A 55,729-nucleotide genomic window follows, 5' to 3' on the forward strand; every position below is an offset into this window, starting at 1 on the left:
CGATCCTGGAGCATCGAGGCCGGCGGCAGCACGACGCGGTCGACGTCGCGCCGCGGCTGTTCCAGGGCCTCCCGCAGCGTGAAGGGTGGCGGCTTGTTCGCCTTGGCGACGAAATGGCCATGGACATGGCAGGCCCGAATCCGCACCTGCAGCATGACAGGCGTATGCGACGCCTCCGACAGGGCGAAGCCGTCTTCCACCGACTTGACGATGGATTCGAGATTGGGGCGCGGATCCAGCAGCCAGATCTGCGATTTCATCGCGAAGGCGTGGCTGCGCTCCTGCGGGATCGAGGAGCCCTCGCCATAGTCTTCGCCGAGAATGATCAGCGCACCGCCATTGACGCCGCTGGAGGCGAGATTGGTCAGCGCGTCGGAGGCGACATTGGTGCCCGCCGTCGATTTCCACGTCACCGCGCCGCGCAGCGGGTACATCACCGATGCCGAGAGCGTCGCTGCGGCGGCCGCTTCCGAGGCGGATGACTCGAAATGAACGCCGAGCTCGTCGAGGACATCCTTGGCGTCCGCGAGCACGTCCATCAGATGCGAGATCGGCGAACCCTGATAGCCGGCGACATAGGCCACGCCGGACTGCAGCAAGGCCTTGGTCAGGGCGAGGATACCTTCGCCGCGGAAGATTTCCCCTTCCGTCAGGCGCAGATCCTGCACTTCCTTCGCGAAGGACCGTTCGGCCATGGCGCTCCCCTTATCGCGCTATCGAATATTTATATGCACATTCATCTAATAAGCACCGTCGACTGTCAATTGGTACCTTTATGCGCATCGGCATGCCGGTACCTCGGCGTTATCGGCCTCAAAAGGGTCAGGAAACGTGACAGGCAGATCGCCTCCCAAGGAGATAAACGCGCCATGCTGCATCGTGTCATCGAATTTATTTGCATTCTCATATTTATCGGCGACAATCGCCCGGTGGCCTGCATGCTGTCGGCTGCAAGACAGAAAAAGGGGATGCTGACATGAACGCTTCGGCGCTGATCTCGGGCGTCGCCACGGCCATCGCGTCGGGCGCCATATCGGTGGTGGATCTCACCGCGCCGCTCGGGCCGGACACGCCGGTGCTCTACCTGCCGCCCCAGTTCGGCAAGAACACGCCGCGCTTCAAGATGCACGAGATCTCGGCCTATGACGGCAACGGACCCTGGTGGGCCTGGGGCTGGATGGAGCTCGGCGAGCATACCGGCACGCATTTCGACGCGCCCAGTCACTGGATCTCCGGCAAGGATCGGCCGGACAACACGACGGACAAGCTGCCGCCGCGCGATTTCGTGGCACCCGCCGTGGTGATCGATTGCAGCCGCGCCGTCGCGGAAGATCCCGACTTCCTGCTGACGGCCGCTGGCGTGCGGGCCTGGGAAGCCGAGCATGGCGAGATCGAGCCCGGTTCCTGGGTGCTGATGCGCTCGGATTGGCACCACCGCAACACGAATGCCCAGGCGTTCCTCAATGCGGACGAAAACGGCCCGCATTCGCCCGGTCCGAGCGTCGACTGCATCGAGCTTCTCCTGTCGCGGGGTGCGATCGGCTTCGGCAGCGAATGCGTGGGCACCGACGCTGGCGGTGCCGCCGCTTTCGAGCCGCCTTTCCCCGCGCATGCCCTGATGCTTGGCCAGGGCAAATACGGACTGGCCAGCCTCTGTCATCTCGACAAGCTGCCACCGAAGGGATCGCTCCTGCTGGTGGCGCCTTTGAAGATCGTCGGCGGAACGGGTAGCCCGGTGCGCGTTCTGGCGCTGACCCCGGCGGGCTGAGTGCCGGGGTTGCCTGCGCCGGAAACTCCGGTACCTATGCCGTCAAGCTCGAGCATGCGGACCCGATTTCTTGGCCAGTGACGTCAAACGCAAGAGCGCTCCGCGGCCTGCTTCCCGGCGGGCCGCCACCGGCGACGCGACCCGGCACCGTCCTCCGACCATCGGGGAATTCGGGCTGGAGAATTTCGCGCCCTATCTGATCAATCGCACCGCGATGCTGTGGAATGCGCGCATGCTCCAGGCCGTCCGCGGGTTCGGGCTGACCACCACCAAGATGCGCGCGCTCGCAGTCCTGAGCATCTACCCGTCGCTGACGGTGAACGAACTCGCCCAGTATGCCGCGACCGAGCAATCGACCATGAGTCGCACGCTCGACGCGCTGGAGAGGCAAGGCTTCGTCAGCCGCCAGATTCATGAACAGGACGGGCGCGTGCGCAGCATCGCCATCACCGCTGCCGGAGCTGCCTTCTTCCAGCAGTTCTGGCCGACGATGCTGGCCATGCATGCGGACCTGATGGAGGGTGTCGACGAGGCGGAGTTCGCGGCCTTTGCCGCGACCCTGCACAAGCTCCTCGCCAACCTCGCCCGCTGACAATCAGCCGGCCCGCCAGCGGATCTGTTGTCCGATTCCCGAAGCCTGCGCCTTGCGAAGGGCGCAAACGGCCGCCGCCATGTCCTCGACAGCCATGCCGAGAGATTTAAAGACCGTGAGCGCGCCGGGGCCGGACCGGCCGGGCCGGGAACCGACCAGAACCTCGCCGATCTCGGCGCGGACGTGATCCTCGCCGATCACCCCTTCTCGCATCGGCAGCAGCAATTCACCGCACTCGACCATCGCCTGCGCCCGCGAATCCACGAAGAACTCGGCCGACGAGACGATGTCCGAGCCGAGCTCACGCGCCTGGGGCGAACTCGCGCCGACGGCGTTGACGTGGCAACCTGCCTTGAGCCAATCGAGCCGCAGCAGGGGCTCGCGGGCGCCCGTGACCGTGCAGATGATGTCGGCCTCGGCGACAGCGCCTTCGATGCTCGAGGCCTGGCGGCACCCGGTTTCCCCGGCCAGTTGCTCGGCCTGCTCGGGAGAGCGGGCCCAGATGACGATCTCGGCCCGCGGCAGGGCGAAGCGCAAAGCTTCGATATGGGCCCGAGCCTGCGTCCCGCTTCCGAGGATCGCGATCCTCAGGGCGTCCGGGCGCGCCAGGGCCAGCGTCGCGACCACGCTGGTTGCCGCCGTTCGCAAGGCGGTGATCGCCGTCGCGTCGACGAGCGCCAGCGGTTCGCCCGTCGTCCCGTTATGAAGCAGGATGGCGCCCTGATGACTGTCGAGGCCGCGCGCGCGATTGCCCGACGCGACCAGCACGTCCTTTAGGCACCAGACCGGTGCGTCGCCGCCCTGAAACGCCGGCATCAGCCCCATCAGCGGCGCGTCCGTCCCCGGCTTGAGCTGGAAGCGTGGAAACTGCTCGCAGTCTCCACGCGCGAAGGTTTGCAGCGCCTCGCGCACCGCCCCGATGCAATCCTCCATCGTGAGCGCGGCGCGAACGTCCATTCCATCGAGGATCAGCATCGTCAGAGCCCCGCTTGCTTGTCCTGCCAGCGCGCCTGCGCGATCGCGAAGGACGGAGCGGCCACGGCGAGCGTGCGCAAGGGAATGCCCCCCGGATGCGCCAATCCAATCGGCAGATCCTGGAGGCGGGTGCCTCCCGCGGCTGCGGCCATGACCTCGCCGAGCATGGCGGTCAGTGCGATACCGCGCCCGTTGCAGCCGATCCCACCGAGGAAACCCGGCCCAAACTCGTAGAGATGCGGCAGGAAATCGGTCGTCATCGCCGCGGTGCCGCGCCAGACGAAAGCGGCCTCGGGCCTTTCCGGCAGGGCGAGTTCGCGCTGGAGGCGCGCGACGATCATGCGCGCCATCCGCTCTTCGGCCCTGACAGGCAGCATCGCCATGCCGCCGCTGATCAGGCGGTTATCGCGGTCGAGACGGTAGGTCAGGAGGTTCGCGCGCGTATCGGCGACGGGATTCCGGCGGGGCGAAATCCTGCGGACGGTCGCCTCGTCGAGCGGCTGCGTAGCGACCTGATAGACCGTGAGCGGCACGGTCGACCGGCCGAGGCGGCGCGCCACGCCCTGCTCGAAGGCATTGGTGCAGAGCAGCACCTGACCGGCTTGAACCTTGCGTCCCCCGCAGACGAGGCGCCAACCGCTTCCCGAACGCTCGACGCTGTCCACCGGGGAGCCCTCATGGATATGCCCCCCGGCGGCGATCACCGCACCAGCGAGGCCATAGGCATAGTTCAGGGGATGGAGCATGCCGCCGCTCGCGTCGAACAGGGCGCCGGCGCAATGCTGCAGCCCGGAACGACCGCGCGCGCTCGCCTCGTCCAGCATGACGACCGGCCTGCCGAGTTCCTGCCAGGCTTCGGCACGGCGCGAGAGCATCTCCGCCGTCGCAGGCGAATGGGCGACTTGCATCCAGCCGACCTGCTCTGCGTCGCAGGCGATATCGTGGTCGCGGATCGTCGCGAAAACCCGGTCGGCACCGGCGCCGATCATGGTGAGGAGATGCTCTCCACGCTCCCGTCCAAGCCGCGCGATGACGGCGGCCGGATCGGCCTTGGCGAAGTTCGGGACGACGAACCCGGCGTTGAGGCCGCTGGCCCCCGAGCCGATCGCATCCGCCTCCAGCACGACCACCCTGGCGCCTGTCCGGGCAAGATGCAGCGCCGCGGTCAGGCCGGTAAAGCCGGCACCGATGACCGCGATATCCGCGGTGATATCCGCCGCGAGCGTGCTGGTGCTCGGTCGCGGTGCAGCCGTGCTCCACCAGACCGTCCTTCGGTATTGTGGCGTCGCCGGATCGTATCGCCTCGCTGGCGTCATCGCGTCGTGAACTCCGGCAGATCGAAGGCGGTGACAGGGGGAAGTTCCGCCGTCCAGGGAGCGATCTCGACGAGGCAGCTTTGCGCGCTGCAGCCCTGGGACAGGGTGGAGGCCGGCTCGTCGAGCGTCAGCACGTTCGGGTTGCCGTGCCGGTCGAGCCCCGTCGCAGGATCAGGGTCGTACCAGGCGCCGGTGCAGAGGCGCGCGACGCCCGGCATGATCTCGTCGCTCAGGATCGCCCCGGCAAGGCAGCGGCCGCGATCGTTGAACAGCTCGACCACTTGCCCGTCGGCTATGCCGCGGGCGGCCGCGTCGGCCGGGTTCAGATAGACGGGCTCGCGCCCGGCGATCTTGCCGGCGCGGCTATGGGGGCTCGCGTCGAGCTGGCTGTGCAGCCGCCGCGCCGGTTGATCGGTCAGCAGATGCAAGGGGAAACGCTTCGCTTTATCGGCGCCCAACCACTCTGTGGGTTCCCGCCAAACCGCGTGGCCCGGACAATCGGGCAATCCGAAACCGGCAACCCGGTGCGAGTGGATCTCGATGCGGCCGGACGGCGTTCCCAGCGGAGTGCGCTCCGGATCGGCAACGAAGGCCGCGAGCATCGTCGCCGGGCGATCATGCGCCGTCAGATCGACGAGCCCCTTTCGCCAGAAGCTTTCGAAATCGGGTAGCGTGATGCCACGCCCCTGATTGATCTTGCGGCTTTCGTCATAGAGGCGACGCAGCCAACCCATCGTGTCGAGGTTTTCGGTGAAGGTTTCGGCGCAACCCAGCCGGGCGGAGAGCGCCGCGAAGATATCGTAATCGTCGCGGGCTTCGTTCTCGGGAGGCACGGCGCGCTTCATCGCCACGAGAAAGGCTTCCAGTGTCGCGGAGCCGATATCGTCGCGCTCGAGTGTCGTCGTGGCGGGCAGGACAATATCGGCGCGCTTGGCCGTCGCGGTCCAGTATTGCTCGTTGACCACGATTGTCTCCGGCTTTTGCCAGGCCCGCCTCAGGCGGTTGAGATCCTGATGATGGTGGAAGGGATTGCCTCCCGCCCAGTAGATCAGGCGGATGTCAGGATAGGCGAAGGTCCCACCGTCATAGGTGAAGGGCTCACCCGGCCCGAGCAGCATGTCGGCGATCCGCGCGACGGGAATGAAGTCGGAGATGCCGGGGCGTCCTTGCGAGAGCGTCGGCCCCTTCACCCTGGCATGCGCGCTGCCCACCAGATTGGCGGCGCCGTAGCCGAGGCCGAAGCCCCCGCCGGGGCGACCGATCTGCCCGAGCATGGCTGCCAGCGAGATCACCGCCCAGAACGGCTGCTCGCCATGGCTGGCGCGCTGCATCGACCAGGAGACGTTGAGCATGGTCCGCGACGCGGCCATGCGCCGGGCCAGCGCGGCGATCGTCGCGGCCGGCACGCCGCTGATCGCTTGCGCCCATTCGGGAGTCTTGGCGATGCCGTCGGAGGCTCCCGTCAGATAGGACGCAAAGGCGTGGAAGCCGACGCAGAAGCGATCGAGGAAGTCGTGATCGACGAGGCCCTCCGAGAGCAGGACGAAGCCGAGCGAGAGCATCACGGCCGTGTCGGTATTCGGCTTGCACGGAATCCATTCGGCTCCCACCTGCGCTGCGCCGATATTGTCGCGGACGGGGCCGATATTGACGAATTGCACGCCGGCCTCGCGCATCATGGCGAGACCATGCGCCACGCCGTGCAGCCCGACGCCGCCGGCGTTCATCTGCGCATTCTTCACCGGCACCCCGCCGAAGGTGACGAAGAGCTCGGTATGCTCAGCCATCACCTCCCAGGAGGTATGGCTCGCCATGAGCTCGTCCATGCTGGCGACGATGTGTGGCAGCACCACATTAGCGGCGCCGAGGCTGTAGGAATCGACATGCCGGACATAGCCGCCGGCGGCGTTGAGGAAGCGGTGCACCTGGCTCTGCGCATGGTGGAAACGCCCCGCGCTCGACCAGCCATAGGAACCGCCGAAGATCGCGCTGTTGCCGAAACGCTTGCGGACACGCTCGATTTCGCAGGCGACGAGGTCGAGCGCCTCGTCCCAGGGGACCTCGACGAAAGCGTCCTGCCCGCGTCGTTCCGGTGACGCGCCAGGTCCATCGCGCAGCCAGCTTTCACGGATCGCTGGCCGCCGCACCCGCAGGCGCTTCAATGCGGGATCGAGTTGGTGCAGGCCGATCGGGTTCGGGTCGGGATCGCGCCGGAACGGAGCGATGGCGGGATCGGTCCCGGTCCGCGGCTCGACTTCGTAGAGCCCCCAATGCGACAGCGTGTAGTTCGTCATGGCCTTCTCAGCCGGTCGGCCCGGGCCGCGAGCGCTGCCCGGGCCCGTCCGGAACCTAGCCCCCTATGTGTCAGCCATCGATCTGCTTGAACAGCTTCTGCATGTCTTCGGTCGAGAAGCTGCGGTCGATGACGAGATTGGAGCCCTCGACACGCCAGGCCAGGGCCGGACCGCTGACGTCGCCGTTAGCGTCGAACTCGACCGGCCCGGTCGCCCCGAGATATTTGATCGGCGCGCCCTTCGCGATCAGCGCGAGCGCCTTCTTGAACTCGGCAGGACCGGTCGAGACCGTTTCTCCCCCCGCCACATGGCTCTTGCGGATCGCGTCGCGGATGGAGGTTCCCGAGAGGTCGGGGGCGATGTTCATCGCGAGGCCCAGCACCATCACCGCGTCGTAGATATTGTAGATGCCTGGGCCGGCCGCGCTCGCCTTGAACTCGGCCTCGAAGGCTTCCTTGAAGACGTTGACGGAAGGTCCAGCGGCCGAGGCATTGTCCGTGCCGAACGCCTTGGCGAGGTATTTCTCGCCGACCGCCTTGACGAAGTCCGGGCTGCGCAGGGCGTTGTTCAGGATCAGGTTCTGCGTGCCGCCGAGCGATATCCATTCGCGCGCGATCGTTGCGCCATCCTGCGGGAAGGCGACGAGGAACATCGCATCCGGCTTCTCGGCAAGCGCGGAGGCGACCTCGGCCCGGTAGGAGGCCTGGTTCTCGTTGAAGCCGACGGTCTTGACCACCTTGCCTCCGAACGCCTCGGTCGCGCGCGTGAAGTCCTTGACCAGGCTCGTGCCGTAATCGGTGTTGACGTAGATCATCGCGATGCGCTTCCAGCCGCGCTCGGCCGCGATTTTCGCCGGCGGGTAAGCGAGGTTCTTCACGGTCGGAAAGGTTCGGAAGAAGAAGCCGCCGGTCTTCCCCTCCTGCGCCATCGTCGTGAGGATCGGCGCGGACGAGCAGCAGGCGATCTGCGGAATCTTGGACGGCACCGCAACCGAGGTCAGGACGGGAATGGTGACGCCGCTGGAGATCGCCGCGGTCAGCGCCGCGACCCGCTCGACCTCCACGAGGAACTTGGCGGCGTCGACGCCGACATTGGGCTGCCCCTGATCGTCCCGCAGCACAAGCTGCACCTGGCATCCCTTGACGCCGCCGCCGGAATTGATGTGCTGCACGGCGAGTTGGGCGCTGTTGGCGATGTTCTTGCCGACCGCTCCCATCGATCCTGTGAGCGACAGGACGCCGCCGATCTTGACCGGGCAGGACACGCTCTGAGCCAGAACTTGCGACGGCGCCAGCGCCGACCCGGCAGCGCCTACCGCGCAGGCGAGCAGCAGGCTCCTGATTATGTTCGACATGGCTTTCCCCTCTTTTATGCCTTGGTCGAAACGGCTTCCCGACGGCCCTCCGGACGCGTCGGGCTACCCGCGATGATCTTGCATCATTTGATCATAAGAGCACACAAACGCCATGGGGTAAAGCGGCCGCCACGCACCCTCTGGAAGTATGATATCAGCCTGATATTTATGCGGTTTTGTGCGCGAGAGTCGCCGTTCGACTTTGGCTTTCATCTCCAATACGAACGCCGCGAAGCGAACCTTCGCGCGCTCGGGAGCCAAGCGACGGCTTGTCCCGGCATGGCTAGCGTCCTATGCTGCAAATCGAAGCATCGTTTGATCAAAAAGTGATCTGGAATGGCCATCGATTTCCTTGAGCCGGTCTCGTCGCGCTCGACGATCCAGGACGGAGTCTACAGGCAGCTGCGGCATGCACTGATGTCCGGACATTTCGAACCCGGGCAGACGCTGACGATCGCCTTTCTGGCGGAGACGTTCCAGACGAGCCACATGCCGGTGCGCGAAGCACTGCGTCGCCTGACCGCGGAGAATGCGCTCGTCGTGGTCGCCAACGGATCGGCCAAGGTGCCTACCGTCAGCCTCGCCGGCCTGAACGATCTGTGCCTCACGCGCATCGCGCTGGAGACGCTTGCCGCGAAGCTCGCCACCGAGCGCAGCACGGCCGAAGACCGGAAGCGCTTCGCCGCGCTGATGCTGGAGCATGAGGCCGCCACGGCCGAGCGCAACCTCGCCAAGATGCTCGGCCGGAACCAGGAATTCCACTTCGCCGTCTACGACAGCTGCGGCTCGCCCGTGGTGGTGCAGTTCATCCAGACGCTCTGGCTGCGCTTCGGCCCCTATATGCGCATGCTGTCGAACTATATCGAGCCCCTGCTCGTGTCCGACAGCTACAGGCCTAGCTCCCATCATCGCGACCTCGTGGCGGCGATCGAGGCCGGCGATGCGCGCGCGGCCGCCAAGGCGGTGAAGGGCGACATCGAGACGACGCAGGATCTCCTGCGCCGGCTGTGTCGCGACGAGGTCGAGAATTCACCGCCGAAGCGCAAGAAGGGGAGCTGAGCCGCGATCGCGTCGCGGCTGGCCTCCATCAGGCGGCGTGACGGGACGTCATGCTTCGTTCGCCGATCAGGCCGCGTGGGCGCAGCAGCAGCGTCAGCACGAGGATGAGGCCGATGACCACGGACTGGAGCGCGCCGCCATAGGCCTGATATTGCGCGGGAACAAGCTGGGCTGTCGCGGCGCCGATCAGGGTCCATAGCGCCCAGACCAGGATCGCGCCCAGGATCGCGCCCTTGTTGTTGCCGCTCCCGCCGATGATCAGCATCGTCCAGATCTGGAAGGTCAGGATCGGCATGAAGTCGGAGGGGCTGACGAAGCCGACGAAGCCGACATAGAGCGCGCCGCCGAGCCCCATCAGCATCGACCCCAGCACGAAGGCCTGGAGCCGGAACAGGCTGACATCCTTGCCGAGCGTCTGCGCGGCGATCTCGTCCTCGCGGATTGCCTTCAGCACGCGCCCCCAAGGCGAAGCGACGATCCTCTGCAGGCCGCCATAGACCAGCGCGACGATCGCCAGAACGAGCCCGAGATAGCAGAGATTGTTGACGATGGGCGAGCCGGACAGGCCGCGGGCGGGGTTGGGGATCGACGCGATGCCCATCGCGCCGCCGGTCAGCGGCTCGGCGTTCAGGGCGAGGAGCTGGATCGTCGAGGCGATGCCGAAGGTCGCGATCGCGAGATAGTCGTCGCGCAGCTTGAGCGTGGCGAGGCCGATGACCAGCGCGGCGAAGGCCGAGGCGACCATCGCACCTGCCAGCCCGACCAGCCAGGGAAGCCCGAAGTTGCCGATGAGCTCAGGGCGTGGCGGCGCAGTCAGGATCGCGAACGCATAGGCGCCGATCGCATAGAAGCCGACGATACCGGCGTTGAAGAGTCCGGTGGAGCCCCACTGCAAATTGAGACCCAGCACGACCACCGCGAAGATCAGCGCGACGCTCGTGAAAAAGACGAGATAGGACAACAGACCGATCATTCCGCCCTCACGCGCGTGTCGACTTGGCGAAGAGCCCCTGCGGCCGGAGATACAGCACGAGCAGGAGCAGGAGGAAGGGCACCGCAGGCTTGAAGCTCGCGGGAATGACCAGAACGGAGAGGCTCTCGGCCAGCCCGACGATCAGCCCGCCGACGACGGCACCGAAAAGGCTGCCGGACCCGCCGAGCACAGCCGCGGTCAGGACGGCGAGCAGCATGTTGAAGCCGAGCTCCGGCCGGATCTGGACGGTGAGTCCGGTGAAGACGCCGGCGCAGGCCGCCAGCATGCCGGCCAATAGCCAGGTCCAGCGAATGACGCTCGCCGTATCGATGCCGCAGGCCTGCGACAGCGCCGGGCTGTCCGCCATCGCGCGCATCGCGATGCCGACGCGGCTCGACTGCAGGAAGAGGTGCAGCGAGAGCACGAGAATGAAGGTCAGAGCCAGCACGAAGACATGATCCGGCATCAGACGGACGTCGGGCAGGATCTCGACCGCGATCTGAAGCTCCTGGCCGTAGTAATGCGCGTCCGGTCCCCATAGCAGCAGGACCAGATTGCGCAGCATCAGCGCGACGCCGAAGCTGGCGAAGACCAGCGTGAGAGCCGCAGCCCGCCGCGAGCGCAGCCGGCTGAAGACGAGCCTGTCGACCGCGATCGCGACCAGCCCGGTGCCGATGCCCGCGAGAACCGTCGCCGCGATCAGCGGCAGGCCGAAGGACAGGGGGCCGATCGGCTCGGCCGTTCCCATCAGGCTCACCAGTGCCAGCGCGAGATAGGCGCCGACCGTCAGCATCTCGGAATGGGCGAAGTTCGCGAATTTGAGGATTTGCGCGCTCAGCGAATAGCCGATCGCGCCGAGCGCCAGAATGCCGCCTGTCAGAAGGCCGTCCGCAATCGCCTGGCCGATCATGGCGCTCTCCGGGATCCGAGGAAGGCTTCGGCGATGGCGGCGTCGTCGAGCAGATCGCGCGCGGTGCCTGCCATGTGGTTGCGCCCCTCGACCAGGACGTAACCCCTGTCGGAGACGCGCAGAGCCGCTTTCGCATTCTGTTCGACCATCAGCACGGCGACGCCGCTATCCGCCAACGCGCGCAGATCGGCCAGAACCTCCTGGACGATCTTCGGCGCAAGCCCCGCCGTCGGCTCGTCGAGCATGATCAGCCGCGGCTCGGTCATCAGGGCGCGGGCCACCGCCAGCATCTGGCGTTGACCGCCCGACAGGACGTTGGCGGCCGAACGCCGATGGTTGGCGAGCGCGGGGAATCGCTCGAAGGCGCGCGCGAGCCGCTCGCGCAGCAGTGCCTTGGGAAGGATGTGCCCGCCTGCGATCAGATTGTCCTCGATCGAAAGCGTGGCGAAGACATTGCCGGTCTGGGGTACGAAGCCGACACCGGCCGCGATGATCGCGTGGGTCGATCGTCCGGTGATGTCATGATCGTCGAGATGGATGGTGCCCCCTTCGATCATGACGAGCCCGGCGAGCGCCTTCATGAAGGTCGACTTGCCGGCGCCGTTGGGACCTACGAGGGTGACGAGTTCGCCAGCGGCGACATCGACCGAAATGTCGTGGACGATCGGCAGGCCGCGGCGATAGCTGGCGCGCAGGTTGCGGGTGACGAGAAGCGGCCCGCTCATAGCGCCAGCTCCGTCACATCGCCCAGATAGGCGTCGACCACACGCTGTTCGCGGACGACGTCCTGCGGACTGCCCGAGAAGATCAGCTGCCCTTGCGCCATGACGATGATCGATCCGCAGATCCGCATCACCATGTCCATGTTGTGCTCGACGATGAGGAAGCCGATCCCCCTCGCGTTCAGTGCCACGATCTTCTCGATCAGCGTCTCCAGCAGCGCCGGATTGACGCCGGCCGCCGGCTCGTCGAGCAGGATGAGCCGCGGCTCCACCATCATCACCCGCGCAAGTTCGAGCAGCTTCTGCTGACCGCCCGAAAGCACGCCCGCGGGGTCCTGCGCCTTGGCGGCCAGCCCCGTGAAGCCGAGCACCTCCATGGCGCGCTCGCGGCAGCGTCGCTCCTCCTCGCGAACGAGCGACGGCCGAAACCAGTTGTTCCAGAAGCGCTCCCCGGCCTGCGCGACGGGGGCCAACATGACGTTTTCGAGCACCGTCATCTGCGGGAAGGGGCGCGGAATCTGGAAGGTGCGGGCCAACCCCTCGCGGAAGATCCGATCCGGTCGAAAACCCGTAATCGGCCGGCCGGCAAAGGTGATTTCTCCCGAGCTCGGCCTGACCTCGCCTGCGATCAAGCCGAAGAGCGTGCTTTTGCCGGCGCCATTCGGGCCGATGAGCCCGGTGATGCCGCCATTCGCGATGGAGAAGGTGACGTCGTCGACGGCGCGCAAGGCGCCGAAGCTGCGGGAGAGGCCGCGGGTTGCAAGGATGACGTCGCTCATCTCGTCATGCCGCCCCGAATGGTGAAAGGTCGCTTTCTGGCAGTCATCGCCCGGATCACAGCCGATTGAAGAAGCTGCTCAGGCGATCCATGCCCTCTTCCAGTCTCGCGAAGCCCTCCGAGCCGAAGCAGATGCGCAGATGTCCCTCGCCCGCCGCGCCATAGAAGCTGCCGGCTTCGACGACGACATGGGCCTGCTCGAGGATCATATCGGCGAGAAGCTGGGATGGCAGGCCGGTGCCCGAGATGTCGGGAAACGCATAGATGGCGCCTTGCGGCAGGGCACATCGCACGCCCGGCATCTGGTTCAGCCGCTGCACCACGAAATCGCGTTTGCGGCGATCCTCCTCGACCAGCGCGGCGAGAACGTCGCCCGGCCCGGTGATCGCCGCATGGGCGCCGGCCTGGATGAACGTGTTCACATGCGTGACGTCGTTCGCCGTGATCTTGAGCAGTCCGGCCATGGCCCAGGCGGGCGCGGCGAGATAGCCGATGCGCCAGCCGTCCATCGCGAAGGACTTGGTGAAGGCGAAGGCCGAGAAGGTCCGCTCGGCCATGCCGGGAAGCGAAGCGATGCTGCAGTGCTCCGCCCCGTCATAGACGATGTCCTCATACACCTCGTCGGCGAAGACCAGCAGGTCGTGCCGGCGCGCGAGTTCCGCGAGCCCCTCGAGCTCCGCCCGCGTGAACACCCGCCCCGTCGGGTTTACCGGATTGACGAGCACGATCATTCGCGTCCGGCTCGTGATCCGGCTTTCGATGCGCTCCGGCGCGAGCCTGAAATCATCGGCCGGGTCGAGCGCCGCGAAGACGGGCTTGGCTCCGGCGAGCTCGATCTTGCCGATATGCTGCGGGTAATGGGGATCGATCAGGATGACCTCGTCGCCCTGGTCGAGAAGCGCCATGAAGACGGCGAAGGCCGCATGCGTCAGCCCGTTCGTGACGAGAACGGTCTCGGGCTCGGCCGCGATGCCGTTGCGCGCCTGCAGCTTCTCCGCGAGGACATTCCGCAACCGCGCCGTTCCGGGCAAGTCGCTGTAGTGGACATCACCAGCGAGCAAGGCGTCGATCGTGGCCCGCTTGATGTGCTCCGGCGTGTCCGCCGCCGGCCGCCCCAACTCCAGATGAATCAGATCATGGCCGGCACCGCGCAGCGCCGCCGCCTTCTGGTACATGCCGAAGGATTTCTTCGGCGTCCCGGAAATCCGCTGGGCAACGCGCTTCATCGTCCAGCCTCCTCGGATGCGACGGCGCTCGCCTGAGGCCGCCGCGCAACCGCTTCGATCTCGACCTTGATCTCCTCGACCGGAAAACCGCAGAGGATCGTCGTATTGGTCGGCCGCGGATCGACAAACTGTTCACCGAGGACTTTGGATACGGCGAGAACATCGCCGCGCTCGGCGAGGTAGACGCGCACCGACACGATATCGGCGAGGGACGCATCGGCCTGCGCCAACGCTTCCGCGATTGTCTGCAAGGCACGGCGGGCCTGATCCTCAGCCGAGGCCGGAAAGGCCCCGCTCACCGGATCATAGCCAGCCGTCCCCGACACGAAGATCCAGTCCCCGTCGACGAGCGCGCGCGAATAGCCGGCCAGCTCCTCAAACTTCGAACCCGAGTAGATCGCTCGCCGGCCCATTGGCTTCCTATGAGTGCTCGTTTGATCAAATAATCGATTCTGCTTTTAGCATATCCGGAACGACATGCAACGGCTGGAGTGCAGCGTTTTCGAGAGTGAAATGCCGGGAGGCCCGCACAGCTCGCGGTCGCGGCCAAAAGGGCATCAAACGGCGCCCCTTCAAGAAGGGGCACAATTCCAATGCTCGATCCTCTTATTGTCGCAAGTGTATTCAGGATATATTGAGGATATTAACGCCTAATATATAGAATTCACACGCAATACAGACACATACATCTGCGAACTTCAGGCAACTTTATTCGGGAATAAAACTTTGGCGACCCGGCGCATAATTTTCAAAATTGCCGAAGACATTGAGTCATTTGAGATAATTCTCAAAATAAAATTCAAAGCAGAAGAAAACCCGCACTTGCGATCGCCATCACCGCTGTCGCGATCCAACCACCTGCAACGAGCGCGCGCGGCAGAACCAGACGCCCCATCACGCGCCGGTTTGTAGCGATCAGCATGATCACCACCATCAATGGAGCCGCAAGCACCCCATTGAGTACGGCACTCCAGTAAAGCGCCTTGACCTCGTCGATGCCGGCGAAGTTCAGGCCGAGACCGGCGACCGTAGCGACGGCGATTGTCGCATAGAAGGCTTTTGCTTCCCGAGGGCGATGGTCCAGCCCCTCGGGCCAGCGAAACGTCTCACTCGTGGCATAGGCGACAGAGCCGGCGAGAACGGGAATGGCGAGCATCCCCGTCGCGATGATGCCGGTGGTGAAGAGTGCAAAGGTATAGGCTCCCGCGATGGGGCGGAGCGCCTCTGCCGCCTGCGCCGAAGTCTGGATATCGGTGATGCCGTGGGCGTTGAGCGTGGCGGCCGTGGCGAGAATGATGAACAAGGCGATCGTGTTGGAAACGCCCATGCCGACCAGAGTGTCGATCCTGATGCGCGTCAGCTCCCCGCCCGCATCCTTGGGGGAAACGAACAACGGCTTGATGTGACGCCGATGCAGTTCCTCGACCTCCTGGCCCGCCTGCCAAAAAAAGAGGTAGGGGCTGATGGTGGTCCCGAGCACGGCAACCAGTGCCATGGCATGGGCGCTATCGAAAGTCAGTTGCGGAACGAAGGCGCCGTGCAGCGCGGCAGCGAGCGGCACACCGGATATGAAGACGACGGCGACATAGGCGAAGAGCGAGAGCGTCGCCCATTTCAGCACGGCAGCATAGCGCTCATAGCTCATATAGGCTTGCAGCAGCACAGAGAGGACGGCGAACCCGACGGTGTAGAGGTGCTGCGAGCCGCCGATCAGAAGCTTGAGCGCCGACCCCATCGCGCCCAGATCGGCGCCGAGGTTGAAGACATTGGCGACGACGAGCAACAACAGCACGCTGCGCAGCAGCCAGGGCGAGTAGTGCCGCCGCAGATTGCTGGCGATGCCACGGCCGGTCACCGAGCCGATCCGCGCGCTGATCGCCTGAATGGCGACCATCAGGGGAAAGCTGAACAGCATTGTCCAGGCGAGGCCGTAGCCGAACTGTGCGCCGACCTGACTGTAGGTCGCAATTCCGCTGGGATCATCATCGGCAGCGCCGGTCACCAGCCCCGGACCCAGCAGCGCGATGAATCGCCTGCCCGGAGAGGCCGAAGCAGCATCTACGGCGGCTCCTTCGCGAGGAGGCGTGGCCTCCGGCTTCGAAGCAGCGCTCGCGCCCGCCGCCTCGTCCGCGGCCACGCCCTGCATCATGTCAGCGCGATTGCGATCATTCATTTTGCGATCCCGGCGCTGCCGGTCGCGTGCACGATCGGCGCGGAACATTCGTCCATGATCGAAGACGTTGGCTGGACGGCCTGAGGAATCCGCCGGAACTCGCCGGATGCGGCATTGAGGCGCCACGCCTCACGCGGAACCTCCGAGACCGCGGGAATGCCATGGATGCCTCCTGCCGCTACGTCGTGAGCCGGGGATACATGCGTGCCGCGATGGCAACGAGAACAGCGGTCGTTGCCAGCAGAACGGCACAGTCGACAGGCAGTCCATAACGGCTTTCGCCTCCGACGAGCATCGGCGCCCGCAGCGCGTCAACCTGATAGGTCAGCGGATTTGCCAGGGAAACCGCCTTCAACCAGCCGGGCATGATCTCGATCGGATAGATCGCATTGCTGGCGAAGAAGATCGGCATGGTCAGCACCTGGCCGATACCCATGAAACGCTCACGTGTCTTCACGATGCAGGCGATGATGAGCGAGAAAGTCGAGAAGAGGGCCGACCCCAGCGCGATCAGCCCTGCAACCGCCAGAAGATTGAGCGGATTGAAATCGATCGCGATCCCGAGAAGCCAGGCAAGCAGATAGACCACCGCCGCCTGCGCAAGCCCACGTATACCGGCTGCGGTAGCCTTCCCCAGCACAAGCGCGCTGCGCGGTGCCGGGCTCACCATGTAGCGATGCAGGACGCCCAGATCCCGCTCCCAGATCGCCGCTATGCCGTAGAAGATGGCGGCGAACAGCACGCTCTGAGCCAGGATGCCCGGTGCCAGAAAGTCGAGATAGCGGACATTGCCAGTAGCAAGTCCGCGCACTTGCGCCATGACCTCGCCAAACAGCAAAAGCCAGATCACCGGCTGGATGGCCCGGGTCAGGATTTCGCTGGGATCATGCCTGAGTTTGCGGAACTCCGCATCCGCGACCGCATGGATCTGGGTGAAGAAACCCGCGATCCCGGCCAGACCGGCGCTAGTTTCGTCCGATGGCGCTGCGGCGCGATTGACGCGCATCTCCATAGTCGCCTCCTGTTTCGATGTCATGCCCGGCTATGGCAGCGAAGACATCATCGAGCGTCGCTGTCGGACCGATTTCGGCTTTGAGCTGCGCCGGGGTTCCGACCTTTTCGAGCCGCCCGCGGTGCAAGATCCCGACGCGATCGCAGAGCTCCTCGACCTCCTCCATCACATGTGTCGTAATCAGGATCGTCGTCTCGAAACGCTGCCTCAAATCGCGGATATGGTCCCAGATCGCATTGCGCGCGACGGGGTCGAGCCCCACGGTGGGCTCGTCCATGATCACGAGCGCGGGCCTGTGCAGCGTGCTCTGGGCGATTTCGAGGCGCCGCAGCATGCCGCCGGAATAGTGCTGCGCCAGACGGTCCTCCGCATCGGCTAGCCCAATCATCGAAAGAGCTTCGGCGATCCGTGCGGCGCGCTCCTTTCGGGGGATGAGATAGAGCCGTGCCGACAGCAACAGGTTCTCGTAGCCCGTCAGCGCGCCGTCCGCCGACAGGAGTTGCGGGACATAACCGATACGCGATCGCAGCCGCTGCGGCTCTTTGCGGAGATCGCAACCCGCGACCGACGCATCTCCGCCGGTTGGCGGCAACAGCGTGGTCAACATTTTGATAAGTGTCGATTTACCGGCGCCATTCGGCCCGATCAGGCCGAAAATCTCGCCGTGATTCACGGTGAGATCGACATTGTTCACGACCATGTTCCGGTCAAACGCCTTGCAGAGGCGGACCGTGTCAATCACCGGGCCTTGCGTGTCCGACATGACCAGGCCTTTCCCGCATCATCGCAGCTTCGGCCGAGCCAACACATATGACGGTTTTGGCTCTCGCCCCCTTCCGCGAGATCACCCGCCATTCCGTGACGCTCCGAAGCGCCGGGCTCAGCAGCACAACTGAACTTTGCACGGTGCCAGGGTGCTCCGTTTGATTTGCGTCAAAACCGACGAGAGAGGCGCTGATGGCCCCGCGCTGCTTTCGGCGCGCACAAACGGACGCTGACTATGATCTCGCCGCTGCTTCCGCCTTTTTTGATGGCTGGAATCTGTTCTCGCTTGGTCCCTTGAGCACCGTACGGCGCACGGTCTTCGAAACTCCCGGGCGGCGCTCGGTCAGCGGTTCTTCGATAAGTCCATAGCCTGCGGAACAGATGCTCGTTGAAGTCCTCGTGGGCAGGCACTCCCGGCATCATGCCGCCGTATGGGCCGGGCCAAAACCCTTCACATTAATGGCCGCCGGGCGGTCGCTGGGAAGCGGACATTCCGCCGCTTGTGAACCAAATTCGCTTCAGCACGCCATCCTTGTAGGCATAGTGGTGCCACAATGCGGCCACCGCATGAAACGCCGCCAAGCAGATCAACGCGTTGGCGGCGAGTTCGTGCCAGCCGTTGATCGAGCGACGCAGAGCGCGGTCATCAGCTGCAAAGGACGGTATTTGGACCAAGCCGAACAGGTCCCATCCTCTGGCTGCCACATTGACGACGCCGAGAACCAGGGTGACCGCCAGAACGGCATATAGGAGCCAGTGCACGGCCTGCTCGGCTATCCGGAGAACACCCGTATTGATGGAGGGAAGACGGCGGCCTGATGACACGCGCCACCGAACTCGAACGCCATAGACCAATATCAGCCCCACCCCGGCCGCGATGTGGATGGACCACATGCCATGACGCCATTCACGCGGCAGCAGAGCTTCGCTTTGAGCCATGAGCCACAAAAGCAGCACAAGCGCAGCTGTCAGCCAATGCAGAGCGATGGTAGTCGAGTCATACCGCGTCAGGTCGGAATTATGCTGCATGGTGGTTCCGTTTGTTTTTCACGCGCCGCCGATGAGGATGCCGGTAGCCAGAACAAGCAGACCGCCCAGAATGATCTGGAACATGGCTCGGCCGATCGGCGTCTCCATGTAGCGATTTTGGATCCAGACAATCGCCCAGAGTTCGACGAAAACGACACAGAGCGCGATGATCGTAGCGGTCCAGAATTGAGGGATGAGGTAGGGCAATGCATGCCCGAGTCCGCCCAACGCTGTCATGACGCCGGAAGCGACGCCGCGCTTCCACGGCGGTCCGCGTCCCGAGAGCTTGCCGTCGTCGTGGGCTGCTTCTGTGAAGCCCATCGAGATACCAGCACCGACCGAAGCAGACAGGCCGATCAAGAATGTCGTCCACGTGTTCTGTGTCGCGAACGCGGTGGCGAAGATCGGTGCCAACGTCGAGACCGAGCCGTCCATCAGTCCGGCGAGGCCCGGCTGGACCCACGTCAGGACAAACTGACGCTTGGCGTGCTCCGCTTCAGTCTTCCCTTCGTCGCCGCTCGTCAGGCTGTCTTCGAGAGCCAGTGCCGTCCGCTCATGCTTCGCCTCGGCGGCGGCAAGATCTCCCAGCAGCTTGCGTGTTTCTGCATCGGAGCTGCGGGATGCGGCCAGCCGGTAGAAGGCTTCCGCCTGCCGCTCCATATCTGCGGCTTCCGCCCGGGCGCGCTCCAGCGGCAGCGATTTTACCAGCCATAGCGGCCGCCGCGCATAGAAGCCTTCGACGTGCTCGCGACGAATAGGAATGACCGTGGATCCGAACCGTCGCACATAGAGGTCGAGCAAACTGCGACGGTGTTCATTTTCCTCCGCCGCCATCGCATCGAACATCGCAGCCGAAGCTGGATACCGCTCGCCCAGATTTGCCGCGTAGGCTGCGTAGATGCGGCCGTCCTCCTCCTCGGCGAGAATCGCGAGGGAAAGGACCTCCTGCGGGCTGAGGTCATCGAACCGTCGCCGGGCAGGCCGAAAGAGCGAGAAGAACGCGGGCAAGACGTCACCAACAAACAGGAGTTCTCGACATTCTTTAGAAACATTCTAATGTTGAGTCCAGTCTGGTATCTCCCGGTGCTGGGTGAGGTCGTGCGATGCCGAGGCGCGCAAACGGCCGCGGGGGCTCAGGACTCGTTGATCACAGCCAGAAGGTAACGGCAGCCGCGACGCAGGCGGCCGCGAGAAAGTTTGCGGCGCATCGATCGTGGCGAGTTGCGGCGGGCGGCAAGACCCCGAGCTCAGGTTTGCGCCTTTCTGCGATCGCTCAGCAGGAACAAGCACCCATCACGGCATCCGCCCAGGCGGCCGTTCGCGCCTTTGCCGGACGGTCGGATCGTCTCAAGTTGGTCCGCGGTAGCTAGGCTCAGACCGCGACGTCCGCCTTGATGACGGCGTGAGGCAAATAGCCCTCCACTTCAAAGTCCTCGATCCGATAGTCGTCGATGCTGGCCGCCTGCCGCACCAGACGCATTTTGGGGAACGGACGCGGATCACGGCTCAATTGCTCCCGGGCCTGGCCGAGATGATTGAGGTAGAGATGAACGTCTCCACCAAACCAGACAAAGTCGCCCAGCTTTAATCCCGCCTGTTGCGCAATCATCATTTGAAGGGCGCAACAGTTCACCCAGTTGAACCCTACTCCGAGGAGCAGATCTGCTGACCTTTGGAAGCAAAGAGAATTCAGCCGCCCATCGGAAGTGACGTGGTATTGATAGACCAAATGGCAAGGCGGTAGCGCCATTTGGCTTAGCTCGGCCACGTTCCAACCGTGAAATAGCATTCGGCGGCTGGACGGATTGTTCCGTAGAGTGCTGATCAGATCCGCGATCTGGTCGTGTTCGCGACCATCAGCGCCCAACCAGCGCCGCCATTGCTTACCATAGACGGGACCTAGATCGCCCCAACGCGCGGCAAATGCATCATCCTCCGCGATGCGCTTCTCGAATTCGGACTGACTGATGTCCGTGCCGGTTTCGCGACGGTAGGTGGCGAGCGGCCAGTCGGTCCAGATTCGTACGTTCTCGCGGATCAGCGGCTGAATGTTGGTCTGCCCGGTCAGAAACCAGAGCATCTCTTTCACCGCAGTCTTCCAGAAGACTCGCTTGGTTGTAAGAATGGGTACCGTCCCATCCGACAGGTCAAATCGAGCCATGGCGCCGAAGATGGACCGCGTGCCGACGCCGGTGCGATCCAGCCGCTCGTCGCCCCGCTCCAGCACGTCGGAAAGAAGGTCGAGATACTGGTATTCCGGGTGCTGCCTGGTCATTCCTGCCTCCTGAAATTGCGCGACCATTGCCGCAGCAACCCTCATCCTCTCGCGAAGCCCTACTTCACAGTGAAGGCGGACGAACATAGCGGCTCTGCGGCGCCTTGGCCCCCCTCGTCGCTGCGGACATCCCCAGCCTTTGCATGCACTCCCGCCGGCCGACGGCAGGAACGATGCCAGAGGCCCCCGGTTGCCGTCTCCGTACCGCAAGAGGGAGACATTTCCATGCTTTCGCGTAGATCGTTCCTGGCGCTCGCCGTCTCCGGCCCGTTCTGGCTCCTGGGCTATGCGGGCCACGCCCAGGCGCCCGAGATGATCGACCCCGCGCCGCCCCCAGTCTCGATGGACGAGGCCAGGCGAATCGCCGCCGAGAACGGCTTCGTCCGCGTCGAGGAGGCCAAACTCGACAAGGACGCTTGATAGGGTCGAGGGGCGGGACGGCACGGGCGCCGAAATCGAGATCGGCCTGCGCGCCAGTGACGGTGTCGTCATCAAGATGGAGCGCGAGCGTCCGGCCTCCGTCAAGGCGGAACGCAGCTAGCGCATTCTTGAGCGCGACACCGGCGCGCGTGAAGAAAATGCGATCGGATAAGGAGTTGGAGCATTTTCGCGCCGGAACGGGATGCCGAGATGCGCCAGGGCTCACGCCATTGCGACTGGCCGTGAACGTCCGCATCCGCAAACCCGCCTCAATCCAGGCCGCTCATCGCGGCCTGATTCGCGGGGAATATGTCGATGTGGATGAAAACGACCGGAACCGGCTTGCTGGTCGCGCTCGCGCTGAACGGTCTCATCGCGGTGCCCGGGCATGCGCGGGAAGTGGATGCCATCATTTCGGAAAGCGAAGCCCGGAACATCGCCTGGAGCGCCGGCCTCGTCCATGTCGAGGAAATAACCCGCGCCGACGACCGCTGGGAGATATCCGGCCGCAGCGTCGACGACGACGAGATGATCCTCGACATCGACATTAGAAATGGTCGCATTCTCGATTGAGGCCCGAATGCCGCATTGCCTGTCGAAATCGGCTCAGCACTCTTTCCCCGCGCCGCTGCTGCGCCTATATTCGTCATTGCCACTCGCAAGAGCGGCTATGGCGATAAACGGATTTCGGAATAAGCCTTTCGGACCCGGGGGCAGTACCCGGCGCCTCCACCAAAGCCCTGATCTTTCAGGGTTTTGGCGGGGGCGAAATAGGATCGACGAGGGTGTAAAAGTTGTCCTTTTGCTCGGCATGGTTCCGCCGTTATCGGGCCAAAGCATAGTTGCCAACGACAACAATGCTCGGGTTGCTGTCGCCGCGTAAGCGGTGCTGGTTCCCAAACCAAAGCCCTTGCGCTTAGCCGCGTAAGGCGGGGCCCGGAGGCGCCTGGCAACAGAAGCCTCCACTTTCATTCTGGCCTGCCGGCTGTTCCCGCCGGAGCAGCAAGCGGAAAAACGCACCCGATGTCCAAAGATGTTCTTCGTTACGATCTGATGGTGCAGGAAGCGCTGAAGGGCGTCGTCCGCAAGATCCTGACGGAGGCGGCGCGGGACGGCCTGCCCGGCGAGCATCATTTCTACGTCACCTTCCGGACCGGGGCGCCTGGTGTGCGCTTGTCGCAGCGCCTGCGCGAGAAGCACCCGGACGAGATGACGATCGTCCTCCAGCACCAGTTCTGGGACCTCAGCGTGAGCGACCATGCCTTCGAGGTCGGCCTGTCCTTTTCGGGTGTGCCGGAGCGGCTGCTCATCCCCTTCGATGCGGTGACGACCTTCTTCGACCCCTCCGTGCAGTTCGGTCTGAAGTTCGAGACGCAGGGCGAGCCGGAGGAGGCCGGTGCCCCGCAGTCCGAGTCGGTTGCTGCCCCCGCTCCCGTTCCCGCCAAGGTCGTGCCGACCGGCGTGCCCGCGCTGAAGACGCGGGCCTCGGCGGCAGAGGACGCGGACAAGGGCAGCGACGCGGCGATCGGCGAAACCGATGACGACGGCAAGAGCGGCGCCGAAGTCGTCAGCCTTGATTCCTTCCGCAAGAAGACCTGACGGACCTTCCCATGACCGAGACGCGCACCGAAACCGATTCCTTCGGCCCCATCGCTGTGCCTGCGGACCGGTATTGGGGCGCGCAGACGCAGCGCTCTCTGGAGAATTTCCGGATCGGCGGCGAGCGTGAGCGCATGCCGCTGCCGCTGGTTCATGCCCTTGTGCTGGTCAAGAAGGCGGCGGCTCATGTCAACGCCCGGCTCGGGCTGCTCGACCAGCGCGTTGCCGGCGCCATCGGCCAGGCGGCAGACGAAGCGCTCGCCGGCAAGTTCGACAACCATTTTCCGCTGGTGATCTGGCAGACCGGCTCCGGCACCCAGTCCAACATGAACGCCAACGAGGTGCTGGCGAACCGGGCAAACGAGCTGCTCGGTGCCGGCCTCGGCGCCAAGAGCCCGGTCCATCCCAACGACCACGTCAATCGCGGCCAGTCCTCGAACGATGCCTTCCCGACTGCGATGCATATCGCGGCCGTGCTCGAGATCACGCGCAAGCTGCTCCCGGCTCTGCGCAATCTCGAAAAGGCGCTGAACGCCAAGGCCGAGGCCTTCAGGCATCTCGTCAAGATCGGTCGCACCCATCTGCAGGATGCCACGCCCGTCACGCTCGGCCAGGAATTCTCCGGCTATGCGATGCAGCTCCATCTCGGCATCGGCCGGATCGAGGCCGCGCTCGGCGGGCTCTACGCGCTGGCGCAGGGCGGCACGGCCGTCGGCACCGGCCTCAACACCCATCCCGATTTCGCCGTGCTCTTCGCCAAGGAGGTCGCGACGCTGACCGGCCTGCCCTTCCGCACGGCCGAGAACAAGTTCGAGGCGCTGGCAAGCCACGGCGCACTCGCTGCCGCCCATGGCGCGCTGGCTGCGCTCGCTTCCGACCTGTTCAAGATCGCCAACGACATCCGCCTGATGGGCTCCGGCCCGCGCTCCGGTCTCGGCGAGATCAGCCTGCCGGAGAACGAACCCGGCTCCTCGATCATGCCCGGCAAGGTCAACCCGACTCAGGCCGAGGCTCTGACCATGGTCGCGACCCAGGTCCACGGCAACCAGGCGACGATCGGCTTCGCCGCGAGCCAGGGCCATTTCGAGCTTAACGTCTTCAAGCCGGTGATCGCCGCCGCCTTCCTGCAGTCGGTCCGGCTGCTGGCCGACGCTGCCGAAAGCTTCCGCACCAACTGCGTGGAAGGTATCGAGGCCAACGAGACGCAGCTCAAGGAACTGCTGTCGCGCTCACTCATGCTGGTAACCGCCCTGGCTCCGGCGATCGGCTATGACAAGGCGGCGAACATCGCCAAAGCAGCGCATCACAACGGCACGACGCTGCGCGAGGAAGCGCTCAAGGCCGGTGTCGACCCTGATCTCTTCGATAGGACGGTCAAGCCCGAGCAGATGCTCGGCCCGCGCTGAGGGAGCTGCGCTCATGGCCGAGATCATCAATCTCCGCCGCGCCCGCAAGCAGAAGGCGCGCACGGAGGCGGATAAGGCGGCCGAGCAGAACCGCATCAGCTTCGGCCGGACCAAGGCCGAGCGCAGCCTCTCCGAGGCCGAGCGCGACAAGGCCGCCCGCCACATCGACGGGCATAGGCTTGCGCAGGGCGACAAGGACCCGGAGCCGGCATGAGTTCGGAGCGCAAGCGCTCGCTCAGCATAGCAGGCCATCGCACCAGCATCTCACTGGAAGACGAGTTCTGGGAGGCGCTGAAGGAGATCGCCGCCACCGAAGGCCAGCCGGTTTCCGCCCTCGTCGTCGAAGTCGATTCCCGCCGGGGCGAGCTCAACCTCTCCTCGGCCCTGCGCTTGCACGCGCTTTCTCATTACCGGCGGCTCGCCGCTGAGCATCAAGGCAACGCTGGGCCATGATTACTTCAGCCGCCTGAGAAGAAGCGGGGAATCAAACCCGCGAAGGGTTTGAAGCCCCCTCACTCAATTGCGCGGCTGCGCGCCCGGCAGGATCTGCAACGGCGGAGCCGGCTGCTGAACGACGCCTTCCGGAGAGCTGGCGCGCGGCGCGCCCGGCAGGACGAGCGGGCCGAGCTGTGACTGCGGCTGCGGCGGAGCGGCTTGCACGGCTGCCCGCTCTGCAGCGGCTCGCGCACGTTCCTCCAACTCCGCCCTCCGGCGCGCCTCCTGATCGGCACGCGCCTGTTCCGCGCGGCGCAGTTCCTCGGCCCGCTTCTCCTCGGCCTGCCTGCGCTGCTCCTCGGCACGCCGCGCTTCTTCCTGCCGCTTCTCCTCGGCGAGGCGGGCCTCCTCCTGCACCCTCAGGAATTCATTGAGCTTGCGCTCGTTCTCGCGCATCTCGCGCTCGGCCCGCAGGCGCCGGGCATGCACCGCCCGCTCGCGCGCATCCGCCTCGAAGGCCTCGACGCGCTCGATCTCGCGCGCCAGTGCCCGCGCCGCCACCGTGTTCGAGAGCGCGCTGACATCGCTCTCACGCCGCAGGTTCGAGAGCGGACCACGCCAGGCGATCCCGATCTGCGGGGCATCGCCGGGCCACCCCTTCGGCAGCGCGCCGATGGGCTTGAGAGCGAGCCTGAGATCGGCATTGAGCGCGCGCAGATCGACGATGCCGCTCGCCTCCGCCCGCAAGCCGTTGCGCTCGAAGCTGAACGGCTGCAGCCGGATGAGTCCGCCCGCCAGCGTGAACGGCAACGTTACATCGCCGAGCGCCCAGGCATCGCGATCGAGAGCCTCGGCCAGCCGGTCCTGCAGGCGCGAGGCATCGCTCTCGGAGGCATCCTCGCCCGTATTGGCAATGACGCGGGCATAGGCGTTCGGATCGAAGCGGGCGAGGCGCGTGCCGGAGAGCGACAGGCTGCCGGCTCCGCTCAGGCCCGCGATAAGGCGCGCCGGTGTCTCGCCCGATCCGCCGAACTCGACCTGCCCCGAAGCCTTGCCGCCGACGGCTCCCTTGGTCATCTCCACGATGTCGATCGCGGTCAGGGCCAGCCGCCCGTTGAGTTGAGCGAGCCCGCCATCCCGGCGCAGGCCGAGGCGGCCAGAGACCTGCCCCCCACCAAAGGTACCCTTGATGTCGTCGACCCGCAGCCCGTCCTGATCCGAACGCAACGCGAAGCTCGCATTGCGGATCGTCCCGCCGTCGAAGACAGCGAGCGCGCCGGCCTCGACCGCGATGTCGAGTTCCGGCAACTCGCCGACGCGCCCGAACCGTGCGGTGGACCAGATCGACCCGGGTGCCGGCGGCGCCGGTCCCAGCGCCGTCGCGATCAGCTGGCGCAGATCCGCCGCAGGGATCGCGAAACGTCCGGTGTAGCGCCCCTCGCGCGGCAAGGTGAGCGAGCCGCTGGCTGCCATGCCACCGAGATTGGCCGCGATACCGTCGAGCCGAACCGCATCGCCAGTCACCTGCAGTCGCGCATGTGCGTCGAGCACCCCGTCGGGCAGCAGCCGCGCCGGCCCCTCCGCCAGAACCTGGGCCGGCCCTTCGGCTTGCAGCGAGACCTGCGCCCCCCCGGCGCCATCCTCCACCACGAGGGACAGGCCCGGCCCCGCCAGCGAGCCGACCATGCGCCCGTTGTCGATGTCGAGCGTGAGCCGGCCAGCTCCGCCCTGCATCGGCGCGGGCAGGCCAAGCGCGGTGAAGGCCTGCCGCCGGTCGGCGAGGTCGAAGCCCAGAGTGGCGCGATTCCAGTTTCCGGCGCGGTCGAGCACGCCCTTGATCGTCAGCTTCCCGGCTGCCGCGTTGCCCTCTGCCGAGAGCGCGGTTTCGCCCGAAGCCGCCCGAGTCAGGCGGAAGCCGCTGTCCAGCCGCGCCAGCCCCTCGCCCGCCCGCATCAACGCCTGCACGGCCGCATCCGGCAGCAGCGGCCCGGCCAGTGCCGTCAGGGTCTCGACGCGTGGCGCACGGATCCGCCCCGAAATCTCCCCGCCCTCGGCCAGCAACGAACCGGCCCCGGTGACGTCGACGCCGCCGAAACCGTTGACCGAGAGCCGGCTCAATCGCCAGGCATCGCCCTCTCGGCGGATATCGAGGCTGGCCGAGCCCGGTGGAGCATTGCGAAAGCGTGCATTGGCCAGCGTCAGATCGAGCGCGATGTCAGGCTGCCTCAACAATCCGCTGAAGCTTGTTCCCGGCGGCAGGGTATCGAGTGCGAGCCCGCTCACCGTGGCCTTGGCCGCGAGCTTGGCCGATCCAGCCTCCCCTGACGCGTCGAGCCGCAAGCCGGATGACCCCGCAACCAGCAGCCGCTGCAACGCGATCCGCCCCGGCGCCCAGGAGCCGACCGCATCGGCATCGATGCGCCCGAGCCCGGCGATGAAATCGGCCATGGCCGGGTCCAATCCGGCTCTGGCCAGAACCAGCGCAATGCGCCGCGCATCATCCGCCTTGAGATTGATGCGGCCCGACGCCCCCTCGCCCTGCAGACCGCCGGACGCCCCGATCAACGCGCCGGCCACGCGGACTGAGGCCGAAGCATCGCTTAATCCGCCGTCATGCAGGCGCCCGCGCAGCGCGAATGTCGAAAGATCCTCGCCGCGCCAGATGACCTGGTCGAGGTCGAGGCCGATGTCGAGAGCGCCCGGCAGGCCAGTCAGCGCCCGCTCGAAGCCCTGGCGTTCCGCCAGCGCCGCCGCCAGTGCATCGGCATCGAGCCGGCGGGCGCGCAACGCCAGCGAGCCAGCTCCGGTTCCCGGCAGATATTGCCCCTCCCCCTCCAGCCTCGCCGCACCGCCGGCGAGGTCGAGCGTGAGACCGGCAAGGTCGAGTTGGCGACCACCGCCCTTCACCCTGCCCGACAGCGAGACCGCCCCGCCCGGCGACAGGCCGAAGGCGCCGTCGAGCTCGACGCCGATCCGCCCTGGCGCCGTCGGCAGGATCAGAGAGCCGTCGAAATTGAGCTGCAGATCCTCGCCGGTGAGGAAGGCCTTGGCGCGCAGTCTGCCGCTCTCCTCCATCTCGCCGGTCGTCACGCGCAGGGATGCGCCCGCCACCTCGCCCTCGAAGCGCCAGGGGCCTGCGAAACTGACGGCGGAAACCTCCGCCGCGATGGGCGTCAGCGTGACCGCAGGCTTGCCCGGCTCTCGCCAGATCAGGGCCGAACGGCTGATCCGCAGCCTGTCGAGCCGTGCCTCGGCCGGAAGGCCCTTGCCAGTCCGCTCCGGCAGGCGAATCGCGCCGGTATCGTCGAGGGAAAGCGAGATCGTGGCTCCGTCGATCTCGGCTTCGGAGAAGCGGAATTCGCCGCGCGCCATCGCGGCCAGCGCCAGTTCGACGGTCACCTGCTCTGCAGCCGCCGCGCTGGTCATGCCATCCCCGCCGCCGATCCGGACGTTCTCCAGCGAGATGCGCGGCGAAGGCAGCAGGCGCAGGCCGATGGCGCCGCCGATCTGCGTCTCGACTCCGAGCGCCTCGCTCAGCCTGGTCTCGATCTGCGGCCGGTAGACGCGCCAGTCGACGAAGCCGGGGCCGATCAGGGCCGCCAGCAGCGCCAGCACCAGCAGGCCGGCCAGAACTGTCAGGCTTTCACGCAACGTCCGCTTTCTATCCCTGTCGCCATGGTGTAGCGCCGCCGGCCCGGAACCGGCGGCCGCCCGCGATCATGCCGGCAAGTCGCGGCAGGATCACGACATTTCGCGAAGGGCGCCCGCAGCGCAAGCCGCGCCGATGTCACAGGACGATGATTTTTCCGGGATTGAGGATGTTCTGCGGGTCGAGCGCACGCTTCAGCGTCCGCATGACCGCGAGCGCTTCCGCCCCGTGCTCCTGCTCGAGATACTTCATCTTCTTCTGGCCGACGCCGTGCTCGCCCGTGCAGGTTCCGCCCATGGCGAGCGCGCGCTTCACCAGCCTGTCGATGAAGGCCTGTACCCGCTCGACCTCGGCCTTGTCGTTGAGATCGACCAGCGGCTGCGTGTGGAAATTGCCGTCGCCGACATGGCCCGCGATCGGCGCGATCAGCCCGGAGGCCTCGATGTCGCGCTTGGTCTCCTCGACGCATTCGGCCAGTTGCGAGATCGGCACGCAGACATCGGTCGCGACCGAGTCGAAGCCGGGCCGCAGCGCCTTCGCCGCCCAATAGGCGTCATGGCGCGCCTGCCAGAGCTTGGAGCGGTCCTCGGCCTTGGTCGCCCACTCGAAGGGACCGCCGCCATATTCCGCCGCGATCTCGCCGAAGCGCTCGGACTGCTCGGCAACGCCCGCTTCCGTGCCGTGGAATTCGACGAAGAGCATCGTCGTCTCCGGCAGGCCGAGCTTGGCATGCAGGTTGACGCCGCGGATCATCACGTCGTCGAGCAGTTCGATGCGCGCAACCGGCAGGCCGGTCTGGATGGTCAGGATCGTCGCGTCGCAGGCCGCCTTCACGGATGGGAAAGGGCAGACGCCGGCTGCGATCGCCTCCGGGATGCCATGCAGCTTCAGCGTGACCTCGGTGATGATGCCGAGCGTGCCTTCCGAACCGACGAGCAGGCGGGTGAGGTCGTAGCCCGCGGACGTCTTGCGGGCGCGGGTCGAGGTCTTGACGATGGAGCCGTCGGCCATCACCGCCTTCAGCGCCAGCACATTGTCCTTCATCGTGCCGTAGCGGACGGCGTTGGTGCCGGAAGCGCGCGTCGCGGCCATGCCCCCGATGGAGGCGTCCGCGCCGGGATCGATCGGGAACATCAGGCCCTGGTCGCGAAGATGCTCGTTGAGCTCCTTGCGGGTGACGCCGGCCTCGACCACCACGTCGAGATCCTCGGCGTGGACCGCGATGATCCGCTTCATCTGCGACATGTCGATGCAGATGCCGCCATAGACCGCGTTGACATGGCCCTCCAGCGAGGTGCCGGTGCCGAAGGCGATGACCGGCACGCCATGGGCGGCGCAGAGCTTCACGATCTCGGAGACTTCCTCCGTGCTCTGTGGGAACACCACCGCATCGGGCGGTAAATTCGGGATCCAGGTCAGCGTGTGGCCGTGCTGCTGGCGCACCGCCAGGCTGGTGACGAGCCTGTTGCCGAAGCGCGCGGCCAGCGCCTGCGTCACGGCCGCGACGGCTTCCGGCGACGGGGGCAGCGCTGCAGCAGAGGCAGGGCCGTCATGAAGGGCGGTGGCGGGCAGGCTCATTGTCAAGATCCGGTTTTGGCGCTTAGACTTGGAACAGATCGGTTTCGCAATTGGTTACGGTCCGACATGATCCGGCTTTATTCGTCGGAGCAAGATGCTGACGCCGATTGCGACCGGTGCATACTAGATCACGAGACGAGGAAATGGGCAGCCGCAATTCTGCGACGGCCCCTTGAACGAGGCGCCTGACAGGGAGGGCGATCATGGCAAACGATACACGCGCTCCGGCGCTCTTCTTCTCGCCCTTCGTCTCGTCGGCGATGCGGGTCGAGCCGCAATGGATCGACTACAACGGCCACCTCAACATGGCCTATTATCATGTCCTGTTCGACCGTGCGGTGGACGAAGTCTTCTCGCTCGTCGGCCTGACGCGGGACTATGTCGAGACACGCCATGCCTCGACCTTCACCGCGGAATGCCACATCCTCTACAAGCGTGAGCTGACCGACGGCGATCTCGTCCGCGTCACCGCCCAGCTCATCGACTTCGACGACAAGCGCCTGCATTACTATCTCGAGATGCGCCACGCCCATGAGGGTTGGCTCGCCGCGACGAGCGAGAACCTGTCGCTGCACGTCGATATGGTCCATCGCAGGGTCGTGCCCTTCCCTGCCGACATCCTGGCGAATCTTGCCTTGATGAAGGCGGCCCACAGCATGATGCCGCTGCCGGCCACGATCGGGCGCATCATCGGCATGCCGAAGAAGTCGGCGATCCGCGTCGAGGAAGCGAACGAAGAGCGCGAGCCCGAGGTCGAGACGCGGCACTGAGCGGTGTTGCGCTATCAGGCGTAGCTCGGGATTTCTGCTTCACCTCCGCAGGCGCGCCGCTACGCAGCCTCGCGGCTGCGCGTGACGACGGCATGCATCGCATAGCCGCGATACGGCGCGCCGAGCCGGCATTCGGCTCCGGCAGCTTCCGCCAGCGCCCGCACTGCTCCCGGCAGATCCTCGCGTGGCGTGACATGGAAAAGGGCGAGCCAGCGCAGCAGCACCGCCTTGAACGCCGCCGGAAGCCCGCTCTGGTCGCCGAAATCGACGATATGCAATGAGCCGCCCATGTTAAGGCGGCGCAGCGCCTCGGCGACGACACCCTGCCAGGGCGGGATCATCGATAGCGCATAGGAGATCACGATCCGGTCGAAGCCCTCAAGGCCGAACAGCGCCTGCGGATCGAAACCGGTGGCGTCTGCCTCGGCAAGCTGGATCCGATCTTCCAGCTCCGCCCGCGCCACCGAAGCGTGCGCCGTCGCCAGCATCTCGCTGGAGACGTCGAGCCCGTAGCAGGCACAGGACGGGTAGCGTCTTGCGATCTGGATCAGGTTGCGCCCGGTGCCGCAGCCGATCTCCAGCACGGCGGCGCCGGGAGGAGGCTGCAACCCGTCGATAAGCTGGTCGCGGCCGAGCAGATAGAACTTCCGGCTGGCGTCGTAGATATGCCGTTGATGCCGGTAGATCCGGTCCATCAACCCGGCGGCCGAGCCGCCCGGCGCCTCGGCCGCGCTCACCGGGCCGCCCCCTTCAGCACATAGAGGTGGAAGCCGCCATAGATCGCCGAGCGGTCCTGCCGGCAGAGATCGCGGCTCCGCTCCTCCTCGTACTGCCACTGATCGAGGATCGCCGCCGGCACCCGGCCCGGCAGCAGCCGCTCGTCGGCCGCCGTGCGGAAGATCACCCGCGCGCCCGGCCGCGCCGTCCGCGTGATCTGCGACCACAGCGCCGTGAGGTCGGCGTCGTTCATCCAGTCCTGCGCATCGAGCAGCACATAGGCGTCGCAGCTTTCGGCTGGTTGGTCTTCAAGAACGGCCGTGATCGCGCTCTGGCGATACGAGACGTTCGGGGCGCGCTCCTTCACCGTCGCGAAATGCCGCGGCTGCAGATAGGGCGGGAAGGCCGCATCCGGCCCCTCGCCATAGCGCCGGCCGAAAGCCTGCTGGGCGAAGTAGTTCTCCTTCAGGTCGAAATCGCAGGCCAACCGCTCAAGCCTCAGCTTCAGCGCGCCGAGGATGCCGTCTTCGCCATCGGCGGCGAGCGCCTTGTACTGTGCCGGCGGGATGCCGAGCCCGTAGAGCGAGGCCGGCTGGCGCACGAGCCAGCGCACCAGCTTGCGCTCGAAGACCGGCGCGAGATGCTGCTCGTAGAGCGCACGCTGCTCGGAAAGGTCGCGCGCCGCCAGCATCATCAGCGGGTTGCCGCCTAACGCCCGCGCCAGCACATGGCCCGTGCCGATGAAACGGCCGAGCAGGCCGTAGCGATAGAAGCCCTTGGCGAAGACGTTGATCCGGCGCTGGCCGTTAAGGCCCCGCCCCTCCCAGTAGCCGCGCGAGACGGCGTCGAGATGATCAGCGATCTCGCGGTCGTAGACGCCGACGTTGCCGCGCACGTTCGCCCGGCCGAAGAAGCGCAGGAAGTCCTCCTGTCGCTCCATCCGCGCCAGCGCCGCAAGCTTCAACCGGCCGAGCGCGATATGCGCGGCATTGAGATCGACGGCGCTGACGCGGATCGGCGCAGCCGTCAGATAGGAAAGGATGTTGCAGGAGCCCGACGCGATCGCCACGACATGGTCGTCGGCCTTGAGCTGCAGCGCCGCCATGTCGACGACCGGATCTTCCCAGATCTGTGGATAGACCAGGCCGGAGAAGGCGCGGGCGAACAGCCATTCCAGCATGCCCGCCTTCGACAGCTTCTTGCTGCGTCGGACGGCCAATCCCAGGCCCGAGCTCGTCATGCGGCGGGCCGCGCGCGCCGTTTGCGTCGCCTGTTGCGTCACCGGTTTTCCTCCCTTTGCGGGTGGCGGGGCTGCTAGAGGAGTCGCGTGACGGTCAGGTGACGAAGCCCCGGCGATTGCCACGGCCTCGTGAAATCGTCTTGGATCGGCGGGGCTGAAATTCAGCGCGCGAGACGCCATATTGCCGGCACGAGAGCCGATGAGGTGGCCACCGCCCCGGCCGAAAGGAGATCGCAATGGGTCTGATGAGCATGTTCGGCGAGCCGAAGAAGCAGGACGAGACCTTCCCCTTCCAGCTGACTGACGCCGAATGGCGCGAGCGCCTGACGCCCGAGCAGTATCAGATCCTGCGCGGCCACGGCACGGAGCGGGCTGGCTCCTGCGCGCTCAACTACGAGAAGCGCGCCGGCACCTTCTCCTGCGCCGGCTGCGGCCAGAAGCTATTCAGGTCGGGCAAGAAATTCGAGAGCGGCACCGGCTGGCCGAGCTTTGACCAGCCGCTCGAAGGCGCGGTCGAGACCAGCGAGGACCGCAAGTTCGGCATGGTCCGCACCGAGGTCCACTGCGCCAATTGCGGCGGCCATCTCGGCCACGTCTTCCCGGACGGCCCGCCGCCCACCGGCCTGCGCTACTGCATCAACGGCGTGGCGATGAATTTCGAACCGGAGGCGGCTTGACGCTCACGCGCGGTGTTCACCAGCACGTCATGGTCGGGCTTGACCCGACCATCTCAGGACGAAAGGTGATGGAGAGATGCCCGGGTCAAGCCCGGGCATGACGCCTCAACGAACCGGCACAGCCCTGCGCGCCAACGCCGCCGCGTCCACCGCAGGCGGCAGATCGCCGAACTGACCCGACCAGCCACCACCTAGCCGGGTGGCGATGAACGCGTCCGCCACGGTAGCCGGCGCATAACGCAGCAGCAGCGAACCCTGCAGCAGCAGCGCCAGCCTCTCCGTCAATCGCCGCGCCTGCCCCTCGTTGCGGATCATGTCCGGCAACTCGCCTTCCAGCCGCTTCAACGCCGCATCGTAGTGCCGATCCGCTCCGGCAGCCGACAGCAACTCCGCCCGCAGCACGTCGATAGCCCCCTCATCACGCGCCAGCGAGCGCAGCACGTCGAGGCAGATGACATTGCCCGAGCCCTCCCAGATCGCGTTGAGCGGCGCCTCGCGATAGAGCCGCGCCATCGGGTTCTCCTCGATGAAGCCGTTGCCGCCATGGCATTCCAGCGCCTCGGTGACGACGGCCGGCGCCCGCCGCGTGATCCAGTATTTCGCAATCGGCGCGCCGACCCGCGCCAGCAGCCGCTCGCCGGCCGACTCCTCCTGCCGGTCGAGCGCCGCGAAGAGCCGGAAAGCCAGCCAGGTAGCGGCCTCTGCCTCTATGGCGAGGTCGGCGAGAACGTTCTGCATGATCGGCTGGTCAATCAGCGCCTTCTGGAAGGCGCGCCGGTGCTGCGCGTGATGCGCCGCGAGCGAAACCGCCATCCGCATCAGCCCGGAGGAGGCTGCGGCGATGTCCAGCCGCGAATTGTGGTTCATCGAGAGACCCGTGCGGATGCCCCGCCCCGGCTCGCCGATCAGACGACCGATGGCGCCGCGGAACTCGACCTCCGATGAGGCATTCGAGCGATTGCCGACCTTGTCCTTGAGCCGCTGGATCGCGACGCCGTTGCGCGACCCATCCGGCAGCCAGCCCGGCACGACGAAGCAGGAGATGCCCTCCGGCGTGCGCGCCAGCGTCAGGAAGACGTCGGAATGCGGCACCGAGAAGAACCATTTCCGGCCATGCAGCGAATGGGTTCCGTCGCGATTATCCTCGGCATAAGTCTGCGTCTGGCGCAGATCCGAGCCCCCTTGCGTCTCCGTCATCGCCGTGCCGACGGTCGCGCCGGTCTTGAGATGCGCCGGTCCTTGTCGAGCGTCATAGCGATTGGAGGTGACGAGGGAACCCCACTGCTCCCAAATCAATGCGTCCTGTTTCAGCACCGGCACGGCGGCATAGGTCATGCTGATCGGGCAGCAGATCCCGCTCTCCGCGCCGTACCAGAGATATTGCAGCGCGGCGCGGGCCACCTGCGCGCCGGGCCCCGGACGGTTCCAGGCCAGCGCATGCGTCTCCTGCCCGATGGCGAACCCCATCAGCTCATGCCAGGCCGGATGGAAGGCGATCTCGTCGATGCGATTGCCAAAACGGTCGAAGGCCCGAAGCTCCGGCGTGTGACGGTTGGCGAGATAGGCCAGTTCCTGCACGCGGGCCGAGCCGACCGTGCGCCCCGCCTCCTGCAGCCGCTCGCGCGCCCAGTCGGCCCCGAAGGCCGCGACGATGCCGGGCAGCACCGGATCGGCCAAGAAGGCATCGTAGTCGGCCAGCACAGGCACCTGATTGATGACCTCCCAGCCGCCGGATCGCGACACGACATCAGTCATGGGCGCCTCCTCTCCACACGCGAGCCCTCGTCCTGAGGAGCAGCCGCAGGCTGCGTCTCGAAGGATGATCCAGATCGCGGGAGAACCTCAAGGAGGCTATTGAAGCATCCTTCGAGACGGCCCTGCGGGGCTCCTCAGGATGAGGGCTCGATATTTTCAACGCCTTGTCGGTGGGGGGCGCAATCCCGACACTGACGCCCTATATTCGCCGGAGAACGAATCACGCACGAGCAGCTTAGACCCTTGTCCGATACCGACGCCTTTTCCGCTCCCCTGCCCCGCCCCGGCGGGCTGGCCGCGCGCGCCGCCGCACAGCCGGCGGCCGGCTATCTCGCGGGTCTCAACCCGGAGCAGCGCCAGGCGGTCGAGGCTACGGAAGGCCCGGTGCTCGTGCTCGCCGGCGCCGGCACGGGCAAGACCCGCGTGCTGACCACCCGCATCGGGCACCTGATCTCGACCAGCCGCGCCTACCCGTCCCAGATTCTCGCCGTCACCTTCACCAACAAGGCGGCGCGCGAGATGAAGGAGCGCGTCGCGCATCTCGTCGGCCCCGTCGCCGAGGGCATGCCCTGGCTCGGCACCTTCCACTCGATCTCGGCCAAGCTCCTGCGCCGCCACGCCGAACTGCTTGACCTGCGCAGCGACTTCACCATCCTCGACACCGACGACCAGATCCGCCTGATGAAGCAGGTGATCCAGGCCGAGGGCATCGACGAGAAGCGCTGGCCCGGCCGCATGCTGGCGGGCTTCATCGACAGCTGGAAGAACCGCGGTCTTGCGCCCAAGGACGTTCCCGCGGGCGAGGCAGCCGTCTTCGCCAACGGCAAGGGCGGCAAGCTCTACGCCGCCTATCAGGAGCGCCTGAAGGCGCTGAACGCTGTCGATTTCGGCGATCTCCTGCTGCATTGCCTGACGCTGTTCCGCGACTATCCGGACGTGCTCCAGACCTATCACGACCGCTTCCGCTACATCCTCGTCGACGAGTACCAGGACACCAATACGGCGCAGTATCTCTGGCTGAGGCTTCTCGCCCAAGGACGCCGCAACATCTGCTGCGTCGGCGACGACGACCAGTCGATCTATGGCTGGCGCGGCGCCGAGGTCGACAACATCCTTCGGTTCGAGCACGATTTTCCGGGCGCGACCGTGATCCGGCTGGAACGCAACTACCGCTCGACCGGCCATATCCTCGCCACCGCCTCCAAGCTGATCGCCCGCAATGAAGGCCGTCTCGGCAAGACGTTGCGCACCGAGGATGCGCTCGGCGAGAAGGTCACCATCACCGGCGCCTGGGACAGCCAGGAGGAAGCCCGCCTCGTCTCCGACGAGATCGAGGCGATGCAGTCCAAGGGCCAGGATCTCGGCCAGGTCGCGGTGCTCGTCCGCATCTCCGCCCAAATGCGCGAAATCGAGGAGCGCTTCGTCCAGGCCGGCGTGCCCTATCGCGTCATCGGCGGCCCGCGCTTCTACGAGCGCGCCGAGATCCGCGACGCGCTCGCCTATTTGCGCTGCGTGGTCTCGCCGACCGACGATCTTGCCTTCGAGCGCATCGTCAACGTGCCCAAGCGCGGCCTCGGCGACGCGACGGTCCAGCTCCTGCACAACCATGCCCGCGCCACCGGCTTCTCGCTGATGCAGTCGGCCCGCGCCGCGGTCGAGAGCGACGAGCTCAAGCCCAAGGCCCGCACGGCGCTGCGCGAACTGGTCGAGGCCTTCGGCCGCTGGTCGGCCCGCGCCGAGCACATGCCGCAGGGTGAGCTCGCCGAGCTGGTGCTGGAGGAATCCGGCTATACCGAGATGTGGAAGAAGGATCGCTCGGCCGATGCCGCCGGGCGCCTCGAAAACCTCAAGGAACTCGTGCGCTCGCTCGACGAATTCCCGGATCTGCCGGCCTTCCTCGAGCACGTCTCGCTCGTGATGGATGTCGCCGACGGCGAGGCGGAAGCCCGCGTTTCGATCATGACGCTGCATGCCGCCAAGGGGCTGGAGTTCGACACGGTCTTCCTGCCCGGCTGGGAGGAGGGCCTGTTCCCCAACCAGCGCGCGCTCGACGAGAGCGGCCGCGCCGGCCTGGAAGAAGAGCGCCGCCTCGCCCATGTCGGCCTCACGCGCGCCCGCAAGAAGCTGAAGCTCTATTTCGCCTCGAACCGCCGCATCCACGGCCTCTGGCAGACCAGCCTCCCCTCCCGCTTCATCGACGAATTGCCGGAGGAGCATGTCGAGGTCGAGCAGGCCCCCACCAGCTATTCGCAGGGCGGCTACGGCGCCTCGCGCTTCGATCGGATGGAGAGCTTCGGCTCCAGCTACAACACGCCGGGCTGGCAGCGCGCGCAGGAGAATCGCGCCAAGAACGGCGGCGGCGGAAGCGGCTTCTCCGAAAGCGGCCGCGGTTTCGGTTCAAGCTCGCGCCAGCGCGGCCCGCTGCTGATCGAGGGCGAGTTGACGGCCAAATCCACCGGCGAATCCGCCTATGGCGAGGGCGCCCGCGTCTTCCACGTCAAGTTCGGCCCCGGCTCGGTCGCCAGCGTCGACGGCAACAAGCTCACCGTCGATTTCGACAAGGCCGGCCGGAAGATGGTGCTGGATAGCTTCGTACAGAAGGCGGGGTAATTGTTTGATCTCTTATGCGGTGCTGGAGTGCTTCTCTTAGATCAAGTTGTAGAGCAATTTTAAGAAGTAACCATTCGCCAATTATCCGGTGCGGATCGAATCGAGGATCTCACACCGATGCTCAACAACAGCGCCGACATCATGCGCCGCCTCGAACGCGAGGGTTGGGAATGCGTGCGCGTCACCGGCTCGCACCATGTCTTCAAAAAGCCCGGCGTCCGTGACACTATCGTAGTGCCGCATCCGAAGAAGAGTTTCGGACCCGGCCTCGTGTTGAAAATCTACAAGCAGGCAGGCTGGCCGCGCGACTGACATGACCCACTACGTCGCCATCATCGAGGATGCAGGCCCCGACCATGCCGTCGGCGTCTGGTTTCCCGATCTGCCCGGCTGCTTCGCGGCCGGCGATACGTTGGATGAAGCCCTGCTCAATGCACCGGAGGCCGTCGCGGTCTGGATCGAAGCGCAGGGCGGGGCAGCGCCCCGAGCACGGCCCCCTAGCGAATTGAAGGCCGATGCCGAGACAGCAGCCGAGATGGCTCGGCACGCGATCGCCCTTATCCCGGCGTCGGATGTATCGCTCCAGCCGGCAGCGGAGTAGAAGCGGCGCCTACGCCGCCGACTCTTTGACGAAACGACCGATATGACTCCCCAGATCGCGCTGACCGACGCCGAGGACGATGCTCTTCGCGACGTCCTCCATAACGGCCTGCGAAGCTACAACGACGAGAAGATCGGTCGGAATGATCGCCAGACGCTGACGATCCGGGTCGATGATCCCGACACCGGCGAGCCGATCGGCGGGCTCATGGGCCGCAGCTCGCTCGGCCTGCTCTTCATCGATTTCTTCTATCTGCCGAAGAGCCTGCGCGGCTCCGGCGTCGGCAGCCGCATCCTCGCCATGGCGGAGGAGGAAGGCCGGCGGCGCGGCTGCAGCAAGGCCGTGCTCTATACCATCAGCTTCCAGGCGCCGGAATTCTACAAGAAGCTCGGCTGGCAGGTCTTCGGCGAGATCGCGCCGAAGCCACCGGGCGCGACCCGGATCTACCTGACCAAGGACCTCTAAGCGCTCGGAGTCCCCTGTAGATTCGAACCCTCATCCTGAGGAGCTGCGTGAGCGGCGTCTCGAAGGATGTTCCAGATGTCTCTGGAGCCTCCTGGACCATCCTTCGAGACGCAAGCCGATGGCTTGCTCCTCAGGATGAGGGCTGCGCGTCTGCGAACGAATGATCAGGCGCCGCCTTCCCGCTCGCGGAACGCCTTCCGCGCCGCCGAGACTTGCGGATAGTAGGTCTCGGCCCAGACCCAGACGCCGCAGAAGGCGGCGCTGAGCTCGCGGCCGAGCTCGGTCAGCGTATAATCGACATGGGGCGGGATCACCGGATGGACGGTGCGGACAACCAGCCCGTCTCGCTCCATTTCCCGCAGCGTCTTGGTCAGCATCTTCTGGCTGATGCCGCCGACCATGCGGCCGACCTCTGTGAAGCGCAGCGTGCCGTGCTCCTCGAGCGCCTCCAGAACCAGCATCGTCCATTTGTCGGCGACCTGAGCGATCACCTGCCGCACCAGCGACTCCACCGCGGGGCTCACCGGAGGGATCGCTTCGCTGCGCGCATGCATCGCCGCCATCGCGGTTCGGATCGCCTGCATCGACGCTCTCCTTTTGGTATGTATGGAACCTTTCGGCGCCTTCTTTCCATTGAAGAGTAACGATGCCAACTGGTGTCACGCAACCACGAAAGGGACTTGCGATGAACATTTCCGGCAACACCATCATGATTACCGGCGGCGGCTCCGGCATCGGCCGAGCGCTGGCCGAGGCGCTGCACGCGAAGGGCAACCAGGTCATCATCGCCGGGCGCCGCGAAGCCGTGCTCGACGAGGTCACCGCCGCCAATCCGGGTATGGCTTCGATGCTGCTCGACATTCAGGACAGGGCCGATATCGAAGCCTTCGCCCGCCAGGCCGTCGAGCGCTTCCCGAAGCTCAACGCCATCATCAATAACGCCGGCATCATGAAGCCCGAGAATGTCCCAGCCGCCGACAATCTCGCCATCGCCGAAGAGACAGTCACGACCAACCTGCTCGGCCCGATCCGCCTGACGACCGCACTGCTGCCGCATCTGTTGAAGCAGCCAAGCGCCACGGTCCTGACCGTCTCCTCCGGCCTCGCCTTCGTGCCCCTGGCGGTGACGCCGACCTACAGCGCGACCAAGGCCGCAATCCATTCCTGGTCGATCGGCCTGCGCGAGCAGCTGAAGGATACGTCTGTCGGGGTCATCGAGATCGCCCCGCCCTATGTCCAGACCGAGTTGATGGGGGCACAGCAGGCCGTCGACCCCACCGCCATGCCGCTCGCCGACTTCATCGCCGAGGTCACGACGATCCTCGAAACCCGACCCGACGCCGCGGAGGTCATCGTCGAGCGCTGCAAACCGCTGCGCTATGCCGAGGCCACGGGCAATTTCGCCAATGTCTTCGCCGCGCTGAACGCCCAGCACGCATGATGCCCGCGTCATTCTCGGGCGCCGCACAGCGGCGCCCGAGAATCTCAGGACGGGAAGGCGCTTGTTTCGGAGATGGCCGGGTCAAGCCCGGCCATGACGCCTGCGCCGCACCGCATGACAACACCGCCCCGCCCTGCTAATGCCACCGCATGCGCGAAGGCCTCCTGCCAGCGACGGTCGCGACCGTCTTCGAACTCTCCACCTCGGGCGAGAAGGCCCGGGCCCTGACCGAATTGCTCGGCGAGATCTTCGACCCGACCGAGACCGCAATTTCGGCTTTCGAGATCGAGGAAGGCGTCACCACGCTTTCGCTGAATGCGCCCTGGAAGGTCGAGATCTACTTCGCCCAGCACCCGGACGAGGAGGCGGTGCGCGACCTGCTGCGCCCGATCATCGGCGATCTCGTCGACACCACGCCCTTCACCACCGTCAACACGCGGGATTGGGTCGCGACCAGCCTCGACGGGCTGAAGCCCGTGCGCGCCGGCCGCGTCATCGTCCACGGTGCGCATGACCGGGATGTCGTGCGGGTCAACGACGTCGCCATCGAGATCGAGGCGGCGCTCGCTTTCGGCACCGGCCATCACGGCACCACCTCGGGCTGCCTGCTGGCGCTGCACGCCGAGCTGAAGAAGCGGCGTCCGCGCCACGGGCTCGACGTCGGCACCGGCACAGGCATCCTGGCACTGGCTCTGGCCAAGCAGATCAAGCGCAAGGTCGTCGCCGGCGATATCGACGCGATCGCGGTCGAGGTCTCCGCTCACAACGCCCGCCTCAACCACGCGCCCAATGCGCTCGATCTCTATGTCGCGCCGGGCCTGCGCCACGCCAAGGCGAACCGGCCCGGCCGTTTCGACCTCGTCTTCGCCAATATCCTCGCGGGGCCCCTGAGGCAGCTCGCGCCCTCGATCGCGCGCGTGCTCTCGCGGGACGGGACACTCATCCTGTCCGGCCTGCTCGCCATGGACGTCGCCGGGGTGGTCTCGGCCTACCGGCACCACGGCATCTATCTCGTCAGCCAGTCGCTACGCGAGGGCTGGGCGACCCTGGTCATGAAAAAAGGCGGCGCAGCCCCGAGGCTCCGCCGCCCTGCCTGACCTCCGGCGCCAGAGCATCGGGCCTGATAGGCCAACGCCGCTAGAAGCGCGAGGTTGTTACTCGCCAATATGGCCGTACTCGCGCGCGGCCTCGGCCTGGAGGCTACGAGCATCGTGCCAGACGGCGGCGGTGAACTTCGCAGCGTCGACGATCTGCTCGACGATATGCTTGATGATGGTGATCATGGTTCGGGTCCTGTGTGCTATCGGCGCGCGGGCTGGCCGCAGCGGCCGGAAACTCAGCGGTTAAAAGGCAGCGAGACGTCGCTCGACAGCGTCGCGGACGGGTAGCCGCCCAGCACGATCTCGGCCTCGTTGACGAGGAGGTTGCGGGCACGCAGTTCGCGAGCGGCGGAGCGTTTGCGGCTTTCGATCAGCGCGGCATAGAGGCGCTGCATCACGCTCGGCTTGTCGGCTTTGCTGGCCCTGGTTTCGGCCACCACTGCTACGTGCAGCACGTCGGCGTTGTTCAACACATAGGTCATGGGTCTATCTCCGAAAAACGAAGGACAGTCCCGGTCGCTTCCTCGTTCTCTTATGCGACTAAACTGGGATCATTTCGCACATGCGAGAAGATATGTTCGCATATGCGAGATATGCGAAAAACGCATGCAAGAAGCCAATATCCGTAAATGTTTGCGTATATTGCATAACCAAACAGCACAATGCCGGCCTGTAAGGCAGCGCGATCCCACGGAACAGGCATCGCCCGCCGGCGCATTTGCACTGGCGCTTTCGCCGATGGAGCGCAACGATGGCGCACACCATAGCGTCGGACCGAAAAGGGGAATCCGCTTTTCGGAGAAATTCGACGCGATAACAATTACATAGATCGCCGTGGTCGTTCGACAGCACGCACGACCATTTGAGCCGGACCCCGCCATGACCGAATCGACCCTGCCGACCTGCCGCTTCCAGTCCTTCTCCGAGCCCAGCGACCCAAGGCTGGTTGCCGGCCGCGTCGCTGCGCTGCGCATGGCGCTCACGGCGCAAGGTCTCGACGGCTTCGTCATCCCGCGCGCCGACGAGCATCAGGGCGAATATGTCCCGGCCCATATGGCCCGCCTCGCCTGGCTGACCGGCTTCACCGGTTCGGCCGGGAACGCCGTCGTGCTGGCTGACAAGGCCGCTCTGGTCGTCGATGGCCGCTACACCATCCAGTCTGCCACGCAGACCGACACGGCGGTCGTCACTCCCGTCCGCATGGAGGAGACTCCGCTGGAGCGCTGGATCGAGCAGAACCTGCCGGCCGGGGGCAAGCTTGGCTACGATCCCTGGCTGCACACGGTCGACGGCGTCGCGAGGCTGGAGAAGGCGGCAGCCGCGGCCGGCGGCAGCCTCGTCGCCATCACGGTCAATCCCATCGACGCGCTCTGGTTGGATCGCCCGGCCGCGCCCGCGGCACCGGTCAAGGCTCATCCGGCCGACTATGCCGGCGAGGACTCCGCCTCGAAGCTCGACCGCATCCGCAAGGCGCTGGCCGAAGCGAAGGTCGATGCCCTCGTCGTCTCCGATCCGCATGCGCTGGCCTGGGTGTTCAACATCCGCGGCGGCGATGTCGAGCACACGCCCTTGCCGCTCGGCTACGCCATCGTCCCGCGCGAGGGGCGCCCGACCGTGTTCCTCGCGCCCGAGAAGATCACCAACGAGGCCGGCGACGCCATCGGCGCGGTCGGCGAGATCGCAGCCCCGGCCGAGCTCGAAAACCAGCTCAAGAAGCTCGGTGCGGCCAAGGCCAAGGTCCGCCTCGACGCGACGACCGCCGCCGCGGCCCTGGCGACGCTGATCCGCGATGCCGGCGGCACGCCCGACGCCGGCACCGACCCGATCGCGCTGATGAAGGCGCGCAAGAACGCTGCCGAGCTCAAGGGCACCCGCACGGCCCATCTGCGTGACGGCGCGGCGATGACGAACTATCTCGCCTGGCTCGCGCGCGAGGCGCCGAAGGGCGATCTCACCGAGATCGACGCCGTCGCAGCGCTCGAAGCCGAACGTCTCAGGACCGGGCTGCTGAAGGACGTCTCCTTCACCACGATCGCTGGCGCAGGCCCCAACGCCGCCCTCCCGCATTACCGCGTCAGCGAGGCGACCAACCGCCGGCTGGAGCCGGGCATCTTCCTGGTCGATTCAGGCGGCCAGTACGAGGACGGCACCACCGACATCACCCGCACCATCGTCATCGGCGAGCCCACGGCCGAGATGCGCGACCGGTACACCCGGGTGCTCAAGGGCCATGTCGCGATCTCGCGGCTGGTCTTCGTCAAGGGAACCTCCGGCGCGCAGCTCGACGCCTTCGCCCGGCTGCCGCTCTGGCAGGGCGGCTTCGACTTCGACCACGGCACCGGCCACGGCGTCGGCAGCTATCTCTCGGTGCATGAGGGGCCGCAGCGCCTGTCCAAGCTCGGCATCACGCCGCTGGAGCCGGGTATGATCCTCTCCAACGAGCCCGGCTACTACAAGCAGGGTGAATACGGCATCCGCATCGAGAACCTGATCGTCGTCGAGGAACGCGCGATCCCCGGTGCCGAGCGCACGATCTACGGCTTCGAGACCATCACGTGGTGCCCCTATGAGCGGGCGCTGATCGACACGGCACTGCTCGATGCCGGCGAGATTGCCTGGATCGACGCCTATCACGCCACGGTCTGGCAGAAGCTCAGCCCGCTGGTCACGGGCGAGGCCGAGGAATGGCTGGAGAAGGCCTGCCGGCCGTTGTGACCCGGCGTCAATCTCGGGCGAAGCGCAGCTTCGACCCGTGAATCTCCTGCCGGAAAAGGGGCGAAACCGCAGCCTCTGGTCATGAGATGCTCGGGTCGAGCCCGAGCATGACGGCAGCTCACATCACCATCCGGAACGCCACCACCGCCACCACGCCGACGGCCACCACACCCAGCAGCGGCAGCCGGGTCGCGGCCAGTGCGGCAATCGCCGCCGCCGCCGTCTCGGCCCAACCGGTGGCGAGCGCGCTCGGCGCGATGACGGCGACAAGCACGGCGGGCGGGATCGCATCGAAGGCGGCTTGCGCGCGGGGTGACAGATTAAGCCGCCCGGCGAGCGCGAGCCCGGCGACGCGCGTCGCATAGGTCACGATCGCCATGCCGAGGAAGGCGAGAAGGTTGATCGGATCGACGCTCACGCCTCGACCTCCTTCGTCATCGGAAGCTCCTCCGCGCCGGCCGCGAGCCAGGCCGCCAGCAGACCGCAAAGGGCGCCCGCCGCGACATGCCAGGGCGGCCCGGCAAGGCGATAGGTCACGGCCGAGGCGATGCCCGCCGCCGCCACCGTCCAGAACGTCACCCGTCCCTTCCAGAAGGCCGCGACCAGCGCGATGAAGAGTGCCGTGAAGGCGAAATCGGCGCCCAGCCGCTTAGGATCGCCCAGCACGGCGCCGATGGTCGCCCCCAGCGTCGAGTTGACGAGCCAGCCCAGCACGAAGGGGATGACCATCGCGAACCAGTAGGCCGGCGTGAGCCGGTGGGTGCGGGAGCGCTTCTCGGCCAGGGCCCAGTTCTCGTCGGCCATGTAATAGAGGCCGAGGAATTTCTGCCAGCGGCTGAAGCCCTCGAGCTTGGGCGCGAGCGATGCCCCCATCAGGACATGGCGGGCATTGATCAGCAGCGTCGAGAAGACCAGCGCCGCGACCGGCGCCGGCGTCGTCCACAGCTCCACCGCTGCAAATTGCGCCCCGCCGGCGAAGACCATGGTGCTCATAAGGAACACCTCCAGCGGCGACAGCCCCTTACTGGCGGCGACCGCGCCGAAGAGCAGGCCGATCGGCGCCGCAGCCACCGCAGCCGGCCAGATATCGTTCAGGCCGCGCCTGATGTCGTCACGCATCGTGGACATGGTTGGGTTCTTTCGGAAGGGCGCTCAGCCGAGATGCGCCGCGCGGAAGGCGCCGGGCGTCACGCCGAAGCGCGCCTTGAAGGCCCGCGTCAGATGCGGCTGGTCGCAGAACCCGGTCGCGGCGGCGACATCGCCCGGCATGTCGCCGCGCCGCAGCCGCTCGCGCGCCCGCCGGACCCGGACATCGACCAGATAGGCATGAGGCGTCAGCCCCGTCTCCTGCCGGAAGGCACGGATCAGGTGATGGCGCGGCAGGCCGGTGAGCCGGGCGAGATCGGCGAGCGACAGATCCTCTTCGTAGCGCGCCTCGAACAGTTCGCGCGCCCTGGCGACGGGGCCGGCCTCGGCCCCGACGGGGCGGACCGAGAGATCGGCATGGCGCGCCAGGCAGAGCGCATAGAAGCGCAGAAGCATCTCCTCGCCGGCCAGCAGATCCTCGCCGTCCTCGATGGCATGATGCGCGGCGGCGAACAGCGCAGCCCCATCGGGGTCCTCGACCAGCGGCAGCGGAAAGAACGGCGTGCCGACACTGTCCCGGCCGCTGAGCGAGGCCGCGACCTCGCGGATCAGCCCGACCTCCGGATAGGTCATCCGGTAGCTGTAGCCCGGCCCGTAGGGCTCCCCGTCATGGGTCTCGAGCGGATTGACGAAGGCGATCTGGCTCGGGCGTGCGTAATGGCGCTCGCCCCGGATCCGGAAGGTCTCGCAGCCGGCCTCGATGATGCCGATCACATAGCTTTCATGCTGATGCGGCGCGTAGGCGTGGCGGCGGAAGGTCGCGGCGAGGCAATCCAGCCCGTTGAAGCGCTCGGCCGGAAACAGCTTCGCCCGCTCGCCGGCGACGAGCGGTTCGAGGCCCAATGTCTCGCCTTGTGTGACTGCTTCCATGGCGCGAGCATAAACGCTCTCGCGGCGCTGCTGTCTTGAAGAAAAGTGATCGGGCGCATCACGCGCCCGATGTGTTTCGTTGCCCGGCGATGGGATTCACGGTTCGGCCGGAGCACCTTTTCGAGCCCTCGTCCTGAGGCCCGAAGGGCCGTCTCGAAGGGCGATCCAGATGTCTCCGGAACCCTCTGAAGCATCCTTCGAGACGCAAGCCGTCGGCTTGCTCGACAGGATGAGGGCTCAGATGCTCGAACAGCGATCTCAAATGGCGTGCGCGGCGGCTTTGGCACCGACCCGTTCCGGGCTCTTCGCGCCGAGCAGCAGCACGCCGAGCCCGCCGACCAGGGTCGCGACGGTGGCATAGGCGATCACACCGAGCGTGCCGAAACCGTCGACCAGGAGCCCGCCGAAGATGGCGCCACTCGCAATCGCGACCTGGAAGGCTGCAACGAGCAGGCCGCCGGCAGATTCGGCCTCCTCTTCCGGTGCGACGCGCACCAGCCAGGTCTGGAAGCCGACCGGCAGCGCGCCAAAGGCGAAGCCCCAGAGACCGACAGCGACCGCCGAGGCGATCGGCGAGGCGCCGGCGAACAGCAGGCTCACCCCCATCAGCGCGATCGCGAAGGCGCCGAAGATCACCGAGGCCTTGGCGCTGCGGGCCGTGATCGCCCCGCCAAGGAAGTTTCCGAAGAAGCCGCCGACACCATAGGCCAGCAGGACGAGCGAGATCGCCTCGACCGAAAGCTTGGGGATCTGCTCCAGGAACGGTCGCACATAGGTGAAACCGGCGAAGTGCCCGGAGATCACCACGACGATGCCGGCCAGGACAAGCGCGATGCTGGGCTGGCCGAGCAACCGGAAGAGCGTGCGGATATCGGGCGAGCCGCGCGCCGGCAGCCGCGGCAGCACCGCCATCTGGATGACGAGCGTCGCCACGCCGATCAGAGCCGAGAGCCAGAATACGACGCGCCAGCCCCAGAGGTTGCCGACATAGGCGCCGATCGGCGCCGCGCTCACCGTCGCAACCGAAACGCCGGTGAAGATCAGGGACATCGCCTTGGGCAGGGCGCTCGGCGGCACGAGCCGCATCGCGGTCGCCGCCACCATCGACCAGAAGGCCCCGAGCCCGATGCCGAGCAGGACACGCGCGAAAAGCAGCGTCGGCAGATTGGTGGCGACGGCAGCGAGCGCGCTGGAGACGATCAGCAGTCCGGTCAGCGACCAGATCACGAGGCGCCGGTCGATGCCGCGCGTCACGATGGCGGCGGCGAGGCCGGCTATGGCGCCGACGACCGCCGTTGCGGTGACGGCCTGCCCGGCGGCTCCGACGGAAACGCCGACATCGGCGGCCATCGGGGTCAACAGGCTGGCGGGCAGGAACTCGGCGGTCACGAGGCCGAAGACGCCGAAGGTCAATGAGACGACCGCGGCCCAGGCCGGCTTTTCGCGGGCCTCCTCGGCAGTGTCGTCGAATTCAAGTGCGGTGGCAGACAGGGAATCTGACATGGGGGTCTCCATGAAGTCGCCGGAAGATGGGCGTGGCCTCGTGGAGTTTCCATGCTATATCATCCGCATCTCATGACCGTTCGTCCAGGATTGCCATGACCGCTTCCGCCGACCACCTGACCGAGATGCTCCGGGGCCTGAGACTCGACGGCGTCGACTACAGCCGCTGCCAGTTGGCCGCGCCCTGGGGCGTCGCCTTCCCCCCGACCAATGAAGCCTATTTCCACTTCATTTCGCGCGGCCGCTGCTGGCTGAAGACGCAGGCCGGCGAATGGCTGGAACTCGCCGATGGCGACGCCGTGCTGCTGCCACGCGGCGGCGGCCACGTCCTGGCGAGTTCGCCCGAGGTCGTCGCCTCCCCGCCCTGCGACTGCCGGGTGCGCGAAACCTATGGCAATATCTTCGATGTCGAGGGCGGCGGCACCGGCGAGCATATGCTGCTCTTCACCGGCCGCATGACCTTCAATGTCGATCTCGACCACCCGCTGCTGCGGTTGATGCCTGACCTGATGCGGATGAGCGATTTCATCGCCAACGAGCCGGGCATCCCGCATCTGCTGGAGGCGATGGGCCGCGAGGTTGCGATGGACCGGGTCGGTGCAGGCGGCATCCTCGCCCGCCTCGCCGACGTGCTGGCAGCCGCGATCATCCGCGCGTGGGTCGAGCGCGGCTGCGGCGCCGCCAAGGGCTGGGTCGCTGCGGCGCGCTGCCCGACAATCGGCAAGGTGCTGGCGGCCATCCACGCCCATCCCGAGGCGGACTGGACGGTCGAGAGCCTCGCCGAGCTGATGGGCGCTTCCCGTTCGGGTTTCGCCGAGCGCTTCGCCGAGGTCGTCGGCGAGACTCCGGCCCGCTATGTCGCGCAGGTCAGGATGCATCAGGCCCGGCAATGGCTCGCTCGCGACAAGCTGCGGATCGCGGTGGTCGCGCAGCGCCTCGGCTACGAGTCCGAGGCTTCCTTCAGCCGGGCCTTCAAGCGCGTTACCGGCACGGCACCGGGCCAGGTGCGGGCGGCGGGCGAGGCGCAGCCGGCCGCGATGTTCACGCCGCCGGCGGAAGCGGCGGAGTAGCTGACAGGCGACCCAGTTGTCGTCATGCTCGCCCTTGTGGCGAGCATCCACGTCTTGAACACGACCCTCGACCACGAAGACGTGGATGGTCGGGACAAGCCCGACCATGACGGCAACCGTTGCGGTCATGGGTTCCGCGCTCAGGTCCCGGCGCTTCCACCCACCAGATCGAACCAGCCGGCCTCGTCGATCACTTCGACGCCATGCTTCGCAGCGTCCTTGAGCTTGGAGCCCGCCCCCGGTCCGGCCACGAGCAGGTCGGTCTTCGACGACACCGAGCCCGCGACCTTGGCGCCGAGCCGCTCGGCCATCGCCTTGGCCTCGTCGCGGGTCATCCGCTCCAGCGCGCCGGTGAACACCACGACCTTGCCGGCAACGGGGCTCGCCGAGGCCACCGCCTCCAGAGGCTGCGGCGAGACCTGCGCCAGCAGGCGGTCGAGCAATTCCTCGTTATGCGGCTCGCCGAAGAATTCGATCAGCGCCTCGACCACTGTGGGGCCGACGCTATCGATGGCGTCGAGCTCCTGCCGCTCGGGCGAGGCCTCGTCGGCAGCCGCGATGCCGGCTGCCCGCAGCGCCTCGAACGAACCGTAATGCCGCGCCAGAAGCCGCGCGGTCGTCTCGCCGATATGGCGGATGCCGAGCCCGAAGATGAAGCGGTTGAGCGGCGGCCGGCGTCGATCCTCGATCGCGTCGAACAGCTTCTTCGCGCTGACGGCGCCGAAGCCTTCCTTGTCCTTGAGCTTCTTGAGATTGGCCGCATCGCGCTCGGCCAGCGTGAAGATGTCGGCGGGCTCCTTCACAGGCAGTTCGGGATCGCTGTGAAAGAACTCGATCTGCTTGTCGCCGAGCCCGTCGATATCCATCGCATCGCGCGAGACGAAATGCTTCAGCCGCTCGACGGCCTGCGCCGGACAGATCAGGCCGCCGGTGCAGCGACGCACCGCATCTTCCTTGCCGGTGCGCGGATTGAGCTCCCGCGTCGCATGGCTGCCGCAGGCCGGACAGAGCGTCGGAAATTCATAGGGTTTCGAATCCGCCGGCCGCTTCGACAGATCGACCGCCTCGACGCGCGGGATGACGTCCCCCGCCCGCTTCACCGTCACCGTGTCGCCGATGCGAATGTCGGTGCCGTCGCGGATCGGCGAACCCTTGGAATCGAAGCCGCGGATATAGTCCTCGTTGTGCAGCGTCGCGTTGGTCACGACGACACCGCCGACCGTCACCGGCTTCAGCCGCGCCACCGGCGAGAGCGCGCCGGTGCGGCCCACCTGGATGTCGATCGCTTCGAGAAGGGTCGTCGCGAGTTCCGCCGGGAATTTGTGCGCGATCGCCCAGCGCGGCGCCCGCGAGACGAAGCCGAGCCTGGCCTGCAGCGCGAGATCGTCGACCTTGTAGACCACGCCGTCGATATCGTAGCCGAGCGTCGCGCGCTGGCTCTCGATCAGCCGGTACTGCGCGATCAGCTCCTCCACGCTCTCGCAGCGCTTCATCAGCGGGTTCGTGCGGAAACCCCAGCGTTTGAACGCCTCGACCACGCCCATCTGCGTCGGCGCCGGCAACACCGGCATCTCGCCCCAGGCATAGGCAAAAAACCGCAGGGGCCGCGAGGCCGTGACGCTAACGTCGAGCTGGCGCAGCGAGCCTGCCGCGGCATTGCGCGGATTGGCGAATTCGGGCTGCCCCTTCTCGCGCTGGCGTTCGTTGATCCCCGCAAAATCGGCATGACCGAGATAGACCTCACCGCGCACTTCGGCGATCTCAGGCACATCCGGTCCGGCGAGCGTTCCGGGGATTTCGGAGATGGTGCGGGCATTGAGGGTGACGTCCTCGCCCTCCTCGCCATCGCCGCGCGTCGCAGCCGAAACCAGCTCGCCCTTCTCGTAGCGTAGCGAGAGCGACAGGCCGTCGATCTTCGGCTCGGCGGTGAAGGCGATGCCGCCCTCCTCTTCCCTGCGGCCGAGGAAACGGTAGACCCGGCCCGCGAACTCGGCCACGGCCTCATCAGAGAAGGCGTTGTCGAGCGAGAGCATCGGCACACGGTGCCGGATCTTGGCGAATTTGCCTGAAGGCTTGGCGCCGACCTTGCCGCTGACGCCGCCGGTTTCCTTCAGCTCGGGAAAAGCCTCCTCGAGCGCGACCAGACGCCGACGCTTCGCGTCATAGGCCGCGTCGTCCATGATCGGCTGATCGTCCTGGAAATAGGCGTCGTTCGCGGCCTGCACCTGCGCTGCGAGCTGCTTGTGCTCGGCCTTCGCCTTGCGCGGCGTCAGCTCGGCAACGGGCGTTTCGGAGAGGGCGGTGTCGTCGGAGTCGCTCATGGCACAGCATTAGGCGAGATGGCGGTGACGAGGAAGGGCAGGAACCGCTGCATCGCGCCGCTCCAGCCCCGCAGCCCTCATCCTGAGGAGTAGGCCATCGGCCTACGTCTCGAAGGATGCTCCAGATGGCTCCGAACCTCCTGGAACATCCTTCGAGACGCCGCAGGCGCGGCTCCTCAGGATGAGGGCTCGGGGGGCCAATCCTCACATCCGCGAGATGCCTTGCGACAAATCCGGCTTTCGCGCGTATAGTTTAGGCGCTGGGAATTGGAAGCTCGACGCCATCGGCCGTTGACGCCAAGGACATGTCGACAGCCATGGTGAACCGGGCCGGAACCGGGAGGCTCGCCATGGCCAATGTTGACGGCACCGTACATGACATCGTCACGCTCTCGCAGCCGCGCATCAAGACCATCACCACGAGGGATTTGCGCGAGGCGCTGCAGCGCGGCTGGGAAGACTTCATGGCGCAGCCGAGCCATCTCGTCTTCATCGCCGTGATCTATCCGATTGCCGGCATCCTGCTGGCGCAGCTCACCGTGAGCTACAACATCTTCCCCCTGCTCTTCCCGCTGCTCAGCGGCTTCGCGCTGATCGGCCCCTTCGCCGCGATCGGGCTCTATGAGGTGAGCCGCCGCCGCGAGAAGGGGCTCGACTCGTCCTGGTCCCACGCACTCGAAGTGCTGCGCTCGCCGTCGATCGGGCAGACCGTCCTTTTGGGCGCGATGCTGACCGGGCTCTTCCTCGCCTGGCTGTTCAGCGCCTGGTTCCTCTATCGCGGGATCCTCGGCCTGCCGGCCGACGTCTCGACCGCAGATTTCCTGCGCGCTGTCTTCACCACGGCCGATGGCTGGATCATGATCGTCATCGGCAACTCGCTCGGGCTGCTCTTCGCGATCGCCGCCTTCGCGATCTCGGTGGTGTCGTTCCCGCTGATCATCGACCGGCACGTCGACGCCCCGACCGCGATCCGCACCTCGATCGCCGCCGTCGAGGCCAATCCGCGGGTGATGATGTATTGGGGCCTGATCGTGACGGGGCTTCTGGTGCTCGGTTGCCTGCCTGTGCTGGTCGGGCTGGTCGTGGTCATGCCGGTTCTCGGCCACGCCACCTGGCATCTCTATCGCAAGGTCGTGGGCTGACCGGCCGGCCTGGGGTCGAGCGCGCCACGGGCGCGCGCTCCTGTCGATACGGGAACTTTTTGCCCCCAAAAGGGGTTCACTCCCTGCCAGATCGAGCCTGACGGCTCCATTCAGTCAGGGGGTTTTTCATGAACAACATCATTTATATCGTCGGCCTCGTCGTCGTCGTCCTCGCCATTCTCTCCTTCCTCGGCCTGCGCTGAGGCGGGGGACCGGAAGCGCCCACCCAACGGGCGACGGCTACCGATCTTCAAAGAAATAGCGCCGTCATCCCGGGCTTGACCCGGGATCCATCATAGAGCGCAGAGCCCTACGATCGATCCCGGATCGGCGCTGCTGCACAGCTTGTCCGGGATGACGGCGCTTTGTGTAAAGGCTGAAGCTCAGCCGCGAGGGCCCCCGCGCGGCTTACCCTTGCCGAAGGGCTTGCCGCCGGCCGGGCGCCCGCCATCGGGCTTGCCCGCGAAAGGCTTGCTGGCGAAGGGCTTGCCCTTCCCCTCATACGGCTTCTTGAAGCCGCCACCGGGCTTGCCGTCGTCTCGGCGCGGCGGACGCGCGTCGTCGCGCGGAGGCCTGCTGTCGGCGCGATAAGGCTGGCGGTCATCGCCTCGCGGCGCGCGCTGGTTCGCGTCCCGGGGCTCGAATCGCGGCCGCTGCGGCCTGTCCTCGCCAGCCGCCTTATCATCGCCCCAGCTCTTCCGCGGCGCGGCCGGACGCTCGGCCTTGTCGGCGAAGGATTTCGCCGGACGCCGCTCGTCCGCTTCCGCCATCTCGATCACGATCTTGTCGCGATCGGGGATGCGCACGGATTCGTAGAAGCGCTCGGCCACCTCGGCATCGATCTCGACCTTGGTCTCACGATCAAAGATGCGGATCGCGCCGACCTCGTCGCGCGTGATCCGGCCGCGCCGGCACAGCATCGGCAGCAGCTGGCGCGGATCGGCGCCCTGCTTGCGACCGATGTCGAGCCGGAACCAGACGGTATCCCCGCGTGGCCCTGCCGGCTTGCGCGGCCGCTCGCCATCCTCGCCTTCGTCGCGCCCCGCGCCGAAGGGCCGACGCTTGGCGGCATAGTCCTCGTTCGAACGAACCGGACGGCGCTCGTCTCGGCCGAAGCCGGGATCGCCGACCTCTTCGGCCGCCGGCAGCCGCGCCCGATAGAGCCTGACCAGCGCCGCAGCGATGTCGCGCGCCTCGCGGCCGGCCATCAGCGCCTCGATCATGCCGACATCGTCTTCGCCGGTCTCGCCACTGAGCATCGGGTCGGCCAGCAGGCGCTCCTGATCGAGCGCGCGGATCTCCTCCGGCGTCGGCGGGCCGATCCACTCGGCCTCGACCTTGCCTTCCATCAGCAGGCGCTCGGCCTTGCGCCGACGCGACTGCGGCACCAGCAGGACGCTCGTGCCCTTGTTGCCGGCGCGGCCGGTGCGGCCCGAGCGATGCTGCATCACCTCGGAATCATTAGGCAATTCGGCATGGATGACGAGGTCGAGTCCCGGCAGGTCGATGCCGCGCGCCGCAACATCGGTCGCGACGCAAACCCGCGCGCGTCCGTCGCGCAGCGCCTGGAGCGCCGCATTGCGCTCGTTCTGGCCGAGTTCGCCGGACAGCGCGACCGAAGTGAAGCCGCGCTCCAGCAGGATCGCCTCGAGATGGCGCACCGCATTGCGGGTGTTGCAGAAGACCAGCGCCACCGGCGCATTATGGAAGCGCAGCAGGTTGACGACCGCGAGCTCGGCTTCCTTCGGGAAGACGCGCACGGCCTTGTAGGCGATGTCGGCATGGCCGCGGCGGGTCGCTTCGACCTCGATGCGCAGCGCATCGCGCTGGTAGCTCTGCGCGAGCTGGACGATCGCCTTCGGGAAGGTCGCCGAGAACAGCAGGCTGCGGCGCTCCGCCGGCGTGGTCTTCAGGATGTATTCGAGATCGTCGCGGAAGCCGAGATCAAGCATCTCATCGGCCTCGTCGAGCACGACAGCCTTCAGAGCGGAGACGTCGAGGCGGCGGCGCTCGATATGATCGCGCAGGCGGCCGGGCGTACCGACGACGATATGGGCGCCCTCGTCGAGCAGCATCGCCTCGCGGCGCGGGTCCATGCCGCCGACGCAGGAGATCACCCGCGCACCGGTCTGAGCATAGAGCCAGGCGAGCTCGCGCTGCACCTGCAAGGCAAGCTCGCGCGTCGGCGCGATGATGAGAGCAAGCGGCTCGGCGGCAGGGCCGAGCTTCTCGGCGGTGCCCAGCAGGGTTTCGCCGATGGCGAGACCGTAGGCGATGGTCTTGCCGGAGCCGGTCTGCGATGAGACCAAGAGGTCGCGCCCGCGGGCGGCCTCTTCGATGACGGCGCTCTGCACCGGCGTCGGGTCGGAGTAATTGCGATCGGCGAGCGCGCGCGCGAGCGGCGGGCTCGTGAGGGAAAAGGACATGCGATAAGGGCCTAAAGGTTTGCGGCGTAAGATGAATTAACGGCGCGAAGCGTGGCGATGGGTTCAGGCGGCATTTGGTAATCGGACCGAAAAGTGGGTCTCACTTCTCAGAAAATCCGATGCCAAAACAAATAATTAGGTCGCCCCCAGGGGCGTCCAGCAGGACGCATGGCGATCTAACGGGCAGCTGCACCATCGGATGACAGCAGCTCATAAAGCAAAGCGACACAAAAGGAAATGCGGCATTCCCGCGCCCTGCGCAGGGCCGGGCCGGGCCGGACGCGCCTTGCCGGCAAGGCGGCGGGCCCACTAGCTTCCCAGCTTCACCGAACGTGCAAGATGCCGCAGCGGAGAACAGCCATGGTCCAGCAGTCCCGCCGCATCGGCGCCTACGAGATATCGATCCTGCATGACGGCGTCTTCGAGGCCCCGCTCGATGTGCTGATCCACGCCGACGGCGCGGCCGCTCGCGACGAGGCGCTCGCGCGTTGGGGCAAGCCGAAGATCAACATCGTCGTGAACTGCTTCGCGCTGAAGGGATCGGACGGCATCACGCTGATCGATGCTGGCACCGGCCCCTCCTGGGGCGCCGCGATGGGCCATGCCCCTGCGGCCATGGCCGCCGCCGGGATTACACCAGAGGATGTCGCCCGCGTGCTGATCACGCATCTTCATGGCGACCACGCGCTCGGCCTGTTCGACGGCGATGCAGCCCGCTTCCCGAATGCCGAGATCATCGTGCCCGAGGCCGATTTCGGCTTCTATGGCGACGAGGCCAATCGCGCGCGGACGCCTGAGAGGAAGCAGGGCGCCTTCGTCATCACCGCGACGTTGAAGAAGCTCTATGCCGGC

At 66.3% G+C, this 55,729-nt stretch carries 52 protein-coding genes and 1 other RNA gene (2 of these 53 running past the window's edge); 22 read left to right on the top strand and 31 right to left on the bottom strand.

The window, feature by feature from the left end; translation table 11 throughout:
- Positions 1 to 695, bottom strand: the 5' portion of a protein-coding gene (locus tag AC1DIN_RS01675; RefSeq protein ID WP_476808442.1) for a thiamine pyrophosphate-dependent enzyme. The gene continues 1,456 nt to the left of window position 1, outside the view; only the first 695 of its 2,151 coding nucleotides appear in the window; its start codon is at positions 693 to 695; its stop codon lies beyond the left edge, outside the window.
- 281 nt (positions 696 to 976) lie between these two features.
- Between AC1DIN_RS01675 and AC1DIN_RS01680 the strand changes: the two genes are divergently transcribed.
- Positions 977 to 1,768 carry a cyclase family protein gene (locus AC1DIN_RS01680; RefSeq protein ID WP_476765526.1) on the top strand — a complete coding sequence of 264 codons (792 nt, stop codon included), beginning with the start codon at positions 977 to 979 and terminating at the stop codon, positions 1,766 to 1,768.
- Positions 1,769 to 1,838: 70 nt separating this feature from the next.
- The gene (locus AC1DIN_RS01685) at positions 1,839 to 2,360 is read left to right on the top strand and encodes a MarR family winged helix-turn-helix transcriptional regulator (protein ID WP_476808443.1); all 522 of its coding nucleotides are present in this window, start codon (positions 1,839 to 1,841) and stop codon (positions 2,358 to 2,360) included.
- 3 nt (positions 2,361 to 2,363) lie between these two features.
- On the opposite strand, the gene AC1DIN_RS01690 is transcribed toward AC1DIN_RS01685, so the two are convergent.
- The 4 genes from AC1DIN_RS01690 to AC1DIN_RS01705 form a co-directional block, all read right to left on the bottom strand.
- Entirely contained in the window at positions 2,364 to 3,335 is a 972-nt protein-coding gene (locus tag AC1DIN_RS01690; protein WP_476808444.1) for an ornithine cyclodeaminase family protein, read from the bottom strand.
- Between the two features lie 2 nt (positions 3,336 to 3,337).
- Positions 3,338 to 4,651, bottom strand: coding sequence for an NAD(P)/FAD-dependent oxidoreductase (locus AC1DIN_RS01695; protein WP_476808445.1), 1,314 nt, complete (start codon positions 4,649 to 4,651; stop codon positions 3,338 to 3,340).
- The gene (locus AC1DIN_RS01700; protein ID WP_476808446.1) at positions 4,648 to 6,945 is read right to left on the bottom strand and encodes a molybdopterin guanine dinucleotide-containing S/N-oxide reductase; all 2,298 of its coding nucleotides are present in this window, start codon (positions 6,943 to 6,945) and stop codon (positions 4,648 to 4,650) included. The genes AC1DIN_RS01695 and AC1DIN_RS01700 overlap by 4 nt, the downstream gene beginning before the upstream one ends.
- Before the next feature lie 70 nt (positions 6,946 to 7,015).
- Entirely contained in the window at positions 7,016 to 8,299 is a 1,284-nt protein-coding gene (locus tag AC1DIN_RS01705) for an ABC transporter substrate-binding protein (RefSeq protein WP_476808447.1), read from the bottom strand.
- 336 nt (positions 8,300 to 8,635) lie between these two features.
- On the opposite strand from AC1DIN_RS01705, the gene AC1DIN_RS01710 reads away from it, so the two are divergent.
- Positions 8,636 to 9,358, top strand: coding sequence for a GntR family transcriptional regulator (locus AC1DIN_RS01710; RefSeq protein ID WP_441469638.1), 723 nt, complete (start codon positions 8,636 to 8,638; stop codon positions 9,356 to 9,358).
- 28 nt (positions 9,359 to 9,386) lie between these two features.
- Here the strand turns inward: AC1DIN_RS01710 and AC1DIN_RS01715 are convergent, their stop codons facing one another.
- The 12 genes from AC1DIN_RS01715 to AC1DIN_RS01770 form a co-directional block, all read right to left on the bottom strand.
- Complete coding sequence (locus tag AC1DIN_RS01715; protein ID WP_476808448.1) at positions 9,387 to 10,331, bottom strand: branched-chain amino acid ABC transporter permease; 945 nt, start codon at positions 10,329 to 10,331, stop codon at positions 9,387 to 9,389.
- 7 nt (positions 10,332 to 10,338) lie between these two features.
- Positions 10,339 to 11,241: a branched-chain amino acid ABC transporter permease gene (locus AC1DIN_RS01720; protein WP_476808449.1), complete on the bottom strand. Its 903-nt coding sequence runs from the start codon at positions 11,239 to 11,241 to the stop codon at positions 10,339 to 10,341.
- A complete protein-coding gene (locus tag AC1DIN_RS01725; RefSeq protein WP_476808450.1) occupies positions 11,238 to 11,966 on the bottom strand; it encodes an ABC transporter ATP-binding protein in 729 nt (242 codons plus the stop codon). Before AC1DIN_RS01725 ends, AC1DIN_RS01720 begins: the two co-directional genes overlap by 4 nt.
- Positions 11,963 to 12,742 (bottom strand): ABC transporter ATP-binding protein, encoded by a 780-nt coding sequence (locus tag AC1DIN_RS01730; protein ID WP_441469642.1) that lies wholly within the window; start codon positions 12,740 to 12,742, stop codon positions 11,963 to 11,965. Before AC1DIN_RS01730 ends, AC1DIN_RS01725 begins: the two co-directional genes overlap by 4 nt.
- Before the next feature lie 55 nt (positions 12,743 to 12,797).
- On the bottom strand, positions 12,798 to 13,967 hold the full coding sequence (locus tag AC1DIN_RS01735) for a pyridoxal phosphate-dependent aminotransferase (RefSeq protein ID WP_441469643.1): 1,170 nt from the start codon (positions 13,965 to 13,967) through the stop codon (positions 12,798 to 12,800).
- Positions 13,964 to 14,380, bottom strand: coding sequence for a RidA family protein (locus tag AC1DIN_RS01740; RefSeq protein ID WP_476808451.1), 417 nt, complete (start codon positions 14,378 to 14,380; stop codon positions 13,964 to 13,966). The genes AC1DIN_RS01735 and AC1DIN_RS01740 overlap by 4 nt, the downstream gene beginning before the upstream one ends.
- A 386-nt stretch (positions 14,381 to 14,766) precedes the next feature.
- Entirely contained in the window at positions 14,767 to 16,140 is a 1,374-nt protein-coding gene (locus AC1DIN_RS01745) for an NRAMP family divalent metal transporter (RefSeq protein WP_476808452.1), read from the bottom strand.
- Between the two features lie 178 nt (positions 16,141 to 16,318).
- Complete coding sequence (locus AC1DIN_RS01750; protein WP_476808453.1) at positions 16,319 to 17,152, bottom strand: ABC transporter permease; 834 nt, start codon at positions 17,150 to 17,152, stop codon at positions 16,319 to 16,321.
- Positions 17,106 to 17,915, bottom strand: coding sequence for an ABC transporter ATP-binding protein (locus AC1DIN_RS01755; RefSeq protein WP_476808454.1), 810 nt, complete (start codon positions 17,913 to 17,915; stop codon positions 17,106 to 17,108). Before AC1DIN_RS01755 ends, AC1DIN_RS01750 begins: the two co-directional genes overlap by 47 nt.
- A gap of 458 nt (positions 17,916 to 18,373) precedes the next feature.
- The gene (locus tag AC1DIN_RS01760; protein ID WP_441469648.1) at positions 18,374 to 18,946 is read right to left on the bottom strand and encodes a cytochrome b; all 573 of its coding nucleotides are present in this window, start codon (positions 18,944 to 18,946) and stop codon (positions 18,374 to 18,376) included.
- Positions 18,947 to 18,964: 18 nt separating this feature from the next.
- Positions 18,965 to 19,954: an iron exporter MbfA gene (gene mbfA / locus AC1DIN_RS01765; RefSeq protein WP_441469649.1), complete on the bottom strand. Its 990-nt coding sequence runs from the start codon at positions 19,952 to 19,954 to the stop codon at positions 18,965 to 18,967.
- A gap of 364 nt (positions 19,955 to 20,318) precedes the next feature.
- Positions 20,319 to 21,221, bottom strand: a complete 903-nt coding sequence (locus AC1DIN_RS01770) for a thymidylate synthase (protein WP_476808455.1) — start codon at positions 21,219 to 21,221, stop codon at positions 20,319 to 20,321.
- Positions 21,222 to 21,446: 225 nt separating this feature from the next.
- Between AC1DIN_RS01770 and AC1DIN_RS01775 the strand changes: the two genes are divergently transcribed.
- The 7 genes from AC1DIN_RS01775 (at position 21,447) to AC1DIN_RS01805 (ending at position 25,099) form a co-directional block, all read left to right on the top strand.
- A complete protein-coding gene (locus AC1DIN_RS01775; RefSeq protein WP_476808456.1) occupies positions 21,447 to 21,641 on the top strand; it encodes a hypothetical protein in 195 nt (64 codons plus the stop codon).
- A gap of 315 nt (positions 21,642 to 21,956) precedes the next feature.
- A complete protein-coding gene (locus tag AC1DIN_RS01780; protein WP_476808457.1) occupies positions 21,957 to 22,214 on the top strand; it encodes a hypothetical protein in 258 nt (85 codons plus the stop codon).
- A gap of 38 nt (positions 22,215 to 22,252) precedes the next feature.
- Positions 22,253 to 22,608: a transfer-messenger RNA gene (gene ssrA / locus AC1DIN_RS01785) on the top strand.
- 56 nt (positions 22,609 to 22,664) lie between these two features.
- Positions 22,665 to 23,240 carry an SspB family protein gene (locus tag AC1DIN_RS01790; protein WP_476808458.1) on the top strand — a complete coding sequence of 192 codons (576 nt, stop codon included), beginning with the start codon at positions 22,665 to 22,667 and terminating at the stop codon, positions 23,238 to 23,240.
- Positions 23,241 to 23,251: 11 nt separating this feature from the next.
- Positions 23,252 to 24,646 (top strand): class II fumarate hydratase, encoded by a 1,395-nt coding sequence (fumC, locus tag AC1DIN_RS01795; protein ID WP_476808459.1) that lies wholly within the window; start codon positions 23,252 to 23,254, stop codon positions 24,644 to 24,646.
- Between the two features lie 13 nt (positions 24,647 to 24,659).
- Complete coding sequence (locus AC1DIN_RS01800; protein ID WP_441469655.1) at positions 24,660 to 24,860, top strand: DUF4169 family protein; 201 nt, start codon at positions 24,660 to 24,662, stop codon at positions 24,858 to 24,860.
- The gene (locus AC1DIN_RS01805) at positions 24,857 to 25,099 is read left to right on the top strand and encodes a ribbon-helix-helix domain-containing protein (protein WP_476808460.1); all 243 of its coding nucleotides are present in this window, start codon (positions 24,857 to 24,859) and stop codon (positions 25,097 to 25,099) included. Before AC1DIN_RS01800 ends, AC1DIN_RS01805 begins: the two co-directional genes overlap by 4 nt.
- Before the next feature lie 63 nt (positions 25,100 to 25,162).
- Here AC1DIN_RS01805 and AC1DIN_RS01810 read toward each other — a convergent pair whose 3' ends face one another.
- Together AC1DIN_RS01810 and AC1DIN_RS01815 are read right to left on the bottom strand one after the other, a co-directional pair.
- Entirely contained in the window at positions 25,163 to 28,732 is a 3,570-nt protein-coding gene (locus AC1DIN_RS01810) for an AsmA family protein (RefSeq protein ID WP_476808461.1), read from the bottom strand.
- Between the two features lie 136 nt (positions 28,733 to 28,868).
- Positions 28,869 to 30,308: an FAD-binding oxidoreductase gene (locus AC1DIN_RS01815; protein ID WP_476808462.1), complete on the bottom strand. Its 1,440-nt coding sequence runs from the start codon at positions 30,306 to 30,308 to the stop codon at positions 28,869 to 28,871.
- Positions 30,309 to 30,511: 203 nt separating this feature from the next.
- On the opposite strand from AC1DIN_RS01815, the gene AC1DIN_RS01820 reads away from it, so the two are divergent.
- Positions 30,512 to 31,078: a thioesterase family protein gene (locus AC1DIN_RS01820; protein ID WP_441469659.1), complete on the top strand. Its 567-nt coding sequence runs from the start codon at positions 30,512 to 30,514 to the stop codon at positions 31,076 to 31,078.
- 59 nt (positions 31,079 to 31,137) lie between these two features.
- Here AC1DIN_RS01820 and AC1DIN_RS01825 read toward each other — a convergent pair whose 3' ends face one another.
- Both AC1DIN_RS01825 and AC1DIN_RS01830 read right to left on the bottom strand, forming a co-directional pair.
- A complete protein-coding gene (locus tag AC1DIN_RS01825; RefSeq protein ID WP_476808463.1) occupies positions 31,138 to 31,815 on the bottom strand; it encodes a class I SAM-dependent methyltransferase in 678 nt (225 codons plus the stop codon).
- Positions 31,812 to 33,077 carry a BtaA family protein gene (locus tag AC1DIN_RS01830; protein ID WP_476808464.1) on the bottom strand — a complete coding sequence of 422 codons (1,266 nt, stop codon included), beginning with the start codon at positions 33,075 to 33,077 and terminating at the stop codon, positions 31,812 to 31,814. Before AC1DIN_RS01830 ends, AC1DIN_RS01825 begins: the two co-directional genes overlap by 4 nt.
- Positions 33,078 to 33,280: 203 nt before the next feature.
- On the opposite strand from AC1DIN_RS01830, the gene msrB reads away from it, so the two are divergent.
- Entirely contained in the window at positions 33,281 to 33,712 is a 432-nt protein-coding gene (msrB, locus tag AC1DIN_RS01835; RefSeq protein ID WP_476808715.1) for a peptide-methionine (R)-S-oxide reductase MsrB, read from the top strand.
- Positions 33,713 to 33,817: 105 nt separating this feature from the next.
- Here the strand turns inward: msrB and AC1DIN_RS01840 are convergent, their stop codons facing one another.
- Positions 33,818 to 35,467, bottom strand: a complete 1,650-nt coding sequence (locus AC1DIN_RS01840) for an acyl-CoA dehydrogenase family protein (RefSeq protein ID WP_476808465.1) — start codon at positions 35,465 to 35,467, stop codon at positions 33,818 to 33,820.
- Positions 35,468 to 35,710: 243 nt separating this feature from the next.
- Between AC1DIN_RS01840 and AC1DIN_RS01845 the strand changes: the two genes are divergently transcribed.
- The 4 genes from AC1DIN_RS01845 to AC1DIN_RS01860 all read left to right on the top strand — a co-directional run bounded on the left by AC1DIN_RS01845 (position 35,711) and on the right by AC1DIN_RS01860 (position 39,143).
- Positions 35,711 to 38,077 (top strand): ATP-dependent helicase, encoded by a 2,367-nt coding sequence (locus tag AC1DIN_RS01845; protein ID WP_476808466.1) that lies wholly within the window; start codon positions 35,711 to 35,713, stop codon positions 38,075 to 38,077.
- A 117-nt stretch (positions 38,078 to 38,194) separates the two neighbouring features.
- Positions 38,195 to 38,389: a type II toxin-antitoxin system HicA family toxin gene (locus AC1DIN_RS01850; RefSeq protein WP_441469664.1), complete on the top strand. Its 195-nt coding sequence runs from the start codon at positions 38,195 to 38,197 to the stop codon at positions 38,387 to 38,389.
- Position 38,390: 1 nt separating this feature from the next.
- A complete protein-coding gene (locus AC1DIN_RS01855; protein ID WP_476808467.1) occupies positions 38,391 to 38,678 on the top strand; it encodes a type II toxin-antitoxin system HicB family antitoxin in 288 nt (95 codons plus the stop codon).
- A 42-nt stretch (positions 38,679 to 38,720) separates the two neighbouring features.
- Positions 38,721 to 39,143: a GNAT family N-acetyltransferase gene (locus AC1DIN_RS01860; protein WP_476808468.1), complete on the top strand. Its 423-nt coding sequence runs from the start codon at positions 38,721 to 38,723 to the stop codon at positions 39,141 to 39,143.
- 164 nt (positions 39,144 to 39,307) lie between these two features.
- Here AC1DIN_RS01860 and AC1DIN_RS01865 read toward each other — a convergent pair whose 3' ends face one another.
- Positions 39,308 to 39,727 (bottom strand): winged helix-turn-helix transcriptional regulator, encoded by a 420-nt coding sequence (locus tag AC1DIN_RS01865; protein WP_441469667.1) that lies wholly within the window; start codon positions 39,725 to 39,727, stop codon positions 39,308 to 39,310.
- Positions 39,728 to 39,828: 101 nt separating this feature from the next.
- Between AC1DIN_RS01865 and AC1DIN_RS01870 the strand changes: the two genes are divergently transcribed.
- Together AC1DIN_RS01870 and AC1DIN_RS01875 are read left to right on the top strand one after the other, a co-directional pair.
- Complete coding sequence (locus AC1DIN_RS01870; RefSeq protein ID WP_476808469.1) at positions 39,829 to 40,584, top strand: SDR family oxidoreductase; 756 nt, start codon at positions 39,829 to 39,831, stop codon at positions 40,582 to 40,584.
- A gap of 149 nt (positions 40,585 to 40,733) precedes the next feature.
- The gene (locus AC1DIN_RS01875) at positions 40,734 to 41,681 is read left to right on the top strand and encodes a 50S ribosomal protein L11 methyltransferase (protein ID WP_441469669.1); all 948 of its coding nucleotides are present in this window, start codon (positions 40,734 to 40,736) and stop codon (positions 41,679 to 41,681) included.
- 57 nt (positions 41,682 to 41,738) lie between these two features.
- Here the strand turns inward: AC1DIN_RS01875 and AC1DIN_RS01880 are convergent, their stop codons facing one another.
- Together AC1DIN_RS01880 and AC1DIN_RS01885 are read right to left on the bottom strand one after the other, a co-directional pair.
- Complete coding sequence (locus AC1DIN_RS01880) at positions 41,739 to 41,867, bottom strand: hypothetical protein (protein ID WP_441469670.1); 129 nt, start codon at positions 41,865 to 41,867, stop codon at positions 41,739 to 41,741.
- Between the two features lie 53 nt (positions 41,868 to 41,920).
- Positions 41,921 to 42,166, bottom strand: a complete 246-nt coding sequence (locus tag AC1DIN_RS01885) for a hypothetical protein (RefSeq protein ID WP_476808470.1) — start codon at positions 42,164 to 42,166, stop codon at positions 41,921 to 41,923.
- Positions 42,167 to 42,563: 397 nt separating this feature from the next.
- Between AC1DIN_RS01885 and AC1DIN_RS01890 the strand changes: the two genes are divergently transcribed.
- Positions 42,564 to 44,399, top strand: coding sequence for an aminopeptidase P family protein (locus tag AC1DIN_RS01890; protein ID WP_476808471.1), 1,836 nt, complete (start codon positions 42,564 to 42,566; stop codon positions 44,397 to 44,399).
- Positions 44,400 to 44,517: 118 nt separating this feature from the next.
- Here AC1DIN_RS01890 and AC1DIN_RS01895 read toward each other — a convergent pair whose 3' ends face one another.
- The 4 genes from AC1DIN_RS01895 to AC1DIN_RS01910 form a co-directional block, all read right to left on the bottom strand.
- A complete protein-coding gene (locus tag AC1DIN_RS01895; RefSeq protein ID WP_149133317.1) occupies positions 44,518 to 44,817 on the bottom strand; it encodes an AzlD family protein in 300 nt (99 codons plus the stop codon).
- On the bottom strand, positions 44,814 to 45,527 hold the full coding sequence (locus AC1DIN_RS01900) for an AzlC family ABC transporter permease (protein WP_441469673.1): 714 nt from the start codon (positions 45,525 to 45,527) through the stop codon (positions 44,814 to 44,816). The genes AC1DIN_RS01895 and AC1DIN_RS01900 overlap by 4 nt, the downstream gene beginning before the upstream one ends.
- A 24-nt stretch (positions 45,528 to 45,551) precedes the next feature.
- Positions 45,552 to 46,415 carry a helix-turn-helix domain-containing protein gene (locus AC1DIN_RS01905; RefSeq protein ID WP_476808472.1) on the bottom strand — a complete coding sequence of 288 codons (864 nt, stop codon included), beginning with the start codon at positions 46,413 to 46,415 and terminating at the stop codon, positions 45,552 to 45,554.
- A gap of 258 nt (positions 46,416 to 46,673) precedes the next feature.
- On the bottom strand, positions 46,674 to 47,918 hold the full coding sequence (locus tag AC1DIN_RS01910) for an MFS transporter (protein WP_476808473.1): 1,245 nt from the start codon (positions 47,916 to 47,918) through the stop codon (positions 46,674 to 46,676).
- 95 nt (positions 47,919 to 48,013) lie between these two features.
- On the opposite strand from AC1DIN_RS01910, the gene AC1DIN_RS01915 reads away from it, so the two are divergent.
- A complete protein-coding gene (locus AC1DIN_RS01915) occupies positions 48,014 to 48,988 on the top strand; it encodes an AraC family transcriptional regulator (RefSeq protein ID WP_476766287.1) in 975 nt (324 codons plus the stop codon).
- Positions 48,989 to 49,128: 140 nt separating this feature from the next.
- On the opposite strand, the gene ligA is transcribed toward AC1DIN_RS01915, so the two are convergent.
- Positions 49,129 to 51,309: an NAD-dependent DNA ligase LigA gene (ligA, locus tag AC1DIN_RS01920; protein WP_476808474.1), complete on the bottom strand. Its 2,181-nt coding sequence runs from the start codon at positions 51,307 to 51,309 to the stop codon at positions 49,129 to 49,131.
- A gap of 350 nt (positions 51,310 to 51,659) precedes the next feature.
- On the opposite strand from ligA, the gene AC1DIN_RS01925 reads away from it, so the two are divergent.
- Positions 51,660 to 52,451: a DUF2189 domain-containing protein gene (locus tag AC1DIN_RS01925; protein WP_441469678.1), complete on the top strand. Its 792-nt coding sequence runs from the start codon at positions 51,660 to 51,662 to the stop codon at positions 52,449 to 52,451.
- Positions 52,452 to 52,834: 383 nt separating this feature from the next.
- Here the strand turns inward: AC1DIN_RS01925 and AC1DIN_RS01930 are convergent, their stop codons facing one another.
- Positions 52,835 to 54,877, bottom strand: a complete 2,043-nt coding sequence (locus AC1DIN_RS01930; RefSeq protein ID WP_476808475.1) for a DEAD/DEAH box helicase — start codon at positions 54,875 to 54,877, stop codon at positions 52,835 to 52,837.
- A gap of 360 nt (positions 54,878 to 55,237) precedes the next feature.
- Here AC1DIN_RS01930 and aidB point away from each other — a divergent pair, with 360 nt between their 5' ends.
- Positions 55,238 to 55,729, top strand: partial view of an AidB family quorum-quenching N-acyl homoserine lactonase gene (aidB, locus tag AC1DIN_RS01935; protein ID WP_476808476.1) — the 5' portion only. The gene runs 330 nt beyond the window's last position; only the first 492 of its 822 coding nucleotides appear in the window; it begins with the start codon at positions 55,238 to 55,240; the stop codon falls past the right edge of the window.

Source organism: Allobosea sp. 05T438 (assembly GCF_056396025.1).

What these genes read in the sequence shown, in the direction of transcription:
- AC1DIN_RS01735 (WP_441469643.1), bottom strand. Translation starts at nt 13,967, where the DNA reads ATGAAGCGCGTTGCCCAGCGGATTTCCGGGACGCCGAAGAAATCCTTC.
- AC1DIN_RS01780 (WP_476808457.1), top strand. Translation starts at nt 21,957, where the DNA reads ATGTGGATGAAAACGACCGGAACCGGCTTGCTGGTCGCGCTCGCGCTG.
- AC1DIN_RS01890 (WP_476808471.1), top strand. Translation starts at nt 42,564, where the DNA reads ATGACCGAATCGACCCTGCCGACCTGCCGCTTCCAGTCCTTCTCCGAG.
- fumC (WP_476808459.1), top strand. Translation starts at nt 23,252, where the DNA reads ATGACCGAGACGCGCACCGAAACCGATTCCTTCGGCCCCATCGCTGTG.
- AC1DIN_RS01710 (WP_441469638.1), top strand. Translation starts at nt 8,636, where the DNA reads ATGGCCATCGATTTCCTTGAGCCGGTCTCGTCGCGCTCGACGATCCAG.
- AC1DIN_RS01905 (WP_476808472.1), bottom strand. Translation starts at nt 46,415, where the DNA reads ATGGAAGCAGTCACACAAGGCGAGACATTGGGCCTCGAACCGCTCGTC.
- AC1DIN_RS01800 (WP_441469655.1), top strand. Translation starts at nt 24,660, where the DNA reads ATGGCCGAGATCATCAATCTCCGCCGCGCCCGCAAGCAGAAGGCGCGC.
- AC1DIN_RS01860 (WP_476808468.1), top strand. Translation starts at nt 38,721, where the DNA reads ATGACTCCCCAGATCGCGCTGACCGACGCCGAGGACGATGCTCTTCGC.
- AC1DIN_RS01930 (WP_476808475.1), bottom strand. Translation starts at nt 54,877, where the DNA reads ATGTCCTTTTCCCTCACGAGCCCGCCGCTCGCGCGCGCGCTCGCCGAT.
- AC1DIN_RS01875 (WP_441469669.1), top strand. Translation starts at nt 40,734, where the DNA reads ATGCGCGAAGGCCTCCTGCCAGCGACGGTCGCGACCGTCTTCGAACTC.
- AC1DIN_RS01865 (WP_441469667.1), bottom strand. Translation starts at nt 39,727, where the DNA reads ATGCAGGCGATCCGAACCGCGATGGCGGCGATGCATGCGCGCAGCGAA.
- AC1DIN_RS01680 (WP_476765526.1), top strand. Translation starts at nt 977, where the DNA reads ATGAACGCTTCGGCGCTGATCTCGGGCGTCGCCACGGCCATCGCGTCG.
- AC1DIN_RS01850 (WP_441469664.1), top strand. Translation starts at nt 38,195, where the DNA reads ATGCTCAACAACAGCGCCGACATCATGCGCCGCCTCGAACGCGAGGGT.
- AC1DIN_RS01925 (WP_441469678.1), top strand. Translation starts at nt 51,660, where the DNA reads ATGGCCAATGTTGACGGCACCGTACATGACATCGTCACGCTCTCGCAG.
- AC1DIN_RS01705 (WP_476808447.1), bottom strand. Translation starts at nt 8,299, where the DNA reads ATGTCGAACATAATCAGGAGCCTGCTGCTCGCCTGCGCGGTAGGCGCT.
- AC1DIN_RS01815 (WP_476808462.1), bottom strand. Translation starts at nt 30,308, where the DNA reads ATGAGCCTGCCCGCCACCGCCCTTCATGACGGCCCTGCCTCTGCTGCA.
- AC1DIN_RS01745 (WP_476808452.1), bottom strand. Translation starts at nt 16,140, where the DNA reads ATGAATGATCGCAATCGCGCTGACATGATGCAGGGCGTGGCCGCGGAC.
- AC1DIN_RS01750 (WP_476808453.1), bottom strand. Translation starts at nt 17,152, where the DNA reads ATGGAGATGCGCGTCAATCGCGCCGCAGCGCCATCGGACGAAACTAGC.
- AC1DIN_RS01880 (WP_441469670.1), bottom strand. Translation starts at nt 41,867, where the DNA reads ATGATCACCATCATCAAGCATATCGTCGAGCAGATCGTCGACGCTGCG.
- AC1DIN_RS01885 (WP_476808470.1), bottom strand. Translation starts at nt 42,166, where the DNA reads ATGACCTATGTGTTGAACAACGCCGACGTGCTGCACGTAGCAGTGGTG.
- ligA (WP_476808474.1), bottom strand. Translation starts at nt 51,309, where the DNA reads ATGAGCGACTCCGACGACACCGCCCTCTCCGAAACGCCCGTTGCCGAG.
- msrB (WP_476808715.1), top strand. Translation starts at nt 33,281, where the DNA reads ATGAGCATGTTCGGCGAGCCGAAGAAGCAGGACGAGACCTTCCCCTTC.
- AC1DIN_RS01855 (WP_476808467.1), top strand. Translation starts at nt 38,391, where the DNA reads ATGACCCACTACGTCGCCATCATCGAGGATGCAGGCCCCGACCATGCC.
- AC1DIN_RS01730 (WP_441469642.1), bottom strand. Translation starts at nt 12,742, where the DNA reads ATGAGCGACGTCATCCTTGCAACCCGCGGCCTCTCCCGCAGCTTCGGC.
- AC1DIN_RS01910 (WP_476808473.1), bottom strand. Translation starts at nt 47,918, where the DNA reads ATGTCAGATTCCCTGTCTGCCACCGCACTTGAATTCGACGACACTGCC.
- AC1DIN_RS01840 (WP_476808465.1), bottom strand. Translation starts at nt 35,467, where the DNA reads ATGACTGATGTCGTGTCGCGATCCGGCGGCTGGGAGGTCATCAATCAG.
- AC1DIN_RS01790 (WP_476808458.1), top strand. Translation starts at nt 22,665, where the DNA reads ATGTCCAAAGATGTTCTTCGTTACGATCTGATGGTGCAGGAAGCGCTG.
- AC1DIN_RS01820 (WP_441469659.1), top strand. Translation starts at nt 30,512, where the DNA reads ATGGCAAACGATACACGCGCTCCGGCGCTCTTCTTCTCGCCCTTCGTC.
- AC1DIN_RS01695 (WP_476808445.1), bottom strand. Translation starts at nt 4,651, where the DNA reads ATGACGCCAGCGAGGCGATACGATCCGGCGACGCCACAATACCGAAGG.
- AC1DIN_RS01740 (WP_476808451.1), bottom strand. Translation starts at nt 14,380, where the DNA reads ATGGGCCGGCGAGCGATCTACTCGGGTTCGAAGTTTGAGGAGCTGGCC.
- AC1DIN_RS01725 (WP_476808450.1), bottom strand. Translation starts at nt 11,966, where the DNA reads ATGAGCGGGCCGCTTCTCGTCACCCGCAACCTGCGCGCCAGCTATCGC.
- AC1DIN_RS01805 (WP_476808460.1), top strand. Translation starts at nt 24,857, where the DNA reads ATGAGTTCGGAGCGCAAGCGCTCGCTCAGCATAGCAGGCCATCGCACC.
- AC1DIN_RS01700 (WP_476808446.1), bottom strand. Translation starts at nt 6,945, where the DNA reads ATGACGAACTACACGCTGTCGCATTGGGGGCTCTACGAAGTCGAGCCG.
- AC1DIN_RS01720 (WP_476808449.1), bottom strand. Translation starts at nt 11,241, where the DNA reads ATGATCGGCCAGGCGATTGCGGACGGCCTTCTGACAGGCGGCATTCTG.
- AC1DIN_RS01760 (WP_441469648.1), bottom strand. Translation starts at nt 18,946, where the DNA reads ATGCAGCATAATTCCGACCTGACGCGGTATGACTCGACTACCATCGCT.
- AC1DIN_RS01870 (WP_476808469.1), top strand. Translation starts at nt 39,829, where the DNA reads ATGAACATTTCCGGCAACACCATCATGATTACCGGCGGCGGCTCCGGC.
- AC1DIN_RS01770 (WP_476808455.1), bottom strand. Translation starts at nt 21,221, where the DNA reads ATGACCAGGCAGCACCCGGAATACCAGTATCTCGACCTTCTTTCCGAC.
- AC1DIN_RS01915 (WP_476766287.1), top strand. Translation starts at nt 48,014, where the DNA reads ATGACCGCTTCCGCCGACCACCTGACCGAGATGCTCCGGGGCCTGAGA.
- AC1DIN_RS01775 (WP_476808456.1), top strand. Translation starts at nt 21,447, where the DNA reads ATGCTTTCGCGTAGATCGTTCCTGGCGCTCGCCGTCTCCGGCCCGTTC.
- AC1DIN_RS01755 (WP_476808454.1), bottom strand. Translation starts at nt 17,915, where the DNA reads ATGTCGGACACGCAAGGCCCGGTGATTGACACGGTCCGCCTCTGCAAG.
- AC1DIN_RS01690 (WP_476808444.1), bottom strand. Translation starts at nt 3,335, where the DNA reads ATGCTGATCCTCGATGGAATGGACGTTCGCGCCGCGCTCACGATGGAG.
- AC1DIN_RS01715 (WP_476808448.1), bottom strand. Translation starts at nt 10,331, where the DNA reads ATGATCGGTCTGTTGTCCTATCTCGTCTTTTTCACGAGCGTCGCGCTG.
- AC1DIN_RS01900 (WP_441469673.1), bottom strand. Translation starts at nt 45,527, where the DNA reads ATGTCCACGATGCGTGACGACATCAGGCGCGGCCTGAACGATATCTGG.